Consider the following 57671-nt stretch of genomic DNA (forward strand, 5'->3'; position numbering starts at 1 on the left):
CTCAAGTCGAACGGACACGATTTGCAATCGGCGATGCATTGCTTGCCCTAGCGGCTGTGGCGGCGACCGGATATCTAATCTTTTTCGCAAGACAGCTGCAGTTGCGCGCAGGAATGCCCATGGCCTTGCCGGGGGATATGTGGTCCGCAATCACCGGAGTCTTGCTTATTATTGAACTGACCCGCCGTGTCGCTGGGCTGGCGCTTGTGTTCATTGCTGGCGTCTTTGTTGCCTACGCGTTCGCCGGGCCATGGCTGCCCGGAATTTTCGAGCATCGGGGCTATGACGTAAAGCGTTTCTTCTCCTACATCTTTACCGATAACGGCGTATTGGGCGCACCAATTGCAATCTCTTCGACATATATCATTCTGTTTGTGGTTTTCGCGGCTTTTTTGCAGACAACCCGCGTTGGGGAGTACTTCGTCAACCTTGCATTCGCGGCCGCCGGCCATCGGCGTGGCGGACCCGCAAAAGTTGCAATCTTTGCCTCGGGACTGATGGGCATGATCAATGGCACTTCGGCGGGCAACGTCGTGGCAACGGGATCTCTTACTATTCCGATGATGAAGAAGGTCGGCTACAAACCCCAGACCTCTGCTGCGGTCGAAGCGGCAGCTTCCACCGGAGGGCAGATCATGCCGCCGATCATGGGAGCGGGCGCCTTTATCATGGCTGAAATTACCGGCATTTCCTATATGGAGATTGTCTATGCCGCGATCATTCCCGCCGTGCTGTACTTTATTTCGGTCTATTTCATGGTGGACCTTGCAGCCAAACGGTCGGGTATGCAGGGCCTTCCACGAGATCAACTGCCAAAGCTCGGCAAATTGATCCGGCAGGTCTATCTCTTTATGCCGATCTTGGTGCTGATTTACGCTTTGTTCGCGGGGTATTCAGTCATCCGCTGTGGCACTTTGGCGATGATCACGGCAGCAGTAGTATCGTGGTTGACGCCCCATCGCATGGGGCCACGACAATTGTTCCAAGCGCTCGACAGCGGCGCGCGCATGGTGCTGCAATTGGTGGCTGTCTGCGCCACAGCGGGAATTATCGTGGGTGTGATTGCGCTCACGGGCATTGGTTCGCGCTTTTCGACGGTACTGCTGACCTTGGCCGATCAAAGTCAGATCCTTGCGCTGTTTTTTGCTATGGTAGTTTCGATCATCCTCGGCATGGGAATGCCAACGACAGCAGCCTATGCCGTTGCAGCCAGTGTCATCGCGCCGGGGGTCATAAACCTTGGCGTCGCACCGTTGACCGCGCATCTTTTCATCTTCTACTTTGCTGTCATGAGCGCGATCACACCACCTGTTGCCCTTGCCGCCTATGCGGGATCAGCCTTAGCGGGATCGAACCCTATCCGCACCAGCTTTGAGAGCTTCAAGATCGGTCTCGCAGCCTTTGTCGTGCCTTATATGTTCTTTTACTCGCCCGCCATGCTGTTACAGGGCAACGCGTTTGAGATTTTCCATATCTCGGTCACGGCGATCATCGGCGTCTACCTACTGTCCTGCGCTGTGCAAGGCTGGTTCTTCGGCCTCGCAGGTAATGCAGTCAGGGCGGTTCTGATTGTGGCTGGCCTTACGATGATTGCGGGCGGCTGGTTGACTGATGCCATCGGTCTGGGGCTCGCCCTCGTTTTGGCGGTGATGCAGAAGGGGCGTGGAGCTCCAAGCCCGGCTGCGCAGGGGGGCGATTAACCCCTGCACAGCCTTGCTACGGTCTCGCCTAGAACTTTGTCGTTAAACTGACCCAGAACGTCCTGCCGTTCTGGGTTTTGCCATGGTCCTCACTGTTGATGTCGCGATCTGTAAGATTATAGATCGCGCCGCTGAGATTGACCCGGTCATTGACCCTGTAGTTCGCACCGATATCAACCGTGGCGTAGCTATCATAGTTGCTAACCACCACCGCGCCGGACCTGTCCTGCGAAGCTGACGAAGATGGGCCAATGTAATTCGCCGTGCCCCAAAATGCGAGTTCTGGCAAAGGCGACTGCCAATCAAGACGGAGCTTGGCTTGGGTCTCAGGCGTGCGGTTCAAAGGTTGCCCTGCGAATACGCCGCTGCGCTGTTCGGAGTCGAGCAGGGTAACACTGCCACTAAGCTCAAGATCATTGGTCAGAAAGTGACCGGCGATGAATTCAAGCCCCCGGTTGCGCACATTGTCGACGTTTACATAGCGGTAAAGATCACCCCCCTGCGGAGCACCACCTACGGTCACGAGTTGGCTGTCGATCTTGTCGTCGAAATCAATCTGAAACAACGTAGCTGAGACTTTGGTCTGACCGTTATCAAAGCGCAGGCCAAGCTCGTAGTTCTTGCTGCTCTCGGCCTTGAGATCTGGATTGCCTTGGATTGCGTCTCCACTCCGACTGCCGTTTGTCGGCAGGTAGTAGTTTTCATTCGCATCCCGCAGTTCCGGTGTCTTGTATCCTCCGGAAATACCCCCGTTGACGTAAAGGCCCGAGGCGAGTTCATACGACCCCCAAACCCGCGGCGTTAGTTTGCCGCCAAAGCGTTCGTCTTCCGTGTAACGGGCACCTAGCGTCAAATCGAAACGCTCTGTAACGGACCAGATATCTTCGACAAACAATGAGCTTTGAGCATTGCTGAATTCAAACCGCTGACTGGTGTTCGTGGACCCCAGATTCAGGTCGGTCAGGTCAGAGCGCAGATACTGCCCCCCAATCGTGAATTGATGCAGGCCATGCCACTCCAATTCTTGTGAGGCTTTGATGTCAAATGTCGTTGTTTCAAAGTCGATGATACGCCCAACCGACGAGGTGGGCGTGGCCCGCTCTGCCTGCTCACGTGCCAATAGGGCTGCCACGTCCCATCCGCCTAGGCGCCCGTCATAGCCTAAGCCAAGCGTTTCGCGCTCATCATCGCGCAGGGTTGAGACGATTGTCGAGCCACGCAGCCCTTCGTCTTCGTTGGTCGTATCCGAGCGTCCATAGCTTAGCGAAAGTTCATGATCCGGCGCAATGGCCCAATTCAGAACGGCGTTGATATCAGTTAGGTCCCGGTCGCTGCTGTCGATATCAGTGCTGCTATTGCGCCCCAGCGTACGCCCCCAGAGTTTGAGCCCAACGGTATCCCGAACCAACGGACCGCTGAAATAGAATGAGGCTTGGTTCGAACGCCGATCTTCCGAGCTTTCGGGGACCAAAGTTTCAAAAGTCAGCGAGCCTGTCCAAGCTTCGGCTACCGGTTTGGTGATGATATTTACCACCCCGCCAAGCGCTTCTGATCCATAAAGCGAGGACATCGGCCCGCGCACGACCTCAATGCGGTCAATTGCCGAAGCGGGCGGAACATAAAGCTGATCCATCCCGCCAGAGCCATTCGTGCGCGACTGGCGTGTATTCACCCGCTGCCCATCGATCAAAATCAAAGTGTCCTCTGCCCGCAGTCCGCGGAAGGTAATATTGTCGTTGTTGTCGACAAATACCCCTGCCTCGTCTTCGACCGCATCGGTCAGGTCGGTGTAGCTTTCCGCTTCGAGGTCGGCGCCGGTGAGGACGGTAACGCTGGCAGGTGCCGTAAGCGGATCTGTAGCCACCCCCGCGGCAGACAGGACCAAGGCCCCCAAATCGTAGCTTTCGGCATTCTGCGCCGACGCCAGGCTTGGATTGGTCAAAAGGATTGTGGTGGACAACAGGGCTTGGGAAGCCCGTGAGAAAATACGCATAGTTCTATCCTGGATTGTAGGCGTCGCCTGGGGGCGTGCGCTGTGGCACTGCCTGGGCCGTTAAGGATCGTTTACTAGGGGACCAAAAATCGGACAAGAGCAGCGACGTGGCCGTGCCATCATTTGCGGGGCCAGGGTATCGAGATTGCTTATCGGTTGTGGTCCGACGCACGAAACCGCTCTGCCTGCGCAAGCGCGCAGTTCTCCAAGACGTCGAACAACTCGCCTTCATGTTGCCTTACGAAAGGATGGGGCTCGCCCGGCGCGCGGCTGCGCAGTTCCTTGAGGCGGTTAACCGTGCCGTCCCGCCCCGGATGACCGGAAATGAAAACCTCTACATCCGCACGCTGAGCGTGCCGGCGCATCTTTCGCGCTGAGGCCGCGTAGTCCTCGAACACTTCGATGAATGGGCCGAAGTTAAACCCGGTCCCGCCCCATAGCAACGCAGAATGCGTGTATTCCCCATCGTAGACCGTGAATATCGGCGAGACCGTCCCCGGCGTATGCCCTGGTGTCACATGAACCTGAAGTGAGGAACTGCCGAACTCCAAAATCTGCCCGTCTTCGACGGTCTTATCCCGTTCCGGCGCGGGCCCGAAGCGCGGGTGTGCGCCAAGCCCGCCGACGAGCGTCCAATCTGCCTGTGTCATCAATATCGGCACATTGAGGGTCTTAGAAAGGTAGTCAGCGCCGCCATAGTGATCGCCATGCCCGTGGGTGACCAAAATTGCTTCAATCGCCGAAGGGTCAAGCCCGGCATCTTGCATGGCGCCCAATACATGCTTTTGCGCATCTTCATCCGTTCCCAGCCCGTCGATCAGTAGATAACCTTCGGGCGTGCCATACAGCCAAGTTGTAACAGACGGCGTGCCGAGAAACCAAAGATTGTCGAAAACTTGGGTGGCCGGGATGGGTTTGAACTCATACCTATTGGTCGGGCGCCGCTGTGCATTTTTGCCGCTTGGTCGCGGCTTGCGCTCGCGTTTAACATTCACATTGCGGATGGGCCTTTCAAGATCGCAAAGTGAGGCATACCCTTCAAATCCCGCCTTCGCAGCGGCGCGCCCGAGAGCGGCGTATTCCTCTTTGGTCTTACCAACATCAGCCAGCAACCCTCCGCTCGGCAGACAGATACAACACATCAAAATACCAAAGGTCTTCCGCAAAACCATTCTCCTCGAGCCTATGGATTGACAGGGTGCCATCTCAATATGACCCGCTGTACCGCAGATTGCCTTGCAAGGCTCCCCTAGCAGGCGATAACTTACAAAAATAGTCGATAAGGATAACGCATATCATGAGCGTGAACGCATCTACCTTGCTTAACCGTTTCACGCTTCGCGCGAAATTTCGACATATGCATATTCTGATTGGTCTCGCAGAATTTGGCAGTATGCGAAAAGCGGCAATTCAGTTGAACATGACACAGCCAGCGGTGTCGCAAACAGTGGCTGAATTAGAACGCCTGATGGATGTGAAGCTTTTCCTGCGCCATGCGCGCGGCGTAACCCTTACAACTGCCGGAGCAGAGCTTCTGCCGGCTGCACAGCAAGTTCTGTCAATTCTAGGGGATGCGGCCGAGCGGATAGCGAATGAGATGGAGCAGAAAGGTGGCGTCGTTCGTATTGCGGCAAGTCCTGCCGGCGTAGGCGGTGTGCTTCAGAACATGCTGTCCGCGTTCAGCCGCACGCACCCCGACACCCAGCTTCATATCGTTCCGCTGCGCGATGGAAACTCGATAAGCGACGCGCTGGACAATAACTGCGATCTTATCCTTATGCGTGCCCCGGCTGCGGCCCCAGAGGGGTGGTCATTCGTTAAACTGGTCGATGATATCCTGACCACTGTCTGCGCGCCTTCGCACCCGCTTACGTCCTGTGAAAGCCCAAGCGATCGCGACCTTTCTGAGGCGACTTGGATGCTGCACAGGGTGGGCTCAATCGCGCGAAGCAAGCTTGAAAGCAGGGCTGCACTACATGACTGGCCGTCCTTGAAGCTTTGTCAGATCGACGTGCATATCCCCAGTCTAACCCGTGATCTTTTGATGTCTTGTGGTTATGCCGCGTTGCTACCGCGTAGTGTGTTCTTGGCTGATATTCAAACGGGCGCGCTGAAAGAAGTTAGTTCACCGCTGACCGAGCCGCTCGCCCCGTTGGGTTTCATGTGGAGGCCAGAAAACCGCCGGGTTGGCGTTCGCAGGTTCGCGAAATTCTTAGTCGATTTTCGATTTGCATCGGAAGAGCCCTTGGTATTGAGCTGATGTGAAAACATCGATCTTATCGAAGCGCACCATTTCGGTCCAATGATTGCCCTGCTACTCGAGCCCTGCGTAATTCACCCAGGGTTCGGTGGCGTGACCCTTAAACGAGCTCCGCGTCAGTTATGACGCAAAAGCTGCAGTAAATGCCAGCAAACCGCGCCTTCGCGCAAATACTTTTTGATCGTATTCTGAGACAAACCCGTCCGCCGGGCGTTCTCGCGTATCGGCATTTTGTTACGCAATGCCCAGCGTCTGATGACAGTCAGTTCTCAGTGACAATCAACACTTGACGGGCAGGGGGAGCACATCAACGCGATCATGAAGGATGGTCGCTTCGTAAAGGCATTATAGGGCTCCTCAAACCGGGGGGAGGTTCCCCCCCCCCCCCTCCGGCCTCAACGCAACGACTATCAACGTGCCCTCCTACTTCTTGGTAGAGATCTGATTTTTCCGCCAGAACGGGTCTCGACGGGGCGGTCGGAAACCGGAACTCCTAACGGCCCCAACGGGCCGGTTCTCGCGACCAAGAGCTTCTTAAGCTAAATCCTTTCAGTATGTTAATGGATGGCCGCCCTAGATGGGAACCGGAACTCTAAGCGGAACTTCCTTTCAGTGTCACTTTCAATCGAGAACTGCGCTGTATCCAGATTGCCAATGCGGTTTCTCCTTTCTCAGAAATGGTGCGATGGGGTCTCTGTCCCGCCGGAAGGATCATTCTTGCCATCGGGCAAGGTCGGCCTCGTTTTTGAGAGGGGCTCGAAGATCGGACGTTCGCTAAACACAGCGTTTGGGCCCCGGTCCCCTCCACTGACTATCATCGTGTCTTAGCAAAGCCATCCAGCAATACCTGTTTCGCCGCTGCCAGCGATATTACCCATTCCTGCCAAAAAATGTTGTCAGTCAGATACCGCTAGGTCCGACACCTAAACCCCGCACGAGGCACGTCAGAGAATCGAGTATGAATGTCGGCCGAATGCGTGGCAGTCGCGACACTCTTGATCTCCAAGCCAAGCGCGAACTTTGCTCAGCGATTCGCTTTCTCCGAGGTGAATACCCCTGTTTCCAGGATCGGGTCGCCTGTTCGCTCGTTTAGACGCAGTGAAAACCGCCCCTTTGGGCTTGGAAACAGTTTGTTTCCAAGCCCAAAGGGCATGCGAAAGAGTCATTTGAACCGTCGCTTCGGGATGTCCTGCTTGGAAAATTCGCCTTTCGAAAAGGCTTCAAATGACTGTTTTCGCAAAGCTATGTGTTTCCCCTCCTCCAGCCGTGCCGCTAAGCGAACTGCCGAACACGCGCGTTCACCCTACCAACTCAAACTCTGACCCTCCGCGTCCAGTGGGGGGGGGCAGGTTCGACTGTCTAAAGGAAATGAGCATGCACGCAGCCGTTAGCCTCCGGGCTTTTATTGAACTTCATCTAACCGCGTTTCGGGCGGTGATTGCCGGCCCTGATCCAGAAGGCACGGATATGGATGCACCGAGGCTCGAAGAGTGGACGCCTGTCTTGAGCGGTGCGCAGTTGTCGCTGGCAGGAAATGTGGAAGGCCATCCGGCGCTCGGAAAGACGCAGATTGTCACGTCACCGTTAATCCACGTTTCTGAGGGCGACCAATGGGCGCGTACACTTTCGCGCTGGTACCGTCTCGGAGCGCCGCATGCGACAGATACGGGGAATGCTTTTCCTGAGGCCGCGATTGCCGGGTACTGCGAAGTGTTGGCGCCCGATGTCCTTAGTGTTCCTCTGCGCTTTGCCAAGCGTCTTACCGGTAAGCGTCCAGATCGAATGGCCGAACAGGCTTTCAAGTTAGGATTCGATGATCTGGTCCCGGCGCTGACCATGGTGGCCAGAACATGGCCGAGGAGCGGTGGTGAGAAAGATGATATATACCAATGCCATAGGCAAAAATGAAATAAACGAAGAATAATCTCTAAGTTTTTTCGCGACCTCCTCGTACCTCCATCCATATGAGGCGACGGCGTTCTGCCGCGTCTTGAATAATCAATCGGTGGCCTCTGCCATAGCTTTGAAACCTCGGTTTCAGAGGACGGATGAGGCTTGCCTAAACGAAAGACGACAAGATGAGTTTCGACGACACCTATCTCCATAGCCGCGCCACGCGGGCCATCCCGAAGAAATCTCCGTTCCACTTTGTTGGTCAGATGACTTTCCTGAATGCGGACGGCAAATCGCAGGCAATGCAGTACAACAGTCTGCTCGAATACCACGTGGCGATCTGTAGCCGTTACCGGCCGAACGTCGTGGATGTTGAAGAGCAGATCGCGCCTATCATGGTACGTCACGGCACAGTGCGGGCGACCCCGTATTGGTTTGACTTGCGGCTCACTTATCGGAACGGTCAGCGCACCGCCATTTCGGTAAAGCCACAGCGTAAGGCCGAGCGCCATTTGTTTCGCGCTAAGATGGAAGCTGTCTCCAGTGTCGCGATGATGGAGGCTGCCAATAGGGTTTGCGTCGCAACAGAGCGCAATGTCTACCCAATCGAACTGGCGAATGCCAAGTTGTTTCATGCTGCGCGGCATCCTGATCCGTACATGGATAAGAAAGTCACTGCGACGCTGGCCTCACTGACGGCGCCTATGTCGATCCGCGATTTTCTGGGCGCGTGCGGCATTGGTTCGACTGGATTTTGGAGTGTGATCCGGCTGATCCACTCCGGAGCTGTCAAGGTCCTCGCGGCGGAGCGCATCACGCCCCGGACTATTATCACGCACGGGGAGAGTATCTAATGCCAGTCTCGCTGAAGCCCTGTCGCAAACTGCTGGAGGAAGGGTGCCGTTTCCGCATCGGCCCGCGTCCTGCTGAGGTAATTGCCGTACGCCCTGAGGGGTATGTCGTCATCTGGGATGAGTGGACAGATCCCAAGACAGGTGTCGTAAATGACCCTGTCCATAAATTTCTGAATTACCCGCGTGTTGAAACGGAAAATAGCCATGGTCAGCTGGTGATTATCAGCCGGCCGGGGATGAAGGATGCCGACCTATCCTATATTCCCCGCCATTGGCGGACCCACAAAGAACTTCCCGGATGCTTGTCCGAAAAGCTTGTGCGCTTGGAGCGCAGGAGTTGATGTCGGAAGGGCGGATCGGAGTGACGCGTCAAGCCTTCGAGAAAGATGCCGAATTAATCATTGCGCGGGCGAGGACTGTGCATGCTCGGCTAGTGCAAGAGGAAAGCGTAACACGGCATAGGCGTGGGGCACGGGTGACGCTTTACGGTGAAGAAGCGGTGCGCAAGCCTTATGTTTTTGACCTCACCGTTAAGGCCGGAAACCCCTCCTCAAAAGGAGCCTCCATCTACAAGTGGCTTGGAAAGCTGAACCGCCTGGGAGAAGACGGGCTGTATGACGCGCTCCGCAAATGCGGTGGTAAGTCCGGGCATTCGGAAGATCTTGCGGATTTTGTAACGTCAGTGCTCGACGATCTGATTGATGAGGAACGTCAAGAACTCAGCTCGCTCCATGACGGTGTGAGGGCTGCGATCAACCATGAAAACAAGCGGCGGGTCAGCGCACAGCTACCTTTGCCGACATTGTCCAATCGGGTGAGCATGGCGTTTGTGCGCAAACAGGCCGCGCGTCTGGGGCGGGCTGCGCTGGTGACGCGGCAGCGCGGCTTTGATCAGGCATATAAGGACATGCACGCCTTGGGTGTCGGTATCACGACCCTCAGGGCGCTCGAACGTGTCGAGATCGATGAGTACGCCATTGACCTTACACTATTGTTGCGGCTGACAGGCATTTTCAAATTGCTTACGCCTGCAGAGGCGAAGATCCTCGGGCTGGATGGAAAGCCAAAGCGCGTAGTGATTTCTGCCGCAATCGACGTACACACACGCTGTCTCTTGGCACTCCAGATCGTACCACAAGGCGTTACAGGGATTTTGAAGCAGACCCTCGAGATGGTCTATACCGACAAGACGTCGATCTCTGATGCGGCTGGTTGTAAATATGATTGGTTCCAACACGGAGCGCCCGAATAAGTCGTAATGGATCGTGGCGGTTCCTACATCTCCGAAGAGGCCTACCATATTTTGGCGTCTTTGGGGATCACCAACCTCGGTGCCCCGGCTGGAAAGCCGTGGTTGCGGCCGTTCATTGAGCGTGTCTTCGGCACGATGCACAAGACTTTCCTGCAAAGGTTTTCGGGTCGCAATTTTTCCAATGTCGTTGAACGTGGCGGCAATGACCCGGCAGCGCGCGCAACGCTCACGCTGGAAGAGTTCTTGAGCTGGCTCGTCCGGTGGACGGTCGACGGATATCACAACAGGCGCCAAGAAGGTTTGGGCATGACGCCGCTTCAGGCGTGGAAGAATGCTACCGAAGATGCGCCGGTAAGGGAGCTCAGCAGTCGAGAGATGCGGCTCGCCTTCGGCACCCGGGTCACGCGGAAACTGGGGCGGCACGGGCTGACCATCAACCGGGTAAATTATCAAGGGAAGTGCCTAGAGAATCTCTGGTTCGGCCCCAATGGTGACAACAAGATGCTCGAGGTTTGCTACTGGCACGGGGATATTGGCACCATTGATGTGCGTAGCGATGCCGGGGAGTGGGAAACCGTCACTGCAGCTGATGAACGCTGGATCGGCAAGACCGAGATGGATGTGCGTGAGTGGTTGGTATCGCGTCGGGAGACCGATCCGGAGGCGGAGGCTACCCGGCTCGAACTGGTCTACGAGATGGACCAGCGTTCACGCACTCTGAAGGCTATGAACGGGCTGCTTGCCAGGCCGCGCGACTTTGACGGCGTGGATAAGGCAGAGGCCTACTTTGCACAGCACACGGATACTGCAGAGCGCCGGCATCTCGCCGGGCCTCACCGTGGTTTGCTGGCAGATGAAGTCGAAGTCCCAGGGCAGGAAACAGGGGCTTCGCCACTGGACGCTGCTGACACGGTTGGGCTCCCGGCCGACGACAATCTTCTGGAGTGATCTAGCGGCCCTCCTGCCGCCGAGCGAAGTAGGAGGGCTGATAAAGTTATCATAATCAGCAAGTTACGCGAAATTTATAAAATTTCTGAAAAACCGCTGAGTTCTTTCGCGAGTCCCTCATATCTCAGCCCTACAACAGAAAATCCCAAGGAGTACCCTCCCCATGACGACCCTTTTGTCCACCCCTCTGACGCCCGCCAGCACCAAGCCCGAAAAGCTTGCGTGGCTGATGGATCGCTACTTTCGCCTCGACCGCGATGACGCCCTTATCAGCAGGCTCCACATGCTGTTCGCGTCTGATAACAATGGCGAGTTGACCGCCGAGCCCCGCGTCGATCCCCTGACACGTGAAACCCGCGGCTTGATGCTGGTCGGCAATTCCGGCACCGGGAAGTCCGCGCTGACTATGCGGACGCTGCGTGCCCTGCCTATGTTCGAATTGGCCGGTCGCGAACGCAAGGGCAACACTCTTTATGTCACAGTGCCGCCCGAGGCTACGATCAAAAGCCTTGCAGGACGGATCGCGAAGTCTCTCGGCTACCTCGACATCAACCCGCGTGCAAGGGCCTACGAGGCCTGGGATGTGCCGCGTCACCGCATGCACGAACGTGGCATCCGCTTGCTGGTGATCGACGAGACGCACCACCTGCTGCGCAAGGGGTCCGGTCGCGATGTGGAAGGTGCGGTACAGACGCTCAAGTCCCTTCTGCAGGGTGAATGGCCGGTCGCAGTAATTATTGCTGGGGTCCATAAATTGCGCAACGGTATCATGACTGACCCGGAAACGGATCGTCGTTTCCCAAAGTTCGAACTGACTTCCATCTTGGAAGGATCACGTGAGGCGCAGACATTTGCGCGCAGCATGCAGCTTTGTGCCGATAAGGTTGGCCTGTCACTGCCAAAGGATGCGCATTTGGCCGAACGTATCGTCTTCGCTGAAGGGGGCGTGGTGGGCCGGTGTATTTGGCTCGCAAAAGCGGTGCTCAGCAGGGCGCTGGGCGAAGAGCGCGCTGAAGTAACACTTCAGGACGCCAGCTTGCAGTTCGAACTGGAATACGGTGCCTTCCCCATGTCGCCTTTTGCACAGGGATCGTGGGTTAACGTCCGGCAGGCCCTGCTTGATGGGGGCTGGTCGCGGTGACACAGCTGCTCCCTTACATTCCGTTCGCCCTCCGCGAAACTCTTTTGTCCTACGCGGGGCGGCTCGCGGCGATCCACACGGGGCAGGGTCTTACCCGGCTTCTGGCTGACATGCGTATCAACTCGGAGCATTTCATCCTCGGCCGCGATGATGCCGTCGCGCAGTTCGCCGAGGTGGTGGATGTGGACTTGGCACTCCTTCAGCGGTCCAATATGCGCGCTATCGGGCCTGATGTCATGTTCCGCGAAGAACGTGTGCAAAAGACCTTTCTTGTCCGCGCAGCGGATAAGTACTGCCCGGTTTGCTTGGCCGAGGATGGGTCTCATCGTGGGTGGAAGCAGCGTCTGAATTGGTGTTTCGCACCTGTGTATCGTTGCCCGGATCACGGTGTCTCCCTGAACCGCCTGTCGACGCCTGCCCGCCCCCTTCAAGAAGCAGAGGGGCGGTTGGACGGACAGCCTAATGAGGTGGAAGCACCGACCCCTGCATATCTGGATTGGCTTGAGGCCCGTCTGTGGGGTGATCCTGCAACGGGAACCTGGCTCGACGAGCAATCGATCCAGCAGGTGTTGGACGCCTGTTTGATGTTGGGAAGTACATTGGTCCACGGCCACCGGCAGCCGGCGAAAAAGCTTTCTCCACTTAAGCAGGAAGCGGCCATCCAAGCTGGCTTTGATCATTTCGTCCGTGGACCGGAAGGGGTTATCGAGGCTTTGGATGAAATCCGCGGCAACTCTCCGGCACGCGCCGTCCAAGCGGGTCCGCTGGCGCACTACGGCCTGCTGTTCGATTGGTTGGACCGTCGGAGCAAGGGGTACGAACCGGGTTCGATCCGCGATATCCTGAGGGACCATATCATTGAGCATGATGCCGTGGACGTCGGTACAAAGGTTCTTGGCGTTGAGGTCAGGAAACGGCGGTATCACAGTGTCCAAAGCCTCGCCGAAACCGTCGGTATCAACCGCACCCGGATGTCCCGTCTCCTTCAGAAGTTGAACCGCGTGCCGCCGGGGGCCACTGATGCAGAAAGTGGATTGCTTAGGTTCGAAGCAGACGAAATTGCTACACTGGTTTCAGACTTCGAAACGGCCGTCCCGCTGTCAGACGTACCCGACTACATCGGCGCTTCTCTTACTCAGATGCAGGCTCTCTATGCCGCCGACCTGCTGTTGCCACTGGTTCCGCGCAATTCTCGCGGCGCGGTCCGGAATGTCGTCTTCGCCAAGCGTCACCTCGATACGTTTCTGGCGCCGTTCGAAGCATTGCCAAAAGTGGACCAGTCTCAGGTCGAGGAACTCCATTCTATTGCATATACCTGTCAGCGTGGAGGCGGCACGACTGCTGAATTGGTCAAAGCTATCGTAGAAGGCGATCTTTCGGCGTTTCGGCTGCCTGACAAAATTGGGTTGGCAGCTATCGTCCTCTCTCCTTCGGAGGCCGTCGCGCGCCGCGCCATCTGATCTCCTTTTAACGATTTTTGCCAAGGGTCCGCATTGCGGACCCTTTTTTTGTTCGGGAATTCGAAAGAGGCGGGAAAAACTTAGGTTTGTTGCGGGAAAAACTTAAAGTTTTGATATTTTTGGTTCCTTATAAGATTTTGATAATACGGGAAAAAATATCCAAAATCTCATGGCGGGAAAAACTTGGTATAGTTTTACAGGGTGTGAAGACTGAGGGTGTGAAGGCGGAAGCTTTCTTGCGCGGGCCATGCGCCCGCCCTTCGGCCTGCGACACTGTTCATCTGACCGCGTAGCAGGTAACACCACAGTTTCGCGCGGTGGCGTGCGGCCCCGCGGCGATCGATACTGACGCCCGCCGGGCGTTTTCATTTCGGTTCAAAGCTTTCCCTTGTCTGCCGACGCGTTAGTTGTTGAACATGCAAACGAGGGGGACAAGAATATGACCGCAATCGTCGATTTCCTGAACACCGTCTTATGGGGCTACGTCCTCGTATATGGCCTGCTGGCCGTCGGGCTTTACTTCACTTGGCGCACTGGTTTCTTGCAATTCCGGCATTTCGCCGAATTCTTTCGCGTGGTCAGATCCTCGCGTGACACTTCCGCCGCGGGCATTTCACCATTTCAGGCGCTGACGATCTCTCTGGCCAGCCGGGTCGGTACGGGCAACCTTGCCGGGGTGGCCGTGGCGATCTATCTCGGCGGGCCGGGGGCTGTGTTTTGGATGTGGGTTGTGGCGCTCGTCGGCATGGCGACGGCCTATGCGGAATCGACCTTGGCGCAGCTTTACAAGGTTCGGAACGCGGATGGGCAATACCGTGGCGGGCCGGCCTTCTACATGTCCCGGGGCATCGGCTCGAACGCCATGGGCTATGTCTTTTCGGTCTGCCTTATCATCAGCTTCGGCCTGATCTTCTCGGCGGTGCAGGCAAACTCGATCTCCGTCGCGATGGAGGAAGCCTTTGCCATTCCCAAACTCGTCACCGGCCTTGTCGTCGGCGGTTTTGCGGGCATCGTCATCTTCGGCGGGATCAAATCCATCGCGCGGGTCGCGGAAAAGATCGTTCCCGCTATGGCCGGGCTCTATATCGTCGTGGCACTGCTCGTCGTGGTTTTGAACATCGCCGATGTGCCCGCCATGCTGGCCTTGATCGTCAAATCGGCCTTTGGTTTCGAAGCGGCGGCGGGCGGCTTTACGGGGGGCTTCATGGTGGCCCTGCTCAACGGCGTGAAGCGCGGTCTGTTCTCGAATGAGGCGGGCATGGGCTCGGCCCCGAACATCGCAGCCGTCGCGGTGCCCGATCCGCACCATCCGTCCAGTCAAGGGCTGGTGCAGGGGCTTGGCGTCTTTATCGATACGCTGGTGATCTGCACGGCCACGGCGCTGATGATCCTGCTCTCGGGCGTGGTCGACTATTCCGAAGGTGCGGCGACCGGCATGGCGCTGACCCAGATCGCTTTGGAACAGCATATCGGCGCATTCGGCCCGATCTTCATCGGGATCGCCATCCTGTTCTTCGCCTTTACCTCGATCATCGGGAATTATTCCTATGCCGAGAACGCGATGGAGTTCCTTGGGATGGGCAAGCGGATCCCGCTTCTTGTTCTGAAGGCGCTTGTGATCGCGATGGTGGTCTGGGGCTCGTTGCAGGCGGTCACGACCGTGTTCAACTTCGCCGATGCCTCCATGGCGCTGATGGCGACGGTCAACCTGATCGCCATCCTGATCCTGTCCAAGACCGTCGCCAAACTCACGCGCGACTATTTCGCGCAGCGCAAGGCGGGGAAAGAGCCGATGTTCAGGATCGCCGAATATGCCGAGCTTGGCGATGGCGTCGATCACACGATCTGGAACAGCAATGTTGCCCGTGAAACGGAAGGCGCCAAGCCCGACTGAATGCAAGGGAAGGCGAGGGGGTGGCCCCTCGCCTTTCCCCTTTCGCGCGTGATTTCCGTTATTCTGCGAGAAGATGCGACAGGTCGCAGCGGGCGAGGGCCGCGTTCAGTTCCCCCGCAGCGGCGTCGAGTATGCCGCCTTCGTCCAGTGCCGTTTTGCGGTCTCTCAAGCGGACTTCCCCGTTTACGATGACCGTATGCACATCCGCCGCATTGGCGAATTGCGCGACCGTGGTCAGGGGCATCATCGGCGGGTAGAGATGCGGTTTGCGGCGGTCGAGCATGACGATATCCGCCTTTTTGCCCGGTTCGAGCGAGCCGAGGTCCGCCTCCATCCCAATCGCCTTGGCGGCGTCGATGGTGCACATTTCCAGCACATCACGCGGCATCATCACCTCCGGGTCGCGGAAGTGGCGGCGGTGGTAGTGCAGGCATTGGGCCATGTGGCGGAACATGTCATAGCCCCGGTCCGGCGCTGCGGCGTCCGAGCCGAGGGCCACGTTCACCCCCATTTCGCGCAGTTCGGGCGCGGGGCAGCGGCCCAGAACCGACATGATGGCCGAGGGGTTGTGAACGATCGACGCGCCGCTGCGTTTGGCCGCGGCCATATCCTCAGGGGTGAGGTCGACCGAATGGGACAGATAGGCCCATGGACCGAGAATGCCGAGGTTTTCGGCCAGCGCGATGGAGCCGGACCGGTGCCCATCCTGAGTGAACAGCAGCTCATGTTTTTCGCGCAGGTCCATCGCGGCGCGGCACATCGCGCGGATGTCCTCGGGGGCCTGCGCAAAGTCCTCGGGCGAATAGACTGGCATGATGAGGCAGACCCCCGCGCCATCGTTCAGGAAATCCCCGTTGGTCTGGGCGAGTTCACCGCAGACCTCCAGCTGATCCTCGAAGGACAGGCTGACCTCCCGGTCAAGGTCCAGACTGCGGTAGGGCTTGGGGAAGGGGCGGCGGTTCAGGCCCGCGGCCAGCATCGTTCGGATGCCGATCTCGCGCGTGGCATCGCAATGCAGATTGCCCGCTTCGACCGTATCGGTGCGGTAATGATCCGCCCCGCCGCCAAGCAGCATCGTGCAGGTGGTGATCCCCGCCTTCAGCCGCTCAAGCCCCGAAAGCCGGGCTTCGGCCTGCCAGAACGCGGGGGTGGAGCCGCGGGTGTAGATCGTCTCGCAGGCCTGAAACCACGCATCGCCATCGCCGCCGCCCAGGTTGCGCGTCAGCCCGTGGCCCGCGTGGGCATGGCTGTCGATCAGCCCCGGAAGGGTGATCATATCGCGCCCGTCGATCACCTCGGCGGTTTCGGGGAGGGGCACATCGCCCGCAGGGCCGACGGCGGTGATACGGTCGTTTTCGAACAGCACGGTGGCATCGTCGATAACACGTCGCTCCGCGTCCATCGTGATCGCGGTGGTGTGGGTGATCGCATGGCTGGTCATTACAGGTCCTCGCTCAACGCGGCCCCGAGGACATCGTCCTGCGCCGCAGCGCCATCTTGCGAGGCTTCGAGTTTCAAAGTGCGCTCCGCTTCCAGAAGATGGGCCTCCATCTCTGTCATCGCGGTGTCGAAATCCCCGGCGGCGAGGGCCGCGACGATGGCGGCATGTTCGTCCGGGCCGCATTGCGTATCGCATTTTGGTTTGAATACAGCCGTGACCAAGGTGCTTTTTGAAACGAGGTCGCGCAGGATATCGGCCAAGAGGGGAGAGGCGGCGAGTTCGGCTAGCAGCATATGAAAGGCACCCGAGAGCCGAATGATACGCGCCGTGTCCCCTGCCGCCAGCGCTTCGCGTTCTTCGGCGATATGGGCTTCCAAGGCGGCCAGTTTCTCTTGCGCGCCGTGTTTCTTCAGCGCTTCGATCACGCCGCGTTCCACGACGCGGCGGGTGAAAAAGACATCGCGGGCTTCGTCGACCGATGGTGTGGTGACAAAGGCGCCGCGGTTCGGGATGTGGCTGACCAGCCCGTCATGGGTCAGTTGGTCCAACGCCCGCCGAATGCGCGGACGGCTGGCGCCAAAGATTTCGCACAGCCGTTCCTCTTTCAATCGCGTGCCGGGCGGCAGGCGACGTTCGGCGATGGATTTCCAGATCCGTTCATAGATCTGCTTCTCCGTGAGCTTTGCTCCTGTCACCAACCGGCCCCCCTCAAATCTTTATTTACTGAATTTGCCTCAATAGTCGTCGAAATGCCCGATAAAGTGCAAGCAATTAATGTTAGCACAGATTGTTAACAATAATTGTAGACAGAAAAATGGAATCATGCCAGCCTAGCTTTAGTCGCTGTGATGCAGGTCCGCTGTGCTCGCAGGGCGGCACGAACAGGGAGATAACAATGACACCGCGCAAATTTCTATTCACCTCGGCTCTGGCGCTCAGCTGCGCTGGCATGGCGCAGGGTGAGACCTTCCGCCTAGGCACCAATGGCGACCTCTACGGCCTCGACCCGCATTCGATGACCGACAGTTTCACCGTCTCTTTCTTGAACCACGTCTATGAGGCGCTGGTCCGCTACGACGCCGATCTCAAGATCGAACCGGCGCTCGCCACCAGTTGGGAGCAGATCGATGAGACCACCGTGCGCTACAAGCTGCGCGAGGGGATCAAGTTCCACGACGGGCAGGATTTCTCAGCCGAAGATGTGGTGGCCTCGGTCAAGCGGGCCGCGCATGAAGATTCTCCCATTCGCGGCAATATCGCCGGTCTGGTCGATGCCAGGATGGTCGATGAGATGACCGTCGATCTAATGCTCGACGGCCCGAACCCGCTTTTGAACAACTTCCTGACCAATGTGCTGATCTTCGACAGCGGTTGGCTCGAAGAACATGATGCGCTTGACCCGATCGACGCGCAGAAGGGCGAAGAGGGCTACACCACTTCCAACGCCAATGGCACCGGCCCCTTCCGCTTTGAATCCCGTACCCCGGACGCGCAGACCGTGCTGACCGTGAACGACGATTGGTGGGACGAGCCGCAGCACAATCTGACCCGGATCGAACTGAACCCGATCAACTCGGACGCGACCCGCGTGGCGGCGATGCTCTCGGGCGAGCTGGACATGATCGTGCCCTCGCCCTTGCAGGACGCCAAGCGGATCGAGGCGACTGAGGGCATGCATGTGCTGGAGGCGCCGGGCCTGCGCGCGATCATGATGGGCATCAACATGTCCGACACGTCGAACAACCCCAACCAAGACGACAACCCGCTGCAAAAGGTCGAGGTTCGTCAGGCGCTGGTTCATGCCATCAGCTATGACCTGCTGCGCGACAAGATCATGCGCGGCAAATCCCGCAACCTCGGCGGTTTGCTGGCCCCGCAGGTGCCGGGGTTTGACGAAGGGGTCGATGAAATCCCCGCCTATGATCCCGAAAAGGCCAAGCAAATGCTGGCCGATGCCGGATACCCCGAAGGCTTCAGCCTGAACATGAACTGCCCCAATGACCGCTACGTCAATGACGCGGCGATCTGTCAGGCGCTGGCGGCGATGTTTGCCCGCGTCGGCGTCAAGGCAGACCTCACGGCAGAGACCAAGGCGATTCACTTCGAGCGCGCCCGCGCCAATGAGACCGACATGTTCATGCTGGGCTGGGCCACGCTGCCGATGCTCGACGGCTTCTCGGTGCTCTCGGCGATGCTGCACACACCCGAAGGGCAGATGGGCACATGGAACCCCGGTGGCTACTCCAACCCCGAGGTCGACCGTCTGACCAAGGCCGTGGCGACCGAGCTGGATGCCGAAAAGCGGATGGAGATGATGGTCGAAGCCTTCCGCATCGCCGATCAAGAGGTGGCATGGTTGCCGCTGCACGCCCAGCCCCTGTCTTGGGCCGCGCGTGATGCGGTGAAGATCCCCCAGACCGCGGATGACAAACCGCGCCTCTGGCTCGCCCGGATCGAGTAACCTGCCCCCGGGCGGGCGCCCCTCCCCACGCCCGCCCACCGATAACCTTGCCAGCCGGAGGCCAGCATGTTCGCCTTTCTTATCCGCCGCATCATACAGGCCGCGCTGGTGATGCTCGTCGTCGCCTCGATCGCCTTTCTGATGTTCCGCTTTCTGGGTGACCCGATTTCCAACCTTCTGCCCGAAGACGCCACCGTGCAGGACCGCGCCGAGATGCGCGAAAAACTGGGGCTCAACGACCCCGTTCTGGTGCAATACGGGCGTTTCATCGCAGATGCGGCGCAGGGCGACTTTGGTCAGTCCTATCGCAACAACCGCCCCGTCTCGGACCTTTTGGCCGAACGCTTTCCCGCCACTGCCGAGCTGGTGCTGGTCGCCGCCGGTCTGGCGCTGGCGCTTGGGGTGCCCTTGGGCATCTATACCGCGCTCAACCCGCGCGGCTGGCTGAGCCAAGGGTTGCAGGTGATCTCGCTCCTAGGGATCTCAGTGCCCACCTTCGTCACCGGCATTCTGCTGATCCTTGTCTTCTCGGTCTCGCTGGGATGGCTGCCAAGCTTCGGACGCGGCAAGGTGGTCGATCTCGGCTGGTGGACCACGGGGTTCCTGACGGTATCGGGCCTCAAGGCGCTGATCCTGCCCGCGATCATGCTGGCGCTGTTCCAGATGACGCTGATCATGCGGCTGGTGCGGGCCGAGATGCTGGAGGTGCTCCGCGCAGATTACATCAAGTTCGCCAAGGCCCGCGGCATCCCGAACCGGATGCTGCATTTCAAATACGCGCTGAAGAACACGCTCATCCCGGTGATGACGATCTTTGGTCTGCAACTGGGCGGGCTCATCGCCTTTGCCATTATCACCGAGACGGTCTTTCAATGGCCGGGGATGGGCTTCCTGTTCATCCAAGCGGTGAACTTCACCGATGTCCCCGTGATGGCCGCCTATCTGGTGCTGGTGTCCTTCATCTTCGTCGTCATCAACACGCTGGTCGACCTTTTGTACAACGTCGCCGACCCGCGCCTGCGGGCCGAAAGAACGCCCGCGCGCGGCGTCTGAGGAGGTTCCCCCATGTCAAACTTCATGCCCATGCTTTACGCCTTCTGGGACAGCGATATCACCTACAGCTTCCGCAAGTCGCGCGTGGCGGTGATCTCGGCGCTGGTGCTGCTGGCGATGTTCCTTACGGCGATCTTCGCCCCGAGCCTTGCGCCGCAGGACCCGTTCAACATCGCCGAGCTGGACCTTTTCGACAGTGAGTTGCCCCCGGCCTGGGCCGAGGGCGGCAGCGCCGCCTACCTGCTTGGCACCGACACGCAGGCCCGCGACGTGCTCTCGTCGATCATGTACGGGATGCGGATTTCCCTGCTGGTCGGTTTCGCCAGCGTGATCCTTGCCGCCGTAATGGGCGTGGCGCTTGGCCTTTTGGGTGGCTTTCTCGGCGGAATCGTCGATGCGGTGCTGATGCGGATCGCCGACGTGCTGCTGAGCTTTCCGCCCATCCTTGTGGCGCTTTTGATCAACGGCATTCTGCGCGGTGCGCTGCCCAGTTCGGCGCAGGCCGAGTCGGCGCTCATTGTGCTGATCCTGTCGATCGGGCTGACCAATTGGGTGCAATACGCCCGCACCGTGCGCGGCTCGACGATGGTGGAGCGCCGCAAGGAATATATCGAGGCGGCGCGCACCCTCGGCACCGGCAAGCTGGCGATCATGATCAAACATATCCTGCCCAATGTGCTGGGGCCGGTGGTGGTCATCGCGACGATCAACCTCGGCATGGCGGTGCTGACCGAGGCGACGCTGAGCTTTCTCGGTGTCGGCATGCCGCCCACCCAGCCCTCGCTCGGCACGTTGATCCAGATCGGCAACGAATTCCTATTCTCGGGCATCTGGTGGGTCGTCGTCTTTCCCGCCGCGGCGCTGGCGATCCTTGTGCTGGCGGTCAACTTGCTGGGTGACTGGCTGCGCGATGCGCTCAACCCCAAACTGCGCTGAGGTAATCCCATGTCACTTCTCGAACTGGACAACATCGTTGTCGAATTCCCCACCCGGCGCGGCCCGCTGGAGGCCGTCAAGGGGCTGAGCCTCGACCTCGACGAAGGCGAGATCCTCGGGCTGGTGGGTGAATCCGGCGCTGGCAAGTCGATCACGGGGGCGGCGATCACCGGGCTGATCGAACCGCCCGGCCTGATCCGCTCGGGCGAGGTGCGGTTGCGCGGCGCGCGGATCGACAACTTGCCCGCCGACAAGATGCGCCGCATCCGGGGCAAGGAGATCGGTGCGATCTTTCAAGACCCGCTGACCAGCCTCAACCCGGTCTACACCGTGGGCGAGCAACTCATCGACACGATGCGTGTGCATCTCGGGCTCGACCAGAAGACCGCCCGCCAGCGAGCCATCGACTGGCTGGCCGAAGTCGGCATCCCGGCCCCAGAGGCGCGGCTTGACCAATATCCGCACCAGTTCTCGGGCGGGATGCGGCAGCGGGTGGTGATCGCGCTGGCGCTCTGTGCCGAGCCCAAGCTCATCATCGCGGATGAGCCGACCACGGCGCTCGACGTCAGCGTGCAGGCGCAGATCCTTTCCCTGCTCAAGCGGCTCTGCCGCGAGAACGGCACGGCGGTGGTGCTGGTGACCCACGACATGGGCGTGATCGCCGAGACCGCGGACCGCGTCGCGGTGATGTATGCCGGGCGGCTGGTCGAGATCGGCGATGTGAAACAGGTCATCGAAGAGCCGCTGCACCCCTATACCCGCGGCCTCATGGCCTCGATCCCGCAGATCGGCATCCGCGACAGGCGGCTCACGCAGATCGAAGGCGCCATGCCCGGGTTGCGCAACCCCGCGCCCGGCTGTGCCTTTGCGCCGCGCTGCCCCCGGGCGATGGACCATTGCCACAGCATCCGCCCCGCGCCGCAGGACGCCGGCACCGGCCAAGTCGCCTGTCACCTTTACGGAGAGACGTCATGACCCCCCAGATCACCCCCGACGACATCCTCAGCGTGCAGAACATCTCGAAACGCTTCGACGTGTCCGAACCCTTCCTCAACCGGCTGCTGGAGCGCCGCCCGCGCCGTATCCTGACGGCGGTGAACGACATCAGCTTTGAGGTGCCGCGCGGCAAGACCTTTGCCGTGGTGGGCGAGTCGGGCTGCGGCAAGTCCACCGTGGCGCGGCTGTTGATGGGGTTGCACAGCCCGAGCGGCGGCACGATCCGCTTTGAGGGGGACGACATCACCCATATGCCTCCCGGCAAACCCGCCGCCCTGCGCCGCCGAATGCAGATGATCTTTCAAGACCCCTATGCTTCGCTCAACCCGCGCTGGCGGGTGCGCGACATCATCGGCGAGCCGCTCAAGAACTTCGGCATCTGCAAGACCCGGGCCGAGGTCACCCGCGAGGTCGAAAAACTGCTGAGCCAGGTCGGTCTGAACCCCGCCGATGCCAAGAAATTCCCGCATGAATTCTCCGGCGGCCAGCGCCAGCGCCTGTCCATCGCCCGCGCGCTCACGACACGCCCCGAACTGCTGATCTGCGACGAGCCGACCTCGGCGTTGGATGTGAGTGTGCAAAGCCAGATCCTCAATCTGATGAAGGACCTGCAAGACGAGTTCAACATGAGCTACATCTTCATCAGCCACGATCTGGCGGTGGTCTGGTACATGGCCGATGTACTGGCGGTGATGTATCTGGGCAAGATCGTTGAGGTCGGCCCGAAGGAAGAGATCTTTGGCAACCCGCAGCACCCCTACACGCGTCTGTTGATGGAAACGGTGCCGAAGCTGACCGTTGGCGGGTCCGAGCGTACGCCCGTGGCAGGGGAGGTGCCGAATCCAATCTCACCGCCGCCCGGCTGCGCCTTTCACCCGCGCTGCCCGATGGCGAATGACACCTGCCGGAGCGTGGCCCCCGCGCTCAACCTGCGCGAGGGCGGTCAGAAGTCGGCTTGTCACGCGGCGGATGAGGGGCGGCTGAAGCCGTGGCTTCGGTTGGCGGCGGAGTAGGGGGGATGGAGTTCGATTTCACCACCCTGCCAGAACGCGACCGCTACCGGCTGCTGTCGAGCTTCGTGGCGCCGCGTCCCATCGCGCTGGTCACCACGTTGAGCGCCGATGGTGTGCCCAATGCCGCGCCGATGAGCTTCTTCAACGTCTTCTCGCAGGAGCCGCCGATCGTGATCCTCGGCATCCAATGCCGTCCCGATGGCAGCATCAAGGACACGGTCACCAACATCGACCGGCGTCAGAGCTTCTGCGTCAATATGGTCGACATGGCGCTGGCCGAGGCGATGATCACCTGCGGGATCAGCTATGCGCCGGACGTGGACGAGATCGCGACCGCCGGGCTGACCATGACCCCCGCCAGCCAGATCGACGGCGGCTGGATCGCGGAAAGCCCCTGCGCCATGGAATGCGTGGTCGAAGAGACGATCCGCTATGCCCGGCGCGAGATCATTCTGGGCCGTGTCGTGCAGATGCATGTGCGCGACAACTGCCTTGACGAGGCGGGCCGCTATGTCCGGCCCGAAAATTACCAGCCCATCGCGCGGCTGCATGCCGACAATTACATCACCTCCGACCGGCAGTTCGAGCTCAAGGTTCCCGAGACGCCGCCGGTTGGCGTGACACAGAAAGCCAATTGATGAAAATTCACCTGATCAATCCAAACTCGACCGCAGGCATGACCGAGGCCATCGCCCGCACCGCCCGCGCCCAGGCCGGGCCGGGGGTCGAGGTTGTTGCCGCCACCGCGCGGGCGACACCGCCCAGCATCGAAGGCTATGCGGACGAGGCCCGCGCCGTGCCCGCCATGCTCGACGCCATTCTTGAGGCCGAAGCGGCGGGGGCTGCGGCCCATGTGATCGCCTGTTTCGACGATCCCGGTCTTGATGCTGCCCGGGCCGTGGCCAAGGGGCCGGTGATTGGTCTGTGCGAGGCCGCGCTCATTGCGGCCGGGCGGATCGCCAAACGCTTTTCGGTCGTGACCACCTTGCCCCGCGCCGTGCCGATCATCGAAGACCTTGGCGACCGCTACGGCTGTGGCCGCGCGCTTTGCGCCGTACATGCCGCCGACATCCCGGTGCTCGACCTCGAATATGCGCCGGTGCAGACCCTGCCGCTGATCGCCCGCAAGATCCGCCAGACGGTCGAGGAAGACCGGGCCGAGGCCGTGGTGCTGGGCTGCGCAGGCATGAGCGCGCATTTGGAACAACTGGGCCGCGACGCGGGCGTGCCGGTGATCGACGGTGTGGGCTTTGCCATCCGCATGGCCGCTGGCCTTGCCGCGACCGGGCTGGTGACCGCCAAGACCGGCGCCTATGCCCTGCCGCGGGTCAAGCAAGTCGCCGCACCGCAAGCGCGGGTCGCCCCTCTGACACGATAGACAGGACAAGACATGACCAAGGCTTTGCTGCTCAAGAACCTCCGCCTTATGGGGGCGGATGCCGCCGATGTGCTGATCGAGGGCGGGCGCTTTGCGCAGATCGCGCCTAAGATCACGCCGACGGGGGAGGTCTTCGTTGAGGATTGCGGCGGCGCGCTGGCGCTGCCGGGCCTCGTCGATGCGCATGCACATCTCGACAAGACGCTCTGGGGCATGCCCTGGCACCCGCATCAGCAGGGCAAAAGCCTGCAACAGATGATCGACACGGAGCGCAAGCTGCGCCACGAGTTGGACATGGACGCAGAGCGGCAATCGGCACGGCAGGTGGCGCTGGCGCTGTCGAAGGGCACCACGGCGATCCGCAGCCATGTCGATATCGACACCGAACATGGGTTGAGCCTGCACCGGGGCGTGGCCGCCACCCGGGCGCGCTATGCGGATGTCATGCAGATCGAGACGGTCGCCTTTCCGCAATCGGGCCTGATGATCCGCCCCGGCACGCTGGAATTGATGGACGAAGCCCTGCGCGAGGGCGCGGATATCGTCGGCGGGCTCGACCCCTGCGGCATTGACCGTGACCCCAAGGGGCAGCTCGACGCGGTCTTCGGGCTGGCAGAGAAACACGGCAAGCCGATCGACATTCACCTGCACGAGCCGGGGGAGATGGGGGCGTTTAGCCTTGAAATGATCCTCGACCGGACCGAGGCGCTTGCGATGCAGGGCAGGGTGACGGTCAGCCACGCCTTCTGCCTCGGCATGGGGGATCAGGCGCGGGTGGCGGGGCTGCTCGACCGGATCGCGGCGCTGGAGGTCTCGCTGGCCACCACCGCCCCCGCCGCGCGTCCGGTGCCCTCAGTCGCCGCCTGCCGCGAGCGCGGCATCGCGATCTGCGCGGGCAACGACGGCATCCGCGACACTTGGACCCCTTACGGCAACGCCTGCATGTTGGAGCGCGCGATGCTCGTGGGCCTGCGCAACAATTTTCGCGCGGATGTGGAGGTCGGCTGGGCGCTCGACACCTGCACCACCGAAGGGGCGCGGGTCATTGGGCTTGAGCACTACGGCCTCGCCGAAGGCTGCCGCGCCGATCTGGTGTTGGTCGATGTCGAGGCCGTCTCGGAGGCCATCACCCAACGCCCGCCGCGTCGCTTGGTCCTGTCGGGCGGCCAGATCGTGGCCCGCAATGGCGAGACGGAGGCGACATGGCAGAGCGTCTGAAACGTACCGCGCTGACCGCCGCTTGGGTCGTGGGGCATGAGGACGGGCAACATTGCCTTTACCGCAATGGCACGGTGATCGTGGAAGGCGAAAAGGTGCTGCACGTCGGCCATGACTTCGCGGGCGACGTGGCCGAGACCATCGACTTTGGCGAAGCACTGATCGGGCCGGGGTTCATCGACCTTGATGCGCTGGCCGATCTCGACACCACTGTGCTTGGCTATGACAACCATCCGCCGGAGTTGAAGGGCCGCGTCTGGCCCGAGAGCTACATGGCCGCTGGCCCGCGCGAAATGTACACGCCCGAGGAACTGGCCTTTCAGAAACGCTATGCCTTCACCCGGCTGATCCGCAATGGCATCACCACGGCGCTGCCCATTGCCTCGCTCTTCTACCGCGCTTGGGGCGAGACGGCAGAGGAATTCGATGCCGCAGCAGAGGCGGCGGCGGACCTCGGGCTGCGGGTCTACCTTGGCCCCGCCTATCGCAGCGGCAATCTGGTGGTGAATGAAGATCGGCAAATCGGTTTTCACTATGATGAACCGCGCGGCTTTGCGGGTCTGGCCGAAGCCGAAGCCTTTGTCGCGCGGCACGAGAATACCCACGGTGGGCTGATCCGCACCATGTTGGCCCCCGACCGGATCGAGACCTGCACCCCCGAGCTTCTGCGCCGCAGCGGTGCGGCTGCCCGCGATCTGAGTGTGCCGATCCGCCTGCATTGCTGCCAGTCGCGGCTGGAATATGATCTGGTGCTGCAACTGCATGGCAAGAGCCCGTTGGAACTGCTGCGCGATACCGAGTTTTTCGCCCCATCCACGATCCTGCCACATGGGCTGTTCCTGTCGGGCCTCAACGGCATCACCCATGCCGCGCCTGATCTCGAAATCCTGAGGGCCTCCGGTGCCGCCCTTGCTCATTGCCCGCTGGTGATGGCCCGTAGCGGCAAGATCATGCAGTCCTTCGCACGGTTCCGCGACCTTGGCGTCCCCATCGGTATGGGCACCGACACGCATCCCGCCGACATGATCCAGAACATGGCTCTGGGCGTGATGACCGCCCGTATCGCGGAGGGTGATCCGACCGCCGTCCGCGCCGCCGACTTCTATGATGCCGCCACCCTCGGCGGCGCTGCGGCCCTGAACCGTCCTGATCTGGGACGGCTGGCCCCGGGGTCTGCCGCCGACTTGAACGTCATCCGGCTGGACAGCCCCGACATCGGGCAGCGCATCGACCCCATTCAGACGATCCTGCTTAACGGCTCAGGCCGCGACGTATCGGATGTGATGATCGCAGGGCGGTTCGTCATGCGGGATGGTGTCATCCCCGGCGTCGACGACATGGCCTATCACGCCAAAGGGCAGGCGCAGTTCGATCGGATGGTCGCGCAATATCCTGACAGGACGTTGTTCCATCCCCCGGTGGAGGAGATTTTCGCGGGCAGCTACGGGGTCAAAGACGTGTAGCCGCAGTGGACCAAGCCGCGACCGCCTGAGTTATCGCTAACCGATGGCCCGCCCCGCAGTTGATGCGGGCCATCGGCGTCACACTTTGAGGCTAGCTCACCCCCCACAACCGCGTGCAAACCGGGGCAATCTCACCTTCGATCGCCGTCATCGCGTCAACGATCAGGTCCTCGCGCCAGCGGCGGCCTGCGATTTGCACGCCGATGGGCTGCGGCCCTTGGGGCAGTTCCGCGATATGCGTGGGGATGTTGCCCGCGGGCAGGCCGGTGAAGTTCATGACGAAGGACCAAAGCCCTTTGCCCAAGACCTCCCGCACGCCTTCGGGGCCTTCGGTGTCGCGCCCGGCGGTGAAGAAGGGGGCGAACATGAAGGGAGTCAGCACGAGGGGGTAGTCCTCAAGAAACAGCGACCATTCGCGCGCGTAATGGGTGCGTTTGGCCAGCATGGCGAGCTGTTCGGTGCCTTTGAAGGGCGGGTATTCGGCGTAGTAATCCTCAAAGATCGCCTTCAGATCGTCAGAGCCATGGGTACGGATGTCCTCGCCCATCAGCGCTTCGACTTCGCCCATCAAGGCGCGATAGCCGTTTTTGCCAGCTTCATAGGCGAGGGGCGGTTCCACCTCTTCGACGGCGTAGCCTGCGTTGGACAGGGCAGAGGCGGCTTTGTCGAGTGCGGTGGCCACATCCGGATGCAGGCCAAAGCCGAAATCATCGCGAGTGAAGGCCACGCGGATCGGGCCTTCGATGGCGTCGCCGCGCCAGGGCAGCGGCACATGGAAGGGGTCACGCGCATCTGCGGCGATCAGGCTTGGCATCGACAGATGCAGGTCCGCCGCCTTGCGCACGATCAGCCCCTGCACCGACATGGATTGCGCCAAGAGGCCGCGCTCGGCCTTTTGGCTGGGATTGAAGGCGGGCACGCGGCCCAACCCCGGCTTGACCGTCACCGCGCCATTGGCCGAGGCCGGGAAACGTAAGGAGCCGCCGATGTCGTTGCCATGGGCCAGCGCGCCGATCCCGGCCATGACTGCCGCCCCCGCCCCGCCGGACGAGCCGCCCGCCGAAAGGTGCTGCCCCCAAGGGTTATGGGTGCGCCCGTAGAGCGGGTTGTCGGTATCAGCGCGAAAGGAAAACTCCGGCGTGTTGGTGCGCCCGATCACGATGGCGCCCGCTTGTTTGAGGTTGCGCACCACCGGCGCATCTTCGGGCGCGATGATGTCTTTGAAGGCCGGCACGCCGTTGCTTGTGGCATGGCCCTTTTGATCGACGTTGATCTTGATCGTGACCGGAACACCATGCAGCGGCCCTTTGGGCGCGTCCCTTTTGTCGAGGGCGGCAGCCTCGGCGCGGGCCTCATCGGCGAGGGTCTCGACCACCGCGTTCAAAGCCGGATTGACCTCCTCCATGCGGGCAATCGCTGCCTCGGTCGCTTCAACCGCCGAGAGTTTTCCTGCGCGGGTCGCGCTTGCGATTTCCTGCGCGTCCCATTGCCAAAGCGGTTTACTGTCGGTCATTCCGGTTCCTTTCGTTCGTGGTTTTCAAAGCCGCATCCGCGACCTGATGTCGCGAACTTCGGAGAAAGAATTTAGCAACGCAAGTAAATTCGCGGCGAAACCCTTTGCCGAAGGCGGGGGTGGCTATATTCGAGGCTTTGGGCGGTCACCCGGCCATGATGGCACTGGCGGCCTCTATGGCGAGGGGGGCAGCCTTGGCGACAAATTCCTCCGGCGTGTATTCCGAGAGGGAGCCTGCGAGATGTATCGCGCTGAGCGGTGCGCCGTTCCGGTCGGTGATGGCGACGCCCACCGCGACCTCGCCCAAGGCATATTCATCACAGACCACGGCAAAGCGGTTTTCGCGGGCGATGCTAAGCTCAGCCATGATCGCTTCGGGGTCGGTCTTGGTGCTGGCGGTGAAAGGGTGCAAGGGCGCGCGGGTGAGGATTTCGCGCGCCGCGTCATCGGGAAGCTGCGCCAGCGCGGCACGCCCGCCCGCGGTGCAGAAGGTCGGCACGCTATGGCCCACGAGGGTGGCGAAAAAGGTCTCGCGTTTGCTTTGCATGCGCAGGGCATAGATTAGGCGCGTCTCGTCATAGAGGCTGAGATCGACCCGTTCGCGCAGGGATTTGCGCAGTTCCAGCAGGACAGGCGTGGCTTTCTGCACCACGGGGTCGAGCCGCAGCAGGTCAAGCGTGTGATCCAGCAGTCGGATCCCCGGCAGGTAGCCGCGGTCATCCCCGCTGCGCCGGATATAGCCGAGTTTGGTGAGCGTATGGACCAGCCGTTGTGCCGCGGATCGGTCGATGCCTGCGGTCTTGGCGATGTCGGAAAGGGTCATCGGCCCGGTCGCGTTGTGAAAGGCGCCCAGCACCTGCATTGCGCGATCTGCCGCCCGGACGAACAAACGGTCGTCCTCTGCCTGATTCTGCGCCGCCTGCGGGGCGTCTTCACGGAAAAATCTACTCATAAATGGCCTGTAGTTGACGAATCGTTAAAGCGCCGCTTACGCTTGCTGTGCACTATAGCTGTATTGCAATGCGATACACAATGGGCGTGGTCTCACGGATGACGGGGCCGAGAAGGCGAAGGAGACAGGTTTGGAAAGTGGTTCTGGAATGCGCGTGGCTGTTGCGGGCTTTCTGCACGAGACAAACACATTCGCCCCCAATCCGGCGGATATGCAGGCTTTCCAACTGGGCGGTGGCTATGTTCCCATGGTGCGCGGCGCGGCGATGTTGCCCGCCTTCGAAGAGGTCAACCTTGGCATGGCGGGCGCGCTGCGGGTGGGTCAGGCGCAGGGCTGGGACATCGTGCCGATCCTCTGGGCGGGGGCGATCCCCTCGGCCCATGTCAGCCGCGACGCCTATGAGACGATTGCGGGTGAGATCATCGAAGGCATTCGGCAAGCCGGGCCGCTCGACGGGGTCTTTCTGGACCTGCACGGCGCCATGGTGGCAGAGCATCTCGACGACGGGGAAGGGGAGCTTGTCCGCCGTCTGCGTGCGGTCGTGGGGCCGGATGTGCCCATCGCCACGGCGCTCGACCTGCACGGCAATATCTCTGAAGATTTTGTTGCGAATGTCGATGTGCTCGTCGGTTTTCGCACCTATCCGCATGTGGACATGGCCGATACCGGCGCTGCCGCGGCCCGCCAGCTCGACCGGATCATGACGGCCGGCCAGCGCCCGGCCAAAGCCTTTCGCCAGATGTCATATTTGGTGCCGATCCCGTTTCAATCGACCGAAATGTCGCCGGGGCGTAAGCTTTATGAGGGGGTCGCCGCCTGCGAAGCCGCGGGGGCGCTCTCGGCCAGCCTGTTCATGGGCTTCCCGGCGGCGGATATTCCCGATTGCGGCCCCGTGGCTGTTGCCTATGGCGAGACGCAGACCGCAGCAGACGCCGCCGCCGACAGGCTTGCCGCAGCCTATGAGGCGGCAGCGCCCGCATTTTTGGAAAACGAAGCCTATGATCCCGACAGGGCGGTGGCCGAGGCCCTGTCGCGTGCCGCCGGGCCGGGGCGTGGGCCTGTGGTCATCGCCGACACCCAAGACAACCCCGGCGCGGGCGGCGTGTCGGCCACCACGGGCATGTTGCGCGCGCTCGTCAAGGCCGAGGCCCAGAATGCGGCCATCGGGTTGATCGTCGACCCCGCCGCCGCCGAAACGGCGCATCAGGCCGGGGTCGGTGCCGAGGTTAACCTGCGCCTTGGCGGCCATGCCGACATCGCGGATGACGCGCCGTTTGAAACGATGGCGACGGTCCAGCATCTTTGCGACGGAACGCTGCGCGCGACCGGCCCCTATTATGGCGGCACGGCGCTGAACCTCGGCCCTTCGGCCTGCCTGCGCATCGGCGGGGTCCATGTCGTCGTGACCAGCCGCATCGCCCAGATGGCCGACCGCGAGATGTTCCGCTTTGTCGGTATCCAACCCGAAGAAATGGATCTTTTGGTGGTCAAAAGCTCCACCCATTTCCGCGCAGACTTTGCCCCCATCGCACGCGACATCCTTGTCGCCTGTGCGCCGGGGCCGATGCCGCTCAATCCAGCCGATTTGCCCTTCACGCGCCTGCGCGCGGGGCTTCGGCTGTCTCCGAATGGCCCCCGTTTTGGGGCCAATGGTGCCCAAAGCGCACCACCTGACCAGGGCGGCAAGGCCGCCTTGGCCCAATAAAAACCAAAAGATCACTCAACAAGGGAAAACCACATGATACCTCTACGATCGGCACTGAAACAGTCGCGCGGACTTGCCGCCGCCTTTGCCGCGACCACGGCGCTTTTGGCACCCGGCTCTCTTGCGGCGCAGGATGGCGAAACGACCATCACGGCGGTCATGCACTCGGGCCTGCGGGTTCTTGATCCGGTCATCACCACCGCGCATATCACCCGCAACCACGGTTATATGATCTATGACGTGCTGACCGCCGTGGACGAGAATTTTGAGCCGCAGCCGCAGATGGCCAGCTGGGAAGTCTCGGATGACGGGCTCGTCTATACTTTCGCCCTGCGCGATGGGCTGATGTTCCATGACGGCGCGCCGGTGACTGGCGAAGATGTCGTGGCCTCGCTCAAACGCTGGGGCAAGCGTGACGGCGGCGGGCAGTTGATCTTTGACGTGACCGAGAGCCTTGAGGCCAGTGACGAGAAGACCGTCGTCTGGACCCTGACCGAGCCTTTCGGCCCGCTTTTGTCGGTGATCTCCAAACAATCCGCGGTGCCGCCTTTCATCATGCCCAAGCGCGTGGCCGAAACCTCGGCGGATGAGACCATCACGGAATATATCGGCTCCGGCCCCTTCGTCTTTAACCAAGATGAATACGAGCCCGGCGTGAATGTCACCTATGAGAAGTTCGACGACTACGTCCCGCGTGACGAGGAAGCCTCGTGGATGGCGGGTGGCAAGGTGGTCAATGTCGACCGTGTGGTCTGGACCACGATGCCCGACGCGCTCACTGCGATCAACGCGCTTTCGGCGGGGGAGATCGACTATCTCGAACAGGTGCAGATCGACCTGCTGCCGATCCTCGACGCCAGCCCCGAGGTCACGGTCGAGACCCGCGATGACCTTGGCTATGTCACCATCGGTCGGCCCAACCACCTTCACCCGCCCTTTGACAACAAGCTGGTCCGTCAGGCGGCGATGGCGGCGCTGGACCAAGAATCCATGCTGCAAACGATGCAGGGCGACCCGGCCTATTACAACGTCTGCGGCGCGATCTTTGGCTGTTCGACCCCTCTGGGCGACGAAGCGGATGCTGAGATCGTGACCGGCGGCGCGGATCCGGAAAAGGCGAAGGCCCTGCTCGAAGAGGCGGGCTATGACGGCACGCCCATCGTGCTGATGGCGCCGACGGATGTGATCAGCCTGATCAACCAGCCGGTAGTGGCCGCCCAAGCCCTGCGCGAGGCGGGTTTCGAAGTCGACATGCAGTCGATGGACTGGCAATCGGTCGTGCAGCGCCGCGCCCAGCAAAGCCCGGTCTCTGAGGGTGGCTGGAACATGTTCTTCACCAACTGGATGGTGCCCGAGATTTCGGACCCGCTGACCAACGTGATGGTCAGTGGCCGTGGCGACGAGGCGTGGTTCGGCTGGCCCGATGACCCCAAGGTCGAAGAGCTGCGCGCGAAGTTCATGAAGGCCGAAGGGCCCGAGGCGCAAAAGGAAGTGGCCGTCGAGATCCAGAAACACGTCATGGATAACGTCAACTACATCATGATGGGTGAATATCTGATCCCGCAGGCGCGTCGCAACACGATCCAGAACATGCTGCCGTCGCCCGTGCCGGTGTTTTGGAACATGACCAAAGAGGCGGAGTAACCCAGCCTCTCGGAGAGCGCGGCCGCCGCGCTCTCCACCGTCATCTCTGCCCGCAGGCAGCGCCCCCGCTTCCGGGCCTGCCTTCTTTCCGCCGAAAGGGACCTTCCGGAAAATGCTCGTCTATATCCTGAAGCGCGTCTTGGCCACGATCCCGGTCATGCTGATCGTCGCCATCTTCGTCTTCCTCCTGCTGCGTCTCACCCCCGGTGATCCGGCAGCCATTCTCGCCGGCGATGCCGCCACCCCTGCACAGCTTGAACGGATCCGTGACCGTCTGGGTCTGAACGATCCGCTGCTGACACAGTTCTTCACATGGATCGGGCAATTGCTGCGCGGCGATCTGGGCGTCTCGCTTTTGTCGAACACCTCTGTGGCGGGCATGTTGGGCGACCGGCTGGGGCCGACCATCAACATCGCGCTGATGACCATCACCATCTCTGTCCTGCTGGCGGTGCCGATGGGCGTGATCGCCGCATGGCGTCACCGCACTTGGGTCGACTTTCTGGTGATGTCCTTCTCGGTGCTGGGCTTTTCGGTGCCGGTCTTCGTGATCGGCTATATCCTGATCCAAATCTTCGCGATCGAACTGCGTTGGGTGCCGGTGCAGGGCTACAAGGCGCCTTCGGAGGGCATCGGGCCGTTCTTCTCGCGCGCCATTCTGCCCTCGCTCACGCTGGCCACGATCTATGTGGCGCTCATCGCGCGGATGACGCGGGCCTCCATGCTCGAAGTGCTGGGCGAAGATTACATCCGCACCGCCCGGGCCAAGGGCGTGCGCGAGAATGTCGTGCTGTTTCGCCATGCGCTGCGCAATGCCGCCGTGCCGATCTTGACCATCATCGGCACCGGTTTCGCGCTGCTGATCTCGGGCGTGGTGGTCACGGAAAGCGTCTTTAACATCCCCGGCATCGGGCGGCTTACGGTCGATGCGATCCTCGCGCGCGACTACCCCGTCATTCAGGCGATGATCCTGCTGACGGCGGGCATCTACGTCTTCGTGAACCTCTTGGTTGACGTCTCCTATTCATTCTTCGACCCAAGGATCCGGTACTGACATGATCGAGCAACCCCAATCCCGTCACAGCGCCTTTCAGGTGCTGACCGGACTGCTTTCCCTGCCTGCGGGCGCAAGGGTCGGTATCGGCCCGCTGCTGGCGGCGCTTATCCTCGTGGCCATCGTGCTGGCGTCGATCTTGGCCCCGCTTTACGTGCCCTATGACCCGCTGGCGATGAACTCCGCCGCGCGGCTCAAGCCGCCTTCCGAAGAGTATCTTTTGGGCACCGACCCCTATGGCCGCGACACCTTCTCGCGGGTGATGACCGGCGGGCGCGTGTCGCTGCTGATCGGGGTTGGGGCGGCCTTGGTCAGCGTCGCCATCGGCTTGGCCATCGGCCTTGTCGCCGGTTTCTTTCGGGTGGCGGATGGCATCATCATGCGGATCATGGACAGCCTGATGGCGATCCCCGCGATCCTTCTGGCGATTGCGCTGGTGGCGCTGAATGGGCCATCGCTCGGCTCGGTCATCATCGCCATCACGGTGCCGGAGGTGCCGCGCGTGGTGCGGCTGGTGCGCTCGGTCGTGCTCTCGGCCCGGGAGGAACCCTATGTGGAGGCCGCCATCGCGCTCGGCTCGTCGATGCCCAAGATTCTGATCCAGCACCTGATGCCCAACACCATGGCACCGCTGATCGTCCAAGGCACTTATATCTGCGCCTCGGCGATCCTGATCGAAGCGATCCTGAGCTTCCTCGGCGCGGGCGTCAGCACCGAAATCCCCACATGGGGCAACATCATGGCCGAGGGGCGGACCTATTTTCAGATCAAGCCGGGGCTGATCTTTTGGCCGGGGCTGCTGTTGTCGCTCTGCATCCTGTCGATCAACCTGTTGGGCGACACTGCACGCGATCTGCTCGATCCGCGCATGAAGAAACGGGAGGGCTGAGAGATGCAGTTCAAGAACAAAGACTTCTCCGAGGCGCGTGAGGTGCTCAAAGTGCGCGACCTGCGCATCGGGCTGGCCGGGCGGCCTCAGGCGAAACCGGTGATCGACGGGATCGACCTTACCATCCGCGCGGGCGAGACGCATTGCCTGGTGGGTGAATCCGGCTCGGGCAAATCCGTGACCTCGCTCGCGGCCATGGGGCTTCTGCCAAAATCGGCGCTGGAGGTGCAAAGCGGCAGCATCACGCTGGACGATTTCGAGATTACCAGCGCCAGCCATGCGCAAATGCGCCAGCTGCGCGCGCGGCGGATTGCGATGATCTTCCAAGAGCCGATGACGGCGTTGAACCCGGTGCTGCGGGTGGGCGAGCAGATCATGGAAGTGCTCAACATGCACAGCGATCTCAGCCAGTCCGAGGCCAAGAAACGCACGCTCGACATGATGGATCAGGTGCATCTGCCGGATGTGAACCGCATCTTCTCGGCCTTCCCGCATCAGCTTTCCGGCGGGCAGCGCCAGCGCATCATGATCGCCATGGCGCTGATCCTCGACCCCGATCTGCTGATCGCGGATGAGCCGACGACGGCGTTGGACGTGACCACGCAGTTGCAGATCCTCAAGCTCATCGCCGAGATGCAAGAGCGCCACGGCACCGCCGTGCTCTTCATCACCCATGACATGGGCGTGGTGGCCGAGATCGCGGATACCGTGACGGTGATGCAGCAGGGCAAGATCGTCGAACGCGCGCCGATTGAAAAGCTGCTGACCAAGCCAGAGAAGGAATATACCCGCACCCTGCTGACCGCCGTGCCCAACCTTACCCCGCGGCCCGCAAGGGCGGCGGCATCGCAAAGCGAAGTGGTGCGTGTGGCCGGGCTCGACATGACCTATGGCGGCGGCGGTTTCCTGCGCCGCAGCGAGGGTGTGAAAGCCGCGCAGGATGTCAGCTTTACCATCAAACCGGGGCGGACGCTGGGCATCGTGGGGGAGTCCGGCTCGGGCAAATCCACCGTGGCGCGGGCCATCATGCGGCTGATCGACCCGACAGCGGGCAGTGTGAATGTCGCGGGGACCGAGATCGCCAAACTCTCGCGCCGTCAGCTGCGCGATCACCGCAAGCATCTGCAAATCGTGTTCCAAGACCCCTACCGCTCGCTCAACCCGCGTTGGACCGTGGCGCGCAGCCTTTGCGAAGGGCCAATCAACTTCGGCACCCCGCGCGAAGAGGCGATGCGCCATGCCGCTGAGCTGATGGAATTGGTGGACCTGCCGCGCGATGCGCTCGACCGCTATCCGCATCAATTCTCAGGCGGGCAACGCCAGCGTATCGCCATCGCGCGGGCGGTGGCGATGAAGCCCGATCTGCTCGTCGCGGATGAGGCTGTCTCGGCCCTTGATGTGAGCGTGCAGGCGCAGGTGCTCGACCTTTTGGATGACATTCAAGAGAAGTTCGGCGTGGCCATGCTTTTCATCACCCACGACCTGCGCGTCGCCGCGCAGATTTGTGACGAGGTCTTGGTCATGCAGCGCGGGCAGGTCGTTGAATACGGCCCCGCGGGCGATGTGCTGGCCAATCCGCATCACGACTACACACGCAACCTGATCGAAGCGGCGCCGGGCCGCCATTGGGATTTTGCCAACTACCGCGCGCTCGGCAGCGCCACCATGACGACAGGAGCCACCGCATGACCGTCCTTCCCAAGATCGAAGCCTTCGCCGCCGATCTCACCGCCATCCGCCAAGACATCCACGCCCATCCCGAACTGGGGTTCGAAGAGGTCCGCACCGCGGGCATCGTGGCCGAAAAGCTCCGCGTCTACGGGGTGGATGAGGTGCACGAAGGGCTGGGTGGCACCGGGGTCGTAGGCATCATCAAGGGCGCCGGCGGTGGCAACCGCCGTGTCGGGCTGCGCGCAGATATGGACGCGCTGCCGATTGTGGAGGATTCTGGCGTGCCCTATGCCTCGACCAACCCCGGGCGGATGCATGCCTGCGGCCATGACGGCCACACCACCATGCTTTTGGGGGCTGCGCGCTATTTGGCGGAGACGCGCGATTTCGACGGCACCGTGGTGCTGATCTTTCAACCTGCCGAAGAGGGTTTGGGCGGCGCGCGCCGGATGCTGGAAGAGGGGCTTTTTGAGAAATTCCCCTGCGACGAGATTTACGGCATGCACAACGATCCAAACTCAGAGCCAGGCGTGGTCAATGTCACCCCCGGCGCGGCCATGGCCGGGGCGGCCTTCTTTGACATTACCGTCAAGGGCACTGGCAGCCACGCCGCCATGCCGCATCAGTCGCGCGATCCCATTGTCATCGGCACGGCGCTGGTGCAGCAGTTGCAATCCGTCGTCAGCCGCAACACCCCGCCGACCAAGCCGATCGTGCTCTCGGTGACCAAGTTCAACGCGGGCTCGGCCTATAACGTGGTGCCAGATACCGCCGGTATTGCGGGCACGATCCGTTATTTCCATGAGGATGTGATCGGAATGGCCGGGGCCCGGATGCGCGAACTCTGCGCAGGCATGGCCAGCGCCTATGGGATCGAGATCGAAGTCGACATCCGCAATGTCTTTGACGTGTTGATGAACGACCCCGAACTGACCACCGCCTATGTCGAAGCGGCGGCCAGCGTGGTGGGCGGCGAGAACGCCCATGTCTCGGCCGAACAGGCCAGCGGGTCGGAGGATTTTGCCGATATGCTGAAAGTCGTGCCGGGCGCCTATTGCCGGGTGGGCCATGCGGGCAGCGTGCCTTTGCACAACCCCGGCTTCGTGCTGGACGACGCCATTCTGCCTGTCGGTGCCTCGATCTATGCGCGGATTGTCGAGACGCGTCTGCCAAAGGTCGGCGGCTAGGCCCTTGCGCCGATCTTTTAATTTGAGCCAACCGCCCGCTGTCGCGCGGCGGAGGAAAGGATATTGAACATGACCAACCCGCTCGATCTGCCTTTTGATACCGAAGAGATGCTCACCGGGCTGCGCCCATGGATCGAAACCGAAAGCCCCACATTCGACGGGGCGGCGGTGAACCGGATGATGGATGTGGCGCAGCACGATCTGGCGGTCTTGGGCGCGCGGACAGAGCGTATTCCAAGCCCGATGGGGCTGGGCGACAGCCTGCGCGCTGAGATGCCCCATCCCCGCGCGGGCGAGGGGGGCATCCTGCTTTTGGGTCATATGGACACGGTTCACCCCCTCGGCACCTTGGCGAGCCTGCCTTACAAACGCGAGGGCGATATCTGCTACGGCCCCGGTCTGATGGACATGAAGGGCGGCAATTACGTCTACCTCGATGCGCTGCGCAAACTACAGGCCGCCGGGGTCGAGACGCCGCTGCCCGTGACGGTGCTTTTCACCCCGGATGAGGAAATCGGCACCCCCGCCACCCGCCGTCTGATCGAAGAGGAGGCGAAGCGCCACAAATACATCCTCGTCCCCGAACCTGCCCGCCCCGACGGCGGCGCGGTGATCGGGCGCTACGCCATCGCGCGGTTCAACCTCCAGACCCGGGGCCGCCCCAGCCACGCGGGCTGGGCGCTCTCCGAAGGCCGCTCGGCCATCGCGGAGATGGCCAAGGCCGTGGGCACGATCGAAGGCATGACGACCGAGGACTGCACCTTCTCGCTCGGGGTCTTTCACGCGGGCCAATGGGTCAACTGCGTCTCCTCGGTCTGCGATGCCGAAGTGCTCACCATGGCGAAAACGCAAGAGCAGCTCGACGCAGGCGTTGAAAAGATGATGGCGCTGAACTCGGACGAAGGCGATGTGATCATGGAAATCCGCCGCGGCGTCACCCGCCCGGTTTGGGAACCCGACCAGCCCGGCACGATGGCGATGCTGAAGCTCGCGCAGGAGATTGGGGGCGAACTGGGGATCGAGATCACCGGAAGCTCTGCCGGGGGCGGATCGGACGGCAATTTCACCGGTTTCCTCGGCCTGCCAACGTTGGATTCGATCGGCGTGCGCGGCAAGGGTCTGCATACGTTGCAGGAGCATATCTATGTCGACAGCCTCACCGAACGTGCGAAGCTGGCGGCGGGGCTGTTCTGTCGGTTGACGGCTTGAGAGGGGGGGAGGGGCGGAGGCCCCCTCTAAACGACCCCCGCCGCTAGCTGCTGCGCGTCGCCCCATTCGCGGGGGGATTGGCCGTACATGCGTTTGAACTCTCGGCTGAATTGCGAGGCGCTGACATAGCCCACCGCCATTGCCGCTTCGCTGACCGTGGCGCCGCCTGCGATTTTCACGGCGGCATTGTTCAGGCGCATGGATTTGACGAATTGTATCGGCGACATCGTCGTTACCTGTTTGAACTTGCGGTGAAATACCGCGCGGCTCATGCCCGCGCGTTGGGCCATGGCGTCGATGGAGATGGGCGCATCCAGATGGGCCGCGACATGCGAGATGGCCCGCGCCACGGCATTGCCCGCCCCGAAGGCCCGCCGCGCGAAGAGCCCTGCCTCTCCTTTCAAGATGGCGTAGTACAGTTCCCGCAGGCGCGCTTCGGCCAGCACGGCGCGGTCGGTTTCGCTTTCGCTCAATTGCAGCAGGCGTAGCAGGGCGTCGGAGAAGGCCCCGTCCCATGCCGCGAGTTTGATCCCCTCGGCGCGCAGGTCGGCGGGGGCAGGGGGCAGCAGGCTCCCCGCGCTTTCCATTTCAAGCGAAAGCTCCGCCATCAGCCGCGAATCCAAAGCGATGTAGACGCCGAATAGCGGGGTCTGGGGCGAGGCGCTTGGCGTGCCCGCTTTGACCGGCATCGACATGGGGCAGCACATATAGCGGCTGTCGTCATAGACATAGCGCTGACCGTCGAGCACCGCCTCTTTCGCGCCGCTGACGATGGCGATGACAGAGGGTTCATAGACCGCAGGCGCGCAGGGGATCGCGCTGGTCGCCCGGAAATACTGCACGCCCTTGATGCCGGTCTCGGTCAGCCCGTCGATGTGGCTGTGCCGCTCGATGATATGTCGGATTTGGTCTTTGCTCATGCGTGGAGATTAGGACCGCATGAGCCTTTCACGCAATGGCTGTGAGAGGATCAGGCAAGTAATCGCGACAATCCGGTCTATTTCCGTAGAGTGCTGAGATTTATCTGCAGGGTCAACGGGGCGCGATGCCTCAGCAAAGCTAAGGAACGAGACCATGACAGATAAGACTTTCGGCGCGCACGGCTGGACCCCTGAGCGGATCGACGGGGTAGAGGGGAAGACCTTCGTGATCACCGGGGCCAATGCGGGGGCCGGATTTCAGGCAGCGCGGACCTTGCTGTGCAAAGGTGCCGCGGTGGTGATGCTGAACCGCAGCGCGGAACGGTCGGCAGAGGCGGTGGCCAAGCTGAAAGACGAATTTGGCGCGGCGGCGCGGGTGCGTTTCGTGCAGATGGACCTTGCCGATTTGCAGTCGGTGCGCCGCGCGGCGGCAGAGGTTCTGCGCGACATTCCCCGCATTGATGCGCTGATCTGCAACGCTGCCATCGCGCAGGTGCCAAACCGCCAGTTGACCAAGGCAGGCCACGAAAGCCAGCTCGGCACCAATCACTACGGCCACTTCCTGCTCTGCGGCTTGCTCTTCGACCGGATCGACGAGAGCGGTGGCCGGATCGTGGTGGTTGCGAGCCTTGGCTACAAGATGGGCCTGCGCACCATCCAGTTCGACGACATGAACTGGGACAAGAATTACCGCGCCAACCCAGCCTATAGCCAAAGCAAGCTGGCGCAGATGATGTTTGCCTATGAGTTGCAGGACCGCGTCGCGCGGGCGGGGAGGAACGTGGCGGTCTATGTCTGCCATCCCGGTGCGTCGGCCACCTCTTTGATAAGCACCAGTGGCGGGCTGATGACCCGGTTCACTTGGTGGCTGATGTCGAAATTGCCGATCGTTCAAACGGCGGAGCGTGGTGCCTATCCCGAGGTCATGTGCGCCACCGAGGATGGGCTGGAGCAGCGCGCGCTTTACGGCCCCACAGGCCGGATGGAGATGGTCGGCCCGGTTGGGCGCGGCAGGTTGGAGCCCTATGCCTATGACAAAGAGACGATGGTCAGGCTCTGGGAGCGGTCCGAGGCGGAAACCGGCTTTCGCTGGGCGGTTTGAGGGGCGGGCGGGGCCTGTCTCCGCCCTGCTCAGAACGCGCGATATACGCAGGCCATCCGCGCCGAAGGAGAGTGTCTATTTTCGGAGCGTTTGCACAATAAAGTTGCACTTGAAGAGTCCCTTGCGGACAATTCTTGCCAAATGAGATCATTTGGTTAGTCTCTGATCTCGGGTCGCCCGACCAATAGCGTATTTCAAGTAAGCAAAGGGGCGGCCACTCTGGGAGGAGGAAACATGACTGAGACTAAAAAGTTCAATCGACGTTCGTTCCTGACGAAGTCCGCACTTGCTGGGGGGGCGGCGACGGGGAGCATGCTGGCCGCACCGGCGGTGCTGGCCCAAGCGCCGATCGTCATCAAGATGCAGACGTCGTGGAACGACGCGAACATCTGGCAAGACTTCGCCCGCGATTATGCGACGCGGGTGGAGGAGATGTCGGGCGGGCGTCTGAAGGTCGACGTGCTGCCCGCGGGCGCGGTCGTCGCGGCGTTTCAGGTGCTCGACGCGGTGAACGACGGTCTGATCGACGCGGCGCATTCGGTGCCGGTCTATTGGTACGGCAAGAACAAGGCCGCATCGCTCTTTGGCACCGGCCCGGTTTTCGGCGGCTCTGCCACCACGATGCTGTCGTGGTTCTATCAGGGCGGCGGTCAGGAACTCTATAACGAGCTGACGCAGGACATCATGGGCCTCGACGTTGTGGGCTACATGGGCTTCCCGATGTTCGCCCAGCCTTTCGGCTGGTTCAAGAATGAGGTCAATACGGTCGACGACCTGCAGGGCTTCAAATACCGCACCGTGGGTCTGGCCGCCGATCTGATGGCCAAGCTGGGCATGTCGGTCGCACAGCTGCCGGGCGGTGAGATCGTGCCCGCGATGGAGCGCGGCGTGATCGACGCCTTCGAGTTCAACAACCCCTCGTCGGACAAAGACTTCGGCGCGCAGGATGTGGCCAAGAACTACTACCTGTCGTCCTATCACCAAGCGTCTGAGAGCTTTGAATTCCTGTTCTCCAAGATGTTCCTCGAAGACCTCGACCCTGATCTTCAGGCGATCTTGAAATACGCGGTTGAGGCGGCCTCGACCGCGAACACGGCCAAGGCGATGGACCGCTATTCGGCGGACCTTCAGTTCCTGCAAAACGAGGCTGGCGTGACCGTGCGGCGCACGTCCAAGGAAATCTTGGATGCGCAGCTTAAAGCATGGGATGAGTTGATCCCCGAGCTGGAATCCGATCCTTTCATGAAAAAGACCCTCGACAGCCAGCGCGAATGGGTCGACCGCGTGGCCTATTACGAGTTGATGAACTCGCCGGATTACGGGCTTGCTTATGAGCATTACTTCCCCGGCAAGATCAAACTCTGATCCCGCAAACCCATAACATCACCGCGAACTCCGGCGCATGGCGTGCCGGGGTTCGTGCGAGATACCGAGGGCATCATGATATCTTTCATTCGGTTCGCCGATAACCTTTCCGCATGGTTCGGCAAGGCTTTTGCGTGGCTCATTTTGCTGATGTCCATCGGCACGGGCTACGAGGTTTTTGTGCGCTATGTGCTGAACAATCCCACGGCTTGGGCGCTGGATGTGTCCTTCATCATGTATGGCACGCTCTTTATGATGGGCGGGGCCTATACGCTATCGCGGGGTGGCCATGTGCGGGGGGATTTCCTCTACCGGCTGTTTCAGCCGCGCACCCAAGGCATGATCGACCTCGTGCTCTATATCATCTTCTTTTTCCCCGGCGTCACCGCGCTGATCCTCGCAGGTTGGAAATATGCCGCCCGCTCGTGGTCATACGGCGAGGTGTCGGTCAACAGCCCGGCGGGGGTTCCGATCTATCAATTCAAGGCGATCATCGTGGCGGCGGGGATACTGCTGTTCATCCAAGGCATCGCGCAGGTCTGCCGCTGTCTCATCGCCATACGTTCCAACTACTGGCTCGAAGCCGAGGAAGACGTCTTTGAGACCGAAGACCTCATGATGCGCGAAGCCAACAAGGCCGAAAAGGGCCATCTCACATGACCGATCCGCAAATCGCCCTGATGATGCTTGGGCTGTTCATCGTCTTTGTTTTCCTGGGCTTTCCGATTGCTTTCACGCTGATGGCCATGGGCATCGGCTTTGGCTATTACGCCTATTTCGACGCGCGCCGCATGTGGCGCAGTTTCGACCGGCTGGACGAGGGGGCCGGCCAATGGGAGCAATGGTCGACCTGGCTCGACGGGTTTTTCAACAACCGAATATTCGACCTCTTCGTGAACCAGACCTTCACGGTCATGTCGAACGAAGTGCTGACGGCGGTGCCGCTGTTCCTTTTCATGGGCTATATCGTGGAGCGGTCCAACATCGTCGACCGGCTGTTCACCACGCTCAACATCGCCTCCAAGAACATTCCCGGCTCCATGGGGGTCGCGGCGCTGATCACCTGCGCGTTGTTCGCCACCGCCACCGGCATCGTCGGCGCCGTGGTCACGCTGATGGGTCTTCTGGCCCTGCCCGCGATGCTGAAGGCGCGCTACAACCCGTCGTTCGCCGCCGGCATCATCTGCGCGGGCGGCACCTTGGGCATCCTGATCCCGCCCTCGATCATGCTGATCGTCTATGCGGCGGCGACCAATGTCTCGATCGTGCGGCTCTATGCGGCGGCACTGTTGCCGGGGCTGACGCTGGTGGGTCTCTATCTGGTCTACATCATCGGGCGGTCGCTGCTGCAGCCCTCCTCCGCCCCGCGCCCCACGGCGGACGAGGTGCCGGACATGCCGATGGGCAAGCTGTTGCTGATGATCGCCACCTCCTTCCTGCCGCTGGCCTTCCTCATTTTTGCGGTGCTCGGCTCGATCCTCTTTGGCCTCGCCACCCCGACGGAGGCGGCTTCGATCGGGGCGCTTGGCGGCATCTTCCTTGCCTTCATCTACCGCGCGATGACATGGCAGCGGATGCGCGAGAGCGTCTATCTCACGGTGCGCACCACGGCGATGGTCTGCTGGCTTTTCGTTGGCTCCTACACCTTCTCGGCGGTGTTCTCCTACCTTGGCGGGGAGCATGTGATTTCCGAGTTCGTGCAGTCGCTGAACCTGTCGCCGATCATGTTCCTGATCCTTGCGCAGCTCATCATCTTCCTGCTGGGCTGGCCGCTGGAATGGTCCGAAATCATCATCATCTTCGTGCCGATCTTCTTGCCGCTGCTAGCCGTCTTCGAGATCGACCCGCTGTTCTTCGGCATCCTCGTAGCGCTGAACTTGCAGACCTCGTTCCTAACGCCACCGATGGCGATGTCGGCCTATTACCTCAAGGGGATCGCCCCGCCCGAGTTGCGGCTGACGCAGATTTTCGCGGGGGTCATGCCCTTCCTGTTCTGCGTGATCCTGTCGATGATCTTGATGTATGTCTTCCCGCAGATCGTCTTCTACCTGCCGGAGGTGTTCTATGGGCGCTGAGCCAAGTATGACCGCCGCAGCAGCGCTCGGCGTGGTTGAGTTGCGGGACCGTTTGGCGACCGGCGCATTGGATGCGCTGGCGCTGGTGGAAAGCTACATCGCGCGGATCGAAGCGCGCGAGGAGGTGGTGGGCGCTTGGGCGTGGTTCGACCCCGAGTTCGCCCGCGCGCAGGCCCGCACGCTTGATAGTTATCGCCGGGCGGGCAGGCCGCTGGGGCGGCTGCACGGGTTGCCGGTGGGGCTGAAAGACGTGATCGACACGCGCAGCATCCCCACCGAAAACGGCGCGGCGCAGGACAAGGGGCGCGTGCCGCTGCGCGATGCTTTCATTGTCGAGCGGCTGCGGGCCGAAGGCGCGATCATCATGGGCAAGACGGTCACGACCGAACTGGCCTTCATGCATCCGAACAAAACCACCAATCCGCATAATCCGGCGCATAGCCCCGGCGGCTCATCCCAAGGGTCGGCGGCGGCGGTGGCCGATGGGATGGTGCCCTTGGCCATCGGCACGCAGACGGGTGGTTCGGTGATCCGGCCTGCGTCCTTTTGTGGGGTCACGGGGTTTAAACCAACCTTCGGCGCGATCCCGCGCCGGGGGGTGCTGACGCAATCGCCCTCGCTCGACACCGTTGGCGTCTTTGCCAGCGATCCCGCCGGGGCCGCGCTGCTGGCCGAGGTGCTGTTTGGCCATGATCCCGAAGACAGCGCGACTGAGCTTGCCCCGACCCCCGCGCTCTTGGCCGAGGCGAGCAGCGCGCCGCCGATCCCGCCGGTTTTCGGCTTCCTCCGCCCGCCGGGATGGGAGGAGGCCGATCCGCAGCTTCACGCCGCTTTCGAGGAACTGGTCGCGGCCCTTGGCGATCAGGCTTTCGAGATGCCCCTGCCGCCGGTCTTTAGCGAGGCTGCCGAGGCGCGCAAACGCATCAATTTTGCCGAGATGGCCTATCACTACTACCCCTATCTGCGCGACGGGGCCGAGTTGCTCTCTCCCGTGGCGCGGGAGGCGATGGAGGCGGGCAATAAGGTGCTGGCCCGCGATTACCAATCGGCCCGCGACCTGCCCAAGGTGCTGACCGCCGCGCTGGAAGAGTTGCTGACCCGTTGCGACGTACTGCTCTGCCCCGCGGCCACCGGCCCCGCGCCGCGTGGGTTGGAGACTACCGGTGACCCGATCTTTAACGGTCTTTGGACGCTCTGCGGCAGCCCCTGTGTGTCGCTGCCGTTGATGACCTCGGAAGAGGGGCTGCCGATGGGGGTGCAACTGGTCGGCGGTCACGGTCAAGACGGGCGTCTGATGCGCAGCGCCCAGTGGCTTTTCGACTGGGCCGATGGTGCAACTGAATGAGGATGAGACGATGAACCGCCTACTTGCCCTGCTCGCCTTTACCGCGATTGCGGTGTTTTTGCTGATCCTCGCCGTAGAGGTGCCCAGCATCGACCTGATCATCATCGTCGCGGTGACCTTGGCCTTTGTGGCCTATGACTTTTTCACCTCCAGCCGGAAAGATCGGGACTGAGCCATGGGCAAACCCGTCATTTGGATCACCCGGCAGCTCTCTGAGGCCACGCTCGACCGCGCGCGGCGAGATTACGAGGTGATCTGGGACCCCGCAGACAAGCCCGGCAGCGCCGAAGACATCATCGCGATGAGCGCGCGTGTCGATGGCATGATCCCCTGTCATTCCGAGCATTTCAGCGCCGATGTGGTGGCCCGGCTCGACCCCCGGCTCAAGATCATCGCGAACCATTCCGTGGGCGTCGATCACTGCGATCTGCCCAGCCTCAAGGCGCGGGGGATCGTGGTGACGAACACGCCCGGCGTTTTGTCGGATGCCACGGCGGAACTGGCGCTGATGTTGATGCTGGGGGCGGCCCGTCACGCGGTGGCCGGGGACCGGCTGGTGCGCAGCGGGCAGTGGCAGTCGTGGTCGCCTGCGATGCTGGTGGGCAAACAGCTTTCCGGTGCGCGGCTTGGCATCATCGGAATGGGCGGCGTGGGCCGGGCCTTTGCCCGCAAGGCGCGCGGGCTGGATATGGAAGTGCATTACCACAACCGCCGCCGCCTGGACCCAGAAGCGGAGGCGGGGGCGACTTATCACGCCGAGTTGGACGACCTGCTGGCAGTCTCGGATTTCCTCTCGCTGCACTGCCCTGCCACGCCTGAGACGGTGGGCCTCATGAACGCCGCGCGTTTGGCGGGGCTGCCCAAAGGCTGCGTGATCGTGAATACCGCGCGGGGCAATCTGGTGGAGGAGGCGGCGCTGTTCGACGCGCTCACCTCGGGCCATGTCGGCGCGGCGGGGTTGGATTGCTTCGTGACCGAGCCGGGCGGCAACCCGGCCTTTGCGGCCCATGATAACGTGATGATGATGCCCCATGTCGGCAGCGCCACCGTGGCCACCCGTGATGCGATGGGCTTCAAGGCGCTGGACAATCTCGACCATTTTTTCCGGGGTGAGACGCCGCCGGATCAGCTTTAGCGGCAGCGGTCCTCTAGGTGGCGCGTGGCGGCGGGGTAGGTGTATGCCGCCGCAGCCGTCGCGGGGCGGGCAGGGTGATGATGGACAAACAGCCGATCACCAACGCCACGCCGACCCAGCCCTGCGGGGGCAGGCGTTCGCCCACGATGACCACAGCCAACACCGCCGCGACGACCGGCTCGAACAGGGTGATCACGGTGGCCGTGCTCGCCTCAACCCGGGCCAGGCCGTAGCCGAAGGCGATATAGCCCAGAAACATCGGCACGGCGGCCATATAGAGCCCCACCGCGGCGTTGGTCCAAGAGGCCAGAAACGCCCCGCCCGAGACCGCCAGCACCGGCATCAGCAAGAGCCCGCCCAGCCCAAAGGTCGCCCCCATGGCCACGGCAGAGCGGGTGCCTTGCAGCATCATCCGGCGCGCGCTCCATGAATAAAGCGCGTAGGTGAAACCGCCGATCAGCCCCAGCAAAACGCCCATAGGGACGGAAGGCGCGCTTACCGCGCTGCCGTGCGTCTCGCCTTCGGCCAAGCAGATCAGCCCCATGCCGATCAGGCCCACCGCCGCGCCGAAGGACCAGCGCAGGGTCAGGCGGCGGCCATCCAACAGGTATTCGATCAGCGCCGAGAGCAGGGGGGCGGAGCCGATGGTGATGACCGTGCCCACCGTCACCCCCGCCAGCCGCATCGCGCCGTAAAAGGCCAGCGGATAGACCGCCACGGCCAGCGCGCCGATGACCAGCAGGCGGCGCTGTTGCAAGAGCCGCCTGCGTTGGTTCAGGATGCCCCGCCCGGCCCAGAGGGCCTGTGCGATACCGCCCAGCCCCATGGCAGCGGCACCGATGGCGGCGGCGCTGACCTCGGGGGCGAAGGTGGCGGCGGTGCCGGTCGTGCCCCAGACCACGGCAGCGAAAAGGATGGCGATCACGCCCCAGCGGTGGCCCTGCATCATGGAAACGTCCCTAGCATGTCATTGGTGCTGGCGCGTATCGCGCAGCAGGGTTTTGGCCAAATGCTGCGCGGCGGTCACCGCCTGCGCCCCGCGCAGCGGCCAAGTCTGCGTGAGCCCTTCGAGGATCAACAGCAACTCGGTCTCCGCACCCGGCAGATCGGCGGCTGCGGCGGCTTTGGCCGCGACCTCGGCCTTATGGCGCGAGAGTAAGGCGTGCAGTTTTTCGCTGCCGGGGTCGGCGGCGACGGCGGCGTGGAACAGGCAGCCGTGCGAGGTTTCCGTCTCCATCCACTGCCCGACGCGGGTCAGAATTGCCTCAAGCGCCTTGGTCGGGGTCTCGGGCAGATCGCCGAAGACCAGCGCCAGATAGCGTTGCTGCCGGTTCTCCAGTGCCGCCAGTACCATTTCGGCGCGGGAGGGGGTGTATTTGTAGAGCGTGCGCAGGCTCACCCCGGCCGCATCGCGCAGGTCTTCGACGCTGGGGTCGGCAAAGCCGCGGGTGGCAAAGGCACGTTCCAGCCCGGCGGCGATCTTGCTTTTGGTATCTGTCATGCTTGACGATGTAGAGGGGGCGCTCTACCTACGCAAGTAGAGCAATCATTCTACACTTGACCATTCTGCCGCTGAAGGAGCCCGAGCGATGACCCTACCGAAGACCATGAAAGCGATGCTGCTGACCGGCCATGGCGGCTTGGACAAGCTGGAGTGGCGCGAGGATGTCGCGCTGCCAAAGCCCGCCGCCGGGGAGGTTCTGGTTCGCGTCGGCGCGGCGGCGGTGAACAACACGGATGTGAACACGCGCACGGGCTGGTATTCCAAAGCGGTGCGCGGCGACACCGGCTCGGCGGCGAGCGAGGGCTACGGCGGCGCGTCGGACGCCGATGGTGGATGGTCCGGCGCTTTGAGCTTTCCGCGCATCCAAGGGGCCGATTGCTGCGGAGAGGTCGTGGCCGTGGGCGCGGGTGTCGATCAAGGCCGCATCGGCGAGCGGGTTTTGATCCGGCCCATGTACAGCCCGGCGGGCGCGGGGCCGGATGATCTCGTCACCTTCGGATCGGAGCGGGACGGCGGTTTCGCGGAATATGCCACCGCCGAGGCCAGCAATGCGCTGCGGGTCGATAGCACCCTCACGGACGTTGAACTCGCCTCCTTTCCCTGCGCCTTTTCGACGGCCGAGGGGATGATCCAGCGTGCCGCTTTGGGGGCCGAGCGTGTGTTGATCACCGGCGCCTCGGGCGGGGTCGGCTCGGCGGCGGTGCAACTGGCCAAACGGCGCGGCGCGCATGTGACGGCGGTGACCAGCCCCGGCAAGATGGAGGCGCTGAAGGCGCTTGGCGCGGATGAGACCTTCGACCGGGATGCGGCCCTGCCGGAGGACAGCTATGACGTGGTGCTCGACCTCGTCGGAGGGGCGGGTTGGCCTAAGTTGCTTGACGCGCTGGTGACGTGCGGGCGCTATGTAACCTCGGGCGCGATTGCCGGGCCGATCGTGGAGTTGGACCTGCGCACGCTCTACCTCAAGGACCTGACCCTGATGGGCAGCACGCGGCAAGAGCCAAGCGTTTTTGCCGATCTGGTGGGCTATATCGAACGCGGGGAAATCCGGCCTGTCGTGGCGGAAAGCTACGCGCTGCGCGATCTGAAACAGGCGCAGGAGGCGTTCATCGAAAAGTCCCATATGGGGAAACTCGGGATCACTGTCGCAGATTAACCGCAAAAGCCGGCCGCTCGCTTTTGGGCGGTCGGCCCTTCATCGCGCAATAAGTCAATTAGATTGATTTAAGCGTTGACTCACTTGCTCCCATCTGGGATTTCTCCGGTGAAACGCCGCATGAACCGGGGGGAGGCCAGTTTGCAGCAGCTACAGACAGTCGCCGACCGCGCCGCGCGCGGCTCGAACCAGAGCGGGATGCGGGCCTATAACGAACGGCTGGTTTTGTCGCTCATCCGGCGCAGCGGGCCGACCTCCAAGGCCGAGATTGCCCGGCTTACGGGCCTCTCGGCGCAGACCGTCTCCGTCATCATGCGCGCCCTCGAAGCCGAGGGTCTGCTGAAGAAAGGCGCGCGGGTGCGGGGGCGGGTGGGGCAGCCATCGGTGCCGATCAGCCTGAACGCCGAGGGTGCGTTCTTTCTGGGGCTGAAGGTCGGGCGGCGCAGCGTCGAATTGATCCTGACCGATTTCGAAGGGCAGGTGACCCGCCACAGCAGCGAGACCTACGCCCATCCCACGCCCGATGCGGTCATGGCCTTTGCCGCGCGCGCTTTGCAGGAGGCGCTCGCCTCTCTCTCCGCCGAGCAGCAGGCGCGGGTGGCCGGGCTGGGCGTGGCCCTGCCGTTTGGCATCTGGGAATGGGAAGTCGCGGGCGGCGATCTGAGCGCGTGGCAGACCTTTGATATCGAAGCGGCTTTGGCGGAATTGGTCGATCTGCCGATCTATATCTGCAATGATACCTCTGCCGCTTGTGGGGCGGAACTGGTCTTTGGCGCGCAGGACAAGCCGCGCGATTTCCTCTATTTCTACATTGGCTATTTCGTCGGCGGCGGGCTGGTGCTGGACACCAAGCTCTACACCGGCAAAAGCGGCAATGCCGGGGCGCTCGGCTCCATGCCGTTGGTCGGGGATGCGGCGCGGCAATTGGTCGATGTGGCTTCCTTGGCGACTTTGGAGGGCGCCTTGCAAAAGGCCGGAGAGACCCGCCGCGCCCCGTGGAGCGATCCGGCGGCCTGGGGCTTTGGCGACGACATCTTGCACCCATGGCTCGACAGCACGACCGAGGCATTGGCGCAGGCGATCCGGGCCGCGACATGTTTGATTGATTTCGACACGGTGATGATCGACGGGTCGGTGCCCGCAGAGGTTCGTGCCGAATTGGTCGCCCGCACCCGCCGCCACCTCGCCGCCCGGCCCCTCCCGGGCGTCACCCTTCCCGAATTGCGCGAAGGCACCGTCGGCAGCGACGCCCGCGCGCTCGGCGCGGCGAGCCTGCCGCTTTCGGACCGTTTCCTCGTCGACCGCGACGCATTTTTGAAAGGCTGACAGATGATCCTTTGCTGCGGAGAAGCCCTGATCGATATGATCCCCAGCCCGACCAAGGCGGGCCCCGATGGCTTTGTGCCCCATGCGGGCGGGGCGGTGTTCAACACGGCCATCGCATTGGGGCGGCTCGGCGCGCAGGTGGGGATGCTCTCGGGTCTGTCGTCAGACATGTTCGGGCGGCAGTTGGTCGATGGGTTGAAGGCAAGCCATGTGGATGTGTCGCATGTTGTCCTGTCCGACCGTCCGACGACGCTGGCCTTCGTGCGGCTGGTGGGCGGCCATGCGACCTATGATTTCTATGACGAAAACTCCGCCGGGCGGATGATCTCGCCGGGGGATATGCCCGCGCTTTCGGCTGAAGTCTCGGCGCTGTATTTCGGCGGGATCAGCTTGGCTTGCGAGCCGGGCGCGGATGCCTACGCAGACCTGCTGGCGCGCAACGCCGAAGGCCGTGCGGTGATGATTGACCCCAACATCCGCCCCGGTTTCATCAAGGATATCGAACGTTATCGCCAAAGGCTCGACCGGATGCTGGCGCTGTCGGATATCGTGAAGGTCTCGGATGAGGATCTGAACTGGATCAACCCCGCGCCGCTGTCGCTGCGCGACAAAGTGGCCGAGTTGCTAAAGAAGGGGCCATCGGTTGTCATCCTGACCCGCGGGGGCGAGGGGGCAACAGGCTATCTGGCGAATGGCGAAGAGGTGCAAGTGCCCGCCGTGAAAGCCGAAATTGTCGATACGGTCGGCGCGGGCGACACGTTCAACGCAGGCGTTCTGGCCAAGATGTCCGAGCTGGGGCAGTTGCATAAATCTGCGCTTGCCATCCTCGCGCCAGAGGTGCTTTCCGAAGCGCTCGCCTATGGCGCGCGGGTTGCCGCCGTGACCGTTTCGCGGGCCGGGGCGAACCCACCTTGGGTAGAGGAAATATGAAATGTTGAAGAACCGCCTATCTTTTTCGCTCAAATATGTTAGCGCTACCAGTGGCCGCCCGGAGGAGGGTGCGAAGGGGATGGCGATGGCTTTGGGCAATCGAAAACAGGGTGCCGTAGCGCGCCTGCGCAGGCAGGAGGGCTGACCCCATGGTATCGCGCGTAATCCCCGTTGATCCTTTCGACCTCGTCATTTTCGGCGCGACCGGCGACCTCGCCCGGCGCAAGATCCTGCCCGGTCTGTTCCACCGCTTCACCGTCGGCCAGATGCCGGAGGCCGCGCGGATCGTCGGCGCGGCCCGTTCCGAGCTTGATGCCGAGGCCTTCCGCAAGATGATCCGCGACAGCCTGCTGGAGTTCGCCCCCAAGCTGGCCCAAGAGAGCGCCGCCTTGGAGCGGTTTCTTGGCATGGTGCATTACGTGCGCGTGGATGCCTCGGGCGATGCGGGCTGGGCAGACCTCAAAGACCTGATGCGCGATGATGTCGTGCGGGCCTTCTACCTCTCGGTCTCGCCGTCGCTCTTCGGGACGATTGGTGGCAAGCTGCATGACCACGGCATCGCCACAGCCGAGAGCCGCATCGTCGTCGAAAAGCCCTTTGGCCATGATTTGGAAACCGCGCAGGCGCTGAACGCCGATCTGCGTGCCAATTTCGACGAAAGCCAGATTTACCGGATCGACCATTACCTTGGCAAAGAGACGGTGCAGAACCTCATGGCGCTGCGTTTCGCCAATGCGCTGTGGGAACCCTTGTGGAATTCCACACATATCGACCATGTGCAGATCACCGTGTCCGAGAGCCTCGGTGTCGAAGGGCGGGGCGAGTATTACGATAAATCCGGTGCCATGCGCGACATGGTGCAGAACCATCTGATGCAACTGCTGTGTCTGACGGCGATGGAGCCGCCCTCGCGCTTTGACCCCAACGCGGTGCGCGATGAGAAGGTGAAGGTGATTGAGGCGCTGGAGCCGGTGGCGCAGAAGGACATTGCTCGCGGCCAGTACCGCGCCGACAATGGCGCGGGCAGCTACCGCGACCATGCGGGCGACCCCGACAGCCGCACCGAAAGCTTTGTCGCAATGAAGGTGAAGATCGCCAATTGGCGGTGGGCGGGCACGCCCTTCTACCTGCGCACGGGCAAAAAGCTGCGCGGGCGCAGTTCCGAGATCGCGGTGATCTTCCGCGACCCGCCGCATATGATCTTCCCCGCGACGGAAGGCCACAAAGGCAACGCGCTGATCATCCGGTTGCAACCGGATGAGGGCATCACCCTGCGCAACACCATCAAAGACCCCGGCCCCGGCGGCATGCGTCTGGCCGAAGTGGCGCTGGATATGACCTTTGCCGATGCCTTGGGCGAGCAGGGCACCCCGCAGGACGCCTATGAGCGGCTGATCATGGATGTGATCCGCGGCGATCAGACGCTCTTCATGCGCGGGGACGAGGTCGAAGCCGCTTGGGCCTGGGCCGATCCGATCATTCACGGCTGGGAAGAGACCCGGCAACCCCCGTACCCCTATGACCCCGGCAGCTCCGGCCCCGAAGAGGCGCTGATGCTGATGCATCGCGACGGCCGCCGCTCGCGCGAGATCACACGAAAGGACGAGACATGACCCTGCATTCCACGATTGACCGCGTCACCGACCGTATCATCGCCCGCAGCGAGGCGACCCGGCGGCCCTACCTCGACCGGATGGAAGCCGCCCGTGCCAAGGGTCCGGCCCGCGCGCATCTGTCTTGTAGCGGGCAGGCCCATGCCTACGCCGCCTCTGGCGCGGATAAGGACCGGCTGGCAAGCACCAGCGCGGGCAACCTCGGGATCGTGACGACCTATAACGACATGCTTTCGGCGCATCAGCCGTTTGAGCGCTATCCCGATCTGATCCGCGACGCCGTGCGGGCGGCGGGCGGCACTGCGCAGGTCGCGGGCGGGGTGCCCGCCATGTGCGACGGGGTGACCCAAGGCGAAGCGGGGATGGAACTGTCGCTTTTCTCGCGTGATGTGATCGCCTTGGCGGCCTCCGTGGCGCTCAGCCACAACACCTTTGACGCGGCGGTTTTCCTTGGGGTCTGCGACAAGATCGTGCCGGGGCTGGTGATTGCAGCGCAGGCTTTCGGCCATTTGCCAGCCGTCTTCCTGCCTGCCGGGCCGATGGAGAGCGGGCTGTCGAATGATGAAAAAGCCAAGGTGCGCCAGCAGTTCGCCGCGGGCGAAGTCGGGCGTGATGCGCTGATGGCCGCCGAGATGGCCGCCTATCACGGCCCGGGCACCTGCACCTTTTACGGCACCGCCAACACCAACCAGATGCTGATGGAGTTCATGGGACTGCACCTGCCGGGGGCGAGCTTTGTGCCGCCAAACGGGTCTTTGCGCGATGCGCTGACCCAAGAAGGCGCGAAACGCGCATTGGCGCTGAGCGCTTTGGGCAATGATTATACCCCCGTCGCCTCGGTTCTGGACGAAAAGGCCTTCGTGAACGGGATCGTCGGGCTCAACGCCACGGGCGGGTCGACCAACCTGCTGATCCACCTCATCGCCATGGCGCGGGCCGGGGGAATCATTCTGGATTGGGAGGATTTCTCGGACATCTCCGATGTCGTGCCGCTGCTGGCGCGGGTCTATCCCAACGGTCTGGCGGATGTGAACCATTTCCACGCCGCCGGGGGCTTGGGCTATATGATCGGCGAATTGCTCAACTCCGGCCATCTGCACCCCGATACCCAAACCGTCGCCGGGCAGGGGCTGGAGCATTACACCGCCGAGCCGAAGCTGAAGGCCGAGGGGCTGGTCTGGGAGAAGGGCGCAGGCGAGAGCCTGAACGAGAAAATCCTCCGCCCTGCCAGCGATCCTTTCCAGCCTACCGGCGGGCTGCGCCGCATGGCCGGGTCGCTCGGCACCGCCTGTATGAAGGTCTCTGCCGTGGCGCCCGAACATCACGTTATCGAAGCCCCGGCGCGAGTCTTTGCAGATCAGAACGAGGTGAAGGCGGCCTTCAAAGCGGGCGAATTGACCGGCGATCTGGTCGTCGTCGTCCGCTTCCAAGGCCCCAAAGCCAACGGCATGCCCGAATTGCACAGCCTGACGCCGCTTCTGTCGATCCTTCAGGGGCGCGGGCAGAAGGTGGCGCTGGTCACCGATGGGCGCATGTCGGGCGCGTCGGGCAAGGTGCCTGCGGCGATCCACGTCAGCCCTGAGGCGGTCGACGGTGGCCCCATCGCGCGGGTGCAGGATGGCGATTTGCTGCGGGTTGATGCCGTGGCAGGGACGCTCGACGTGCTGGCCGAAGGATTCGACGACCGTCCCAACGTCACCGCTGATCTTTCTGCTTACCATGCCGGGACGGGGCGCGAGTTGTTCGCTATGTTCCGCGACACAGTCGGTTCTGCTACCACCGGCGCAACCATTTTTGGAGGCTGATCCATGACCCTTACTGCAAAAGACGCCAGCGGTCGCACCCGTGAAATCTGTGCGCTTGCCCCGATTGTGCCCGTGTTGGTGATCGACGATGTCGCCGACGCCCGCCCCTTGGCCGAGGCGCTGGTCGCGGGCGGGCTGCCTGCTTTGGAAGTGACCCTGCGCACCCCTGCCGCCCTCGACGCGATTGCCGCCATGGCCGAGGTCGCGGGCGGCCATGTGGGGGCGGGGACGCTGGTCACCCCCGAAGACGTGCGTGCAGCGAAACGGGCGGGGGCGACCTTTGGCGTCTCGCCCGGTGCCACCGATGCGTTGATCGCGGCCTGCGAGGAGGAAGGACTGCCCCTCTTGCCCGGCGCCGCCACGGCGAGCGAGGCGATGCAGTTGTTCGCGCGCGGCTATGACATGCTGAAGTTCTTTCCCGCCGAAGCCTCGGGTGGCGCGCCCGCGCTCAAGGCCATCGGCGCGCCCCTGCCGCAGATCACCTTCTGCCCGACGGGCGGGGTCAGCCCCGACAATGCGGAAAGCTACCTGAGCCTGCCCAACGTGCTTTGCGCGGGCGGCAGCTGGGTTGCCCCGAAGAAGCTGATCGATGCCGGGGACTGGGCCGGGATCGAAGCGCTGGCCCGCGCCGCGGCGCAATTGGGCAAGGCCGGTTAACCCCGGAAGAGGGTCGAGCTCGGGCTTTCCGTTGCCCCCCCCGAAGGGCCGCGGAAAGCCTGACGCCACCAGACCCTTGCTGGCTGGACGAACTTATCTCTATATTGACTTTAGTTTACGCGCGCAGCGTTTCGTCAAGGGAGGGTTAAGATGGGCCAGCAGAAGATCCGCAATATGGAGGAGTTTGCCGCCGTGAGCGGCATTTCGCGGCCCACCCTGTCGAAATACTTTAACGATGCCGACAGCGTGCGGCGCTCGACCCGGGAGCGGATCGAAGCGGCGCTGAGCCAGTATGACTATCGCCCGAACGTCTATGCGGTGAACCAAAACCGCCGCAAAACCCGCAACATCGGCGTGGTCGTGCCCAACCTTGCCGACCCGTTCTTTTCCGAGATCGGCCGCGAGGTGGAGCTGGCCTGTCTGGCCGAGGGCTATAGCCCGATATTGCTCAGCTCGCATGGCAACCCGGCGCAGGAGCGGGCCAATCTCGACTCGCTTCGGGCGCTGAAACCGGCGGGCGTGTTGCTGGCGCCCTTCGGCAAAGCCTCGGACCGTGACGAGATCGCGCGCTTTTGCAAGGATGTGCCGGTGGTGACCTTTGACGCCAATGTCGAAGGGGTTTGCGAGGCTTTCGTCGGCACCGACAACTTCCAAAGTGTTGATTTGATCGTCGAATACCTCTGCCGCAGCGGTGAGCCGCCCTGTTTTTTCGAGATGAAGACCCCCAGCAACCCCAACGCCAACAAGCGCCGCCAAGCCTATCTGGAAGCGATGGATCGGCACGGTTTTGCGCCCCATATCCATCAGGTGCCGGGGGAGGGTTGGAACTTTGAAGAGATCGGCGCGACCGAGGGCGGCAAGCTGATCTCGGCGGGAGCGTTCGAGACGGATACGGTGCTTTGCTCGAACGACCGTCTGGCCATCGGCATGCTCTCGGCGGCCTATGGGATGGGGCTGCGGGTTGGCCATGGCAAGGACTGCGCCATGCGGATCGCGGGGCAGGACGATCACCCGTTCTCGCGCTATACCTGCCCGCCGCTGACCACCATCGCGCAGGATTACGGGGCCATCGCGAATCGTGCCGCCAGTACCCTTTTTCGCATCATCGAAAGCGAAACCCGCCTGGCCGAGCGCGAAGAAACGCTATTCGACGGCAAACTGGTGATGCGCGCTTCTGCCTAAGTCATTGAGTTCGCAAGTTGCTCAGAAAATAGTTATCGCGCGTAAAATTTAATTTGACTGCGCGTTGCGTGGGTCGTTAGTCTCGGTTCATCATCTATAGAGGGAGGAACTATCGATGTTCTGCGATAAATCACTTTACGCCGCGACGGCCTTGGGCCTGATCATGGCGGGCGGCGCGGTTGCTGAGACGATCACCATCGCCACCGTGAACAACGGCGACATGATCCGCATGCAAGGCTACACCGACAAATTCACCGAAGAGACCGGCCACGAAGTGGAATGGGTCACCTTGGAAGAGAACGTGCTGCGCCAGCGCGTCACCACCGACATCTCGACCAAGGGCGGTTCTTTCGACATCATGACCATCGGCATGTATGA

50 protein-coding genes (2 of these 50 running past the window's edge) are annotated in these 57671 nt (G+C 62.1%); 41 read left to right on the top strand and 9 right to left on the bottom strand.

The features are described 5' to 3' along the window. Window positions 1–1700, top strand: partial view of a TRAP transporter permease gene (locus J7392_RS08100; protein WP_209217088.1) — the 3' portion only. It extends 499 nt beyond the left edge of the window; 1700 of the gene's 2199 nt are visible here — the last part of the coding sequence; its start codon lies off the left edge, out of view; the stop codon is at window positions 1698–1700. A gap of 28 nt (window positions 1701–1728) precedes the next feature. Here J7392_RS08100 and J7392_RS08105 read toward each other — a convergent pair whose 3' ends face one another. Both J7392_RS08105 and J7392_RS08110 read right to left on the bottom strand, forming a co-directional pair. After that, a complete protein-coding gene (locus tag J7392_RS08105; RefSeq protein WP_209217089.1) occupies window positions 1729–3693 on the bottom strand; it encodes a TonB-dependent receptor in 1965 nt (654 codons plus the stop codon). Between the two features lie 149 nt (window positions 3694–3842). Further along, window positions 3843–4859 (bottom strand): MBL fold metallo-hydrolase, encoded by a 1017-nt coding sequence (locus J7392_RS08110; protein ID WP_209217090.1) that lies wholly within the window; start codon window positions 4857–4859, stop codon window positions 3843–3845. A 131-nt stretch (window positions 4860–4990) separates the two neighbouring features. Here J7392_RS08110 and J7392_RS08115 point away from each other — a divergent pair, with 131 nt between their 5' ends. From J7392_RS08115 to J7392_RS08155, 9 genes are all read left to right on the top strand, one after another. Next, on the top strand, window positions 4991–5953 hold the full coding sequence (locus J7392_RS08115; protein WP_209217091.1) for a LysR family transcriptional regulator: 963 nt from the start codon (window positions 4991–4993) through the stop codon (window positions 5951–5953). Window positions 5954–7327: 1374 nt separating this feature from the next. Next, window positions 7328–7861, top strand: a complete 534-nt coding sequence (locus J7392_RS08120) for a DUF6634 family protein (RefSeq protein WP_209217092.1) — start codon at window positions 7328–7330, stop codon at window positions 7859–7861. 170 nt (window positions 7862–8031) lie between these two features. Next, a complete protein-coding gene (locus tag J7392_RS08125; RefSeq protein ID WP_209217093.1) occupies window positions 8032–8700 on the top strand; it encodes a hypothetical protein in 669 nt (222 codons plus the stop codon). Beyond that, window positions 8700–9041: a hypothetical protein gene (locus tag J7392_RS08130; RefSeq protein WP_209217094.1), complete on the top strand. Its 342-nt coding sequence runs from the start codon at window positions 8700–8702 to the stop codon at window positions 9039–9041. Before J7392_RS08125 ends, J7392_RS08130 begins: the two co-directional genes overlap by 1 nt. Before the next feature lie 134 nt (window positions 9042–9175). Then, window positions 9176–9952, top strand: a complete 777-nt coding sequence (locus J7392_RS08135; RefSeq protein WP_209217095.1) for a hypothetical protein — start codon at window positions 9176–9178, stop codon at window positions 9950–9952. Window positions 9953–9958: 6 nt separating this feature from the next. Continuing rightward, window positions 9959–10900, top strand: coding sequence for a hypothetical protein (locus J7392_RS08140; protein ID WP_209217096.1), 942 nt, complete (start codon window positions 9959–9961; stop codon window positions 10898–10900). A 163-nt stretch (window positions 10901–11063) separates the two neighbouring features. After that, the gene (locus J7392_RS08145; RefSeq protein WP_209217097.1) at window positions 11064–12041 is read left to right on the top strand and encodes a TniB family NTP-binding protein; all 978 of its coding nucleotides are present in this window, start codon (window positions 11064–11066) and stop codon (window positions 12039–12041) included. Next, entirely contained in the window at window positions 12038–13501 is a 1464-nt protein-coding gene (locus J7392_RS08150) for a TniQ family protein (RefSeq protein WP_209217098.1), read from the top strand. Before J7392_RS08145 ends, J7392_RS08150 begins: the two co-directional genes overlap by 4 nt. A 439-nt stretch (window positions 13502–13940) precedes the next feature. Then, entirely contained in the window at window positions 13941–15395 is a 1455-nt protein-coding gene (locus J7392_RS08155) for an alanine/glycine:cation symporter family protein (protein ID WP_067266940.1), read from the top strand. Window positions 15396–15453: 58 nt separating this feature from the next. On the opposite strand, the gene J7392_RS08160 is transcribed toward J7392_RS08155, so the two are convergent. Continuing rightward, window positions 15454–16836 carry an amidohydrolase family protein gene (locus J7392_RS08160; protein WP_209217099.1) on the bottom strand — a complete coding sequence of 461 codons (1383 nt, stop codon included), beginning with the start codon at window positions 16834–16836 and terminating at the stop codon, window positions 15454–15456. After that, window positions 16836–17531, bottom strand: coding sequence for a GntR family transcriptional regulator (locus J7392_RS08165; RefSeq protein ID WP_168613037.1), 696 nt, complete (start codon window positions 17529–17531; stop codon window positions 16836–16838). The genes J7392_RS08160 and J7392_RS08165 overlap by 1 nt, the downstream gene beginning before the upstream one ends. Before the next feature lie 200 nt (window positions 17532–17731). Between J7392_RS08165 and J7392_RS08170 the strand changes: the two genes are divergently transcribed. The 9 genes from J7392_RS08170 to J7392_RS08210 all read left to right on the top strand — a co-directional run bounded on the left by J7392_RS08170 (window position 17732) and on the right by J7392_RS08210 (window position 27354). Then, window positions 17732–19297: an ABC transporter substrate-binding protein gene (locus J7392_RS08170; protein WP_209217101.1), complete on the top strand. Its 1566-nt coding sequence runs from the start codon at window positions 17732–17734 to the stop codon at window positions 19295–19297. 66 nt (window positions 19298–19363) lie between these two features. Beyond that, on the top strand, window positions 19364–20350 hold the full coding sequence (locus J7392_RS08175) for an ABC transporter permease (RefSeq protein ID WP_168613039.1): 987 nt from the start codon (window positions 19364–19366) through the stop codon (window positions 20348–20350). 12 nt (window positions 20351–20362) lie between these two features. Next, the gene (locus J7392_RS08180) at window positions 20363–21286 is read left to right on the top strand and encodes an ABC transporter permease (protein ID WP_209217102.1); all 924 of its coding nucleotides are present in this window, start codon (window positions 20363–20365) and stop codon (window positions 21284–21286) included. 9 nt (window positions 21287–21295) lie between these two features. After that, complete coding sequence (locus J7392_RS08185; RefSeq protein WP_209217103.1) at window positions 21296–22261, top strand: ABC transporter ATP-binding protein; 966 nt, start codon at window positions 21296–21298, stop codon at window positions 22259–22261. Next, window positions 22258–23295 (top strand): oligopeptide/dipeptide ABC transporter ATP-binding protein, encoded by a 1038-nt coding sequence (locus tag J7392_RS08190; RefSeq protein ID WP_209217104.1) that lies wholly within the window; start codon window positions 22258–22260, stop codon window positions 23293–23295. The genes J7392_RS08185 and J7392_RS08190 overlap by 4 nt, the downstream gene beginning before the upstream one ends. A gap of 5 nt (window positions 23296–23300) precedes the next feature. Beyond that, a complete protein-coding gene (locus J7392_RS08195) occupies window positions 23301–23933 on the top strand; it encodes a flavin reductase family protein (RefSeq protein ID WP_168613626.1) in 633 nt (210 codons plus the stop codon). Continuing rightward, complete coding sequence (locus tag J7392_RS08200) at window positions 23933–24673, top strand: aspartate/glutamate racemase family protein (RefSeq protein WP_209217105.1); 741 nt, start codon at window positions 23933–23935, stop codon at window positions 24671–24673. The genes J7392_RS08195 and J7392_RS08200 overlap by 1 nt, the downstream gene beginning before the upstream one ends. A 12-nt stretch (window positions 24674–24685) precedes the next feature. Then, complete coding sequence (locus tag J7392_RS08205; RefSeq protein ID WP_209217106.1) at window positions 24686–25891, top strand: amidohydrolase family protein; 1206 nt, start codon at window positions 24686–24688, stop codon at window positions 25889–25891. Then, window positions 25876–27354: a chlorohydrolase family protein gene (locus J7392_RS08210; protein ID WP_209217107.1), complete on the top strand. Its 1479-nt coding sequence runs from the start codon at window positions 25876–25878 to the stop codon at window positions 27352–27354. The genes J7392_RS08205 and J7392_RS08210 overlap by 16 nt, the downstream gene beginning before the upstream one ends. 91 nt (window positions 27355–27445) lie before the next feature. Here J7392_RS08210 and J7392_RS08215 read toward each other — a convergent pair whose 3' ends face one another. Beyond that, entirely contained in the window at window positions 27446–28867 is a 1422-nt protein-coding gene (locus tag J7392_RS08215) for an amidase (RefSeq protein WP_209217108.1), read from the bottom strand. Window positions 28868–29012: 145 nt separating this feature from the next. Beyond that, the gene (locus J7392_RS08220; RefSeq protein ID WP_209217109.1) at window positions 29013–29819 is read right to left on the bottom strand and encodes an IclR family transcriptional regulator; all 807 of its coding nucleotides are present in this window, start codon (window positions 29817–29819) and stop codon (window positions 29013–29015) included. 148 nt (window positions 29820–29967) lie between these two features. Here J7392_RS08220 and J7392_RS08225 point away from each other — a divergent pair, with 148 nt between their 5' ends. From J7392_RS08225 to J7392_RS08255, 7 genes are all read left to right on the top strand, one after another. Next, window positions 29968–31524, top strand: a complete 1557-nt coding sequence (locus tag J7392_RS08225; protein ID WP_209217110.1) for a M81 family metallopeptidase — start codon at window positions 29968–29970, stop codon at window positions 31522–31524. A gap of 33 nt (window positions 31525–31557) precedes the next feature. After that, the gene (locus tag J7392_RS08230) at window positions 31558–33168 is read left to right on the top strand and encodes an ABC transporter substrate-binding protein (RefSeq protein ID WP_209217111.1); all 1611 of its coding nucleotides are present in this window, start codon (window positions 31558–31560) and stop codon (window positions 33166–33168) included. 112 nt (window positions 33169–33280) lie between these two features. Next, entirely contained in the window at window positions 33281–34222 is a 942-nt protein-coding gene (locus J7392_RS08235; RefSeq protein WP_067266948.1) for an ABC transporter permease, read from the top strand. 1 nt (window position 34223) lies between these two features. Then, entirely contained in the window at window positions 34224–35111 is an 888-nt protein-coding gene (locus J7392_RS08240) for an ABC transporter permease (RefSeq protein WP_209217112.1), read from the top strand. Window positions 35112–35114: 3 nt separating this feature from the next. Then, the gene (locus tag J7392_RS08245) at window positions 35115–36800 is read left to right on the top strand and encodes an ABC transporter ATP-binding protein (RefSeq protein ID WP_209217113.1); all 1686 of its coding nucleotides are present in this window, start codon (window positions 35115–35117) and stop codon (window positions 36798–36800) included. Then, complete coding sequence (locus J7392_RS08250; RefSeq protein ID WP_209217114.1) at window positions 36797–37969, top strand: M20 aminoacylase family protein; 1173 nt, start codon at window positions 36797–36799, stop codon at window positions 37967–37969. Before J7392_RS08245 ends, J7392_RS08250 begins: the two co-directional genes overlap by 4 nt. A gap of 69 nt (window positions 37970–38038) precedes the next feature. Then, a complete protein-coding gene (locus J7392_RS08255; RefSeq protein ID WP_209217115.1) occupies window positions 38039–39178 on the top strand; it encodes a M20/M25/M40 family metallo-hydrolase in 1140 nt (379 codons plus the stop codon). A 26-nt stretch (window positions 39179–39204) separates the two neighbouring features. Here J7392_RS08255 and J7392_RS08260 read toward each other — a convergent pair whose 3' ends face one another. Continuing rightward, on the bottom strand, window positions 39205–40098 hold the full coding sequence (locus tag J7392_RS08260; RefSeq protein ID WP_209217116.1) for an AraC family transcriptional regulator: 894 nt from the start codon (window positions 40096–40098) through the stop codon (window positions 39205–39207). A gap of 154 nt (window positions 40099–40252) precedes the next feature. On the opposite strand from J7392_RS08260, the gene J7392_RS08265 reads away from it, so the two are divergent. The 7 genes from J7392_RS08265 (at window position 40253) to J7392_RS08295 (ending at window position 47120) form a co-directional block, all read left to right on the top strand. Further along, window positions 40253–41200: an SDR family oxidoreductase gene (locus J7392_RS08265; protein WP_209217117.1), complete on the top strand. Its 948-nt coding sequence runs from the start codon at window positions 40253–40255 to the stop codon at window positions 41198–41200. 234 nt (window positions 41201–41434) lie between these two features. Then, the gene (locus J7392_RS08270) at window positions 41435–42565 is read left to right on the top strand and encodes a TRAP transporter substrate-binding protein (protein ID WP_067266961.1); all 1131 of its coding nucleotides are present in this window, start codon (window positions 41435–41437) and stop codon (window positions 42563–42565) included. Window positions 42566–42640: 75 nt separating this feature from the next. Beyond that, window positions 42641–43225: a TRAP transporter small permease subunit gene (locus tag J7392_RS08275; protein ID WP_093928097.1), complete on the top strand. Its 585-nt coding sequence runs from the start codon at window positions 42641–42643 to the stop codon at window positions 43223–43225. Continuing rightward, entirely contained in the window at window positions 43222–44640 is a 1419-nt protein-coding gene (locus J7392_RS08280; RefSeq protein ID WP_209217118.1) for a TRAP transporter large permease subunit, read from the top strand. The genes J7392_RS08275 and J7392_RS08280 overlap by 4 nt, the downstream gene beginning before the upstream one ends. 7 nt (window positions 44641–44647) lie before the next feature. Further along, complete coding sequence (locus J7392_RS08285; protein WP_247744508.1) at window positions 44648–45985, top strand: amidase; 1338 nt, start codon at window positions 44648–44650, stop codon at window positions 45983–45985. A gap of 10 nt (window positions 45986–45995) precedes the next feature. Beyond that, window positions 45996–46157, top strand: a complete 162-nt coding sequence (locus J7392_RS08290; protein WP_209217120.1) for a hypothetical protein — start codon at window positions 45996–45998, stop codon at window positions 46155–46157. A gap of 3 nt (window positions 46158–46160) precedes the next feature. After that, window positions 46161–47120 carry a D-glycerate dehydrogenase gene (locus J7392_RS08295; protein WP_209217121.1) on the top strand — a complete coding sequence of 320 codons (960 nt, stop codon included), beginning with the start codon at window positions 46161–46163 and terminating at the stop codon, window positions 47118–47120. A 13-nt stretch (window positions 47121–47133) separates the two neighbouring features. Here the strand turns inward: J7392_RS08295 and J7392_RS08300 are convergent, their stop codons facing one another. Beyond that, window positions 47134–48069 (bottom strand): EamA family transporter, encoded by a 936-nt coding sequence (locus J7392_RS08300; RefSeq protein ID WP_209217122.1) that lies wholly within the window; start codon window positions 48067–48069, stop codon window positions 47134–47136. Between the two features lie 18 nt (window positions 48070–48087). Further along, window positions 48088–48621, bottom strand: coding sequence for a TetR/AcrR family transcriptional regulator (locus tag J7392_RS08305; RefSeq protein ID WP_209217123.1), 534 nt, complete (start codon window positions 48619–48621; stop codon window positions 48088–48090). Between the two features lie 88 nt (window positions 48622–48709). Here J7392_RS08305 and J7392_RS08310 point away from each other — a divergent pair, with 88 nt between their 5' ends. The 8 genes from J7392_RS08310 to J7392_RS08345 all read left to right on the top strand — a co-directional run. Beyond that, the gene (locus tag J7392_RS08310; protein ID WP_209217124.1) at window positions 48710–49780 is read left to right on the top strand and encodes an alcohol dehydrogenase family protein; all 1071 of its coding nucleotides are present in this window, start codon (window positions 48710–48712) and stop codon (window positions 49778–49780) included. 198 nt (window positions 49781–49978) lie between these two features. Continuing rightward, a complete protein-coding gene (locus tag J7392_RS08315; protein WP_209217298.1) occupies window positions 49979–51106 on the top strand; it encodes an ROK family transcriptional regulator in 1128 nt (375 codons plus the stop codon). 3 nt (window positions 51107–51109) lie between these two features. Further along, window positions 51110–52036: a carbohydrate kinase gene (locus J7392_RS08320; RefSeq protein ID WP_209217125.1), complete on the top strand. Its 927-nt coding sequence runs from the start codon at window positions 51110–51112 to the stop codon at window positions 52034–52036. A 149-nt stretch (window positions 52037–52185) separates the two neighbouring features. Continuing rightward, entirely contained in the window at window positions 52186–53649 is a 1464-nt protein-coding gene (gene zwf, locus J7392_RS08325; protein WP_209217126.1) for a glucose-6-phosphate dehydrogenase, read from the top strand. After that, window positions 53646–55454: a phosphogluconate dehydratase gene (gene edd / locus J7392_RS08330; protein WP_209217127.1), complete on the top strand. Its 1809-nt coding sequence runs from the start codon at window positions 53646–53648 to the stop codon at window positions 55452–55454. The genes zwf and edd overlap by 4 nt, the downstream gene beginning before the upstream one ends. Window positions 55455–55457: 3 nt before the next feature. After that, window positions 55458–56111 (top strand): bifunctional 4-hydroxy-2-oxoglutarate aldolase/2-dehydro-3-deoxy-phosphogluconate aldolase, encoded by a 654-nt coding sequence (gene eda / locus J7392_RS08335; protein ID WP_209217128.1) that lies wholly within the window; start codon window positions 55458–55460, stop codon window positions 56109–56111. Between the two features lie 150 nt (window positions 56112–56261). Further along, window positions 56262–57293: a LacI family DNA-binding transcriptional regulator gene (locus tag J7392_RS08340; RefSeq protein WP_209217129.1), complete on the top strand. Its 1032-nt coding sequence runs from the start codon at window positions 56262–56264 to the stop codon at window positions 57291–57293. A 115-nt stretch (window positions 57294–57408) separates the two neighbouring features. Beyond that, window positions 57409–57671, top strand: the 5' portion of a protein-coding gene (locus J7392_RS08345; protein WP_209217130.1) for a sugar ABC transporter substrate-binding protein. The gene runs 1042 nt beyond the window's last position; only the first 263 of its 1305 coding nucleotides appear in the window; the start codon lies at window positions 57409–57411; the stop codon falls past the right edge of the window.

The sequence above is a fragment of the Sulfitobacter sp. R18_1 genome, assembly GCF_017743915.1.
GTDB classification, from domain to species: domain Bacteria; phylum Pseudomonadota; class Alphaproteobacteria; order Rhodobacterales; family Rhodobacteraceae; genus Sulfitobacter; species Sulfitobacter faviae.

Coding starts and splice junctions, on each gene's coding strand:
- J7392_RS08255 (WP_209217115.1), top strand. CDS start 38,039: ATGACCAACCCGCTCGATCTGCCTTTTGATACCGAAGAGATGCTCACC.
- J7392_RS08190 (WP_209217104.1), top strand. CDS start 22,258: ATGACCCCCCAGATCACCCCCGACGACATCCTCAGCGTGCAGAACATC.
- J7392_RS08180 (WP_209217102.1), top strand. CDS start 20,363: ATGTCAAACTTCATGCCCATGCTTTACGCCTTCTGGGACAGCGATATC.
- J7392_RS08210 (WP_209217107.1), top strand. CDS start 25,876: ATGGCAGAGCGTCTGAAACGTACCGCGCTGACCGCCGCTTGGGTCGTG.
- J7392_RS08280 (WP_209217118.1), top strand. CDS start 43,222: ATGACCGATCCGCAAATCGCCCTGATGATGCTTGGGCTGTTCATCGTC.
- J7392_RS08235 (WP_067266948.1), top strand. CDS start 33,281: ATGCTCGTCTATATCCTGAAGCGCGTCTTGGCCACGATCCCGGTCATG.
- J7392_RS08115 (WP_209217091.1), top strand. CDS start 4,991: ATGAGCGTGAACGCATCTACCTTGCTTAACCGTTTCACGCTTCGCGCG.
- zwf (WP_209217126.1), top strand. CDS start 52,186: ATGGTATCGCGCGTAATCCCCGTTGATCCTTTCGACCTCGTCATTTTC.
- J7392_RS08120 (WP_209217092.1), top strand. CDS start 7,328: ATGCACGCAGCCGTTAGCCTCCGGGCTTTTATTGAACTTCATCTAACC.
- J7392_RS08250 (WP_209217114.1), top strand. CDS start 36,797: ATGACCGTCCTTCCCAAGATCGAAGCCTTCGCCGCCGATCTCACCGCC.
- J7392_RS08275 (WP_093928097.1), top strand. CDS start 42,641: ATGATATCTTTCATTCGGTTCGCCGATAACCTTTCCGCATGGTTCGGC.
- J7392_RS08130 (WP_209217094.1), top strand. CDS start 8,700: ATGCCAGTCTCGCTGAAGCCCTGTCGCAAACTGCTGGAGGAAGGGTGC.
- J7392_RS08285 (WP_247744508.1), top strand. CDS start 44,648: ATGACCGCCGCAGCAGCGCTCGGCGTGGTTGAGTTGCGGGACCGTTTG.
- edd (WP_209217127.1), top strand. CDS start 53,646: ATGACCCTGCATTCCACGATTGACCGCGTCACCGACCGTATCATCGCC.
- J7392_RS08270 (WP_067266961.1), top strand. CDS start 41,435: ATGACTGAGACTAAAAAGTTCAATCGACGTTCGTTCCTGACGAAGTCC.
- J7392_RS08230 (WP_209217111.1), top strand. CDS start 31,558: ATGATACCTCTACGATCGGCACTGAAACAGTCGCGCGGACTTGCCGCC.
- J7392_RS08160 (WP_209217099.1), bottom strand. CDS start 16,836: ATGACCAGCCATGCGATCACCCACACCACCGCGATCACGATGGACGCG.
- J7392_RS08240 (WP_209217112.1), top strand. CDS start 34,224: ATGATCGAGCAACCCCAATCCCGTCACAGCGCCTTTCAGGTGCTGACC.
- J7392_RS08290 (WP_209217120.1), top strand. CDS start 45,996: ATGAACCGCCTACTTGCCCTGCTCGCCTTTACCGCGATTGCGGTGTTT.
- J7392_RS08265 (WP_209217117.1), top strand. CDS start 40,253: ATGACAGATAAGACTTTCGGCGCGCACGGCTGGACCCCTGAGCGGATC.
- J7392_RS08295 (WP_209217121.1), top strand. CDS start 46,161: ATGGGCAAACCCGTCATTTGGATCACCCGGCAGCTCTCTGAGGCCACG.
- J7392_RS08125 (WP_209217093.1), top strand. CDS start 8,032: ATGAGTTTCGACGACACCTATCTCCATAGCCGCGCCACGCGGGCCATC.
- J7392_RS08195 (WP_168613626.1), top strand. CDS start 23,301: ATGGAGTTCGATTTCACCACCCTGCCAGAACGCGACCGCTACCGGCTG.
- J7392_RS08315 (WP_209217298.1), top strand. CDS start 49,979: ATGCGGGCCTATAACGAACGGCTGGTTTTGTCGCTCATCCGGCGCAGC.
- J7392_RS08140 (WP_209217096.1), top strand. CDS start 9,959: ATGGATCGTGGCGGTTCCTACATCTCCGAAGAGGCCTACCATATTTTG.
- J7392_RS08310 (WP_209217124.1), top strand. CDS start 48,710: ATGACCCTACCGAAGACCATGAAAGCGATGCTGCTGACCGGCCATGGC.
- J7392_RS08320 (WP_209217125.1), top strand. CDS start 51,110: ATGATCCTTTGCTGCGGAGAAGCCCTGATCGATATGATCCCCAGCCCG.
- J7392_RS08175 (WP_168613039.1), top strand. CDS start 19,364: ATGTTCGCCTTTCTTATCCGCCGCATCATACAGGCCGCGCTGGTGATG.
- J7392_RS08220 (WP_209217109.1), bottom strand. CDS start 29,819: ATGAGTAGATTTTTCCGTGAAGACGCCCCGCAGGCGGCGCAGAATCAG.
- J7392_RS08340 (WP_209217129.1), top strand. CDS start 56,262: ATGGGCCAGCAGAAGATCCGCAATATGGAGGAGTTTGCCGCCGTGAGC.
- J7392_RS08225 (WP_209217110.1), top strand. CDS start 29,968: ATGCGCGTGGCTGTTGCGGGCTTTCTGCACGAGACAAACACATTCGCC.
- J7392_RS08145 (WP_209217097.1), top strand. CDS start 11,064: ATGACGACCCTTTTGTCCACCCCTCTGACGCCCGCCAGCACCAAGCCC.
- J7392_RS08305 (WP_209217123.1), bottom strand. CDS start 48,621: ATGACAGATACCAAAAGCAAGATCGCCGCCGGGCTGGAACGTGCCTTT.
- eda (WP_209217128.1), top strand. CDS start 55,458: ATGACCCTTACTGCAAAAGACGCCAGCGGTCGCACCCGTGAAATCTGT.
- J7392_RS08200 (WP_209217105.1), top strand. CDS start 23,933: ATGAAAATTCACCTGATCAATCCAAACTCGACCGCAGGCATGACCGAG.
- J7392_RS08185 (WP_209217103.1), top strand. CDS start 21,296: ATGTCACTTCTCGAACTGGACAACATCGTTGTCGAATTCCCCACCCGG.
- J7392_RS08170 (WP_209217101.1), top strand. CDS start 17,732: ATGACACCGCGCAAATTTCTATTCACCTCGGCTCTGGCGCTCAGCTGC.
- J7392_RS08300 (WP_209217122.1), bottom strand. CDS start 48,069: ATGATGCAGGGCCACCGCTGGGGCGTGATCGCCATCCTTTTCGCTGCC.
- J7392_RS08245 (WP_209217113.1), top strand. CDS start 35,115: ATGCAGTTCAAGAACAAAGACTTCTCCGAGGCGCGTGAGGTGCTCAAA.
- J7392_RS08205 (WP_209217106.1), top strand. CDS start 24,686: ATGACCAAGGCTTTGCTGCTCAAGAACCTCCGCCTTATGGGGGCGGAT.
- J7392_RS08155 (WP_067266940.1), top strand. CDS start 13,941: ATGACCGCAATCGTCGATTTCCTGAACACCGTCTTATGGGGCTACGTC.
- J7392_RS08215 (WP_209217108.1), bottom strand. CDS start 28,867: ATGACCGACAGTAAACCGCTTTGGCAATGGGACGCGCAGGAAATCGCA.
- J7392_RS08105 (WP_209217089.1), bottom strand. CDS start 3,693: ATGCGTATTTTCTCACGGGCTTCCCAAGCCCTGTTGTCCACCACAATC.
- J7392_RS08260 (WP_209217116.1), bottom strand. CDS start 40,098: ATGAGCAAAGACCAAATCCGACATATCATCGAGCGGCACAGCCACATC.